At 72.3% G+C, this 55088-nt stretch carries 48 protein-coding genes and 7 tRNA genes (1 of these 55 only partly in view); 17 read left to right on the top strand and 38 right to left on the bottom strand.

Annotation, left to right across the window (positions count from 1 at the left end):
* Positions 1-192 precede the first annotated feature (192 nt).
* The gene (locus ABZ484_RS08780; protein ID WP_358865173.1) at positions 193-1848 is read left to right on the top strand and encodes a hypothetical protein; all 1656 of its coding nucleotides are present in this window, start codon (positions 193-195) and stop codon (positions 1846-1848) included.
* 48 nt (positions 1849-1896) lie between these two features.
* Here ABZ484_RS08780 and ABZ484_RS08775 read toward each other — a convergent pair whose 3' ends face one another.
* The 4 genes from ABZ484_RS08775 to ABZ484_RS08760 all read right to left on the bottom strand — a co-directional run bounded on the left by ABZ484_RS08775 (position 1897) and on the right by ABZ484_RS08760 (position 6968).
* Complete coding sequence (locus ABZ484_RS08775) at positions 1897-2445, bottom strand: HIT domain-containing protein (protein WP_030166387.1); 549 nt, start codon at positions 2443-2445, stop codon at positions 1897-1899.
* 104 nt (positions 2446-2549) lie between these two features.
* Positions 2550-4526 (bottom strand): threonine--tRNA ligase, encoded by a 1977-nt coding sequence (gene thrS / locus ABZ484_RS08770; protein WP_358865172.1) that lies wholly within the window; start codon positions 4524-4526, stop codon positions 2550-2552.
* A gap of 649 nt (positions 4527-5175) precedes the next feature.
* Positions 5176-6405 (bottom strand): hypothetical protein, encoded by a 1230-nt coding sequence (locus tag ABZ484_RS08765; RefSeq protein WP_358865171.1) that lies wholly within the window; start codon positions 6403-6405, stop codon positions 5176-5178.
* Entirely contained in the window at positions 6402-6968 is a 567-nt protein-coding gene (locus ABZ484_RS08760; RefSeq protein ID WP_358865170.1) for a DUF4365 domain-containing protein, read from the bottom strand. The genes ABZ484_RS08765 and ABZ484_RS08760 overlap by 4 nt, the downstream gene beginning before the upstream one ends.
* 197 nt (positions 6969-7165) lie before the next feature.
* On the opposite strand from ABZ484_RS08760, the gene ABZ484_RS08755 reads away from it, so the two are divergent.
* The gene (locus tag ABZ484_RS08755; protein ID WP_358865169.1) at positions 7166-7894 is read left to right on the top strand and encodes a 3'-5' exonuclease; all 729 of its coding nucleotides are present in this window, start codon (positions 7166-7168) and stop codon (positions 7892-7894) included.
* Between the two features lie 251 nt (positions 7895-8145).
* Entirely contained in the window at positions 8146-10293 is a 2148-nt protein-coding gene (locus ABZ484_RS08750) for a cellulose binding domain-containing protein (RefSeq protein ID WP_358865168.1), read from the top strand.
* 88 nt (positions 10294-10381) lie between these two features.
* Here the strand turns inward: ABZ484_RS08750 and ABZ484_RS08745 are convergent.
* The 9 genes from ABZ484_RS08745 to ABZ484_RS08705 form a co-directional block, all read right to left on the bottom strand.
* A tRNA-Val gene (locus ABZ484_RS08745) sits at positions 10382-10453 on the bottom strand.
* Positions 10454-10492: 39 nt separating this feature from the next.
* Positions 10493-10939: an SRPBCC family protein gene (locus ABZ484_RS08740; protein WP_358865167.1), complete on the bottom strand. Its 447-nt coding sequence runs from the start codon at positions 10937-10939 to the stop codon at positions 10493-10495.
* A 176-nt stretch (positions 10940-11115) separates the two neighbouring features.
* Complete coding sequence (locus ABZ484_RS08735; protein WP_358865166.1) at positions 11116-13851, bottom strand: Tat pathway signal sequence domain protein; 2736 nt, start codon at positions 13849-13851, stop codon at positions 11116-11118.
* A gap of 100 nt (positions 13852-13951) precedes the next feature.
* Positions 13952-14542: a hypothetical protein gene (locus tag ABZ484_RS08730; RefSeq protein WP_358865165.1), complete on the bottom strand. Its 591-nt coding sequence runs from the start codon at positions 14540-14542 to the stop codon at positions 13952-13954.
* A gap of 11 nt (positions 14543-14553) precedes the next feature.
* On the bottom strand, positions 14554-15435 hold the full coding sequence (locus tag ABZ484_RS08725; RefSeq protein WP_358865164.1) for a carbohydrate ABC transporter permease: 882 nt from the start codon (positions 15433-15435) through the stop codon (positions 14554-14556).
* Positions 15432-16391, bottom strand: a complete 960-nt coding sequence (locus ABZ484_RS08720) for a sugar ABC transporter permease (protein WP_358865163.1) — start codon at positions 16389-16391, stop codon at positions 15432-15434. The genes ABZ484_RS08725 and ABZ484_RS08720 overlap by 4 nt, the downstream gene beginning before the upstream one ends.
* An 11-nt stretch (positions 16392-16402) precedes the next feature.
* Positions 16403-17566: an extracellular solute-binding protein gene (locus tag ABZ484_RS08715; protein WP_358865162.1), complete on the bottom strand. Its 1164-nt coding sequence runs from the start codon at positions 17564-17566 to the stop codon at positions 16403-16405.
* A 644-nt stretch (positions 17567-18210) separates the two neighbouring features.
* A tRNA-Val gene (locus tag ABZ484_RS08710) sits at positions 18211-18282 on the bottom strand.
* Between the two features lie 66 nt (positions 18283-18348).
* Positions 18349-18813 (bottom strand): TIGR02611 family protein, encoded by a 465-nt coding sequence (locus tag ABZ484_RS08705; RefSeq protein ID WP_358865161.1) that lies wholly within the window; start codon positions 18811-18813, stop codon positions 18349-18351.
* A 199-nt stretch (positions 18814-19012) separates the two neighbouring features.
* On the opposite strand from ABZ484_RS08705, the gene ABZ484_RS08700 reads away from it, so the two are divergent.
* Entirely contained in the window at positions 19013-19426 is a 414-nt protein-coding gene (locus ABZ484_RS08700; RefSeq protein WP_004002642.1) for an SsgA family sporulation/cell division regulator, read from the top strand.
* A 228-nt stretch (positions 19427-19654) separates the two neighbouring features.
* Complete coding sequence (locus ABZ484_RS08695; protein WP_358865160.1) at positions 19655-20215, top strand: CGNR zinc finger domain-containing protein; 561 nt, start codon at positions 19655-19657, stop codon at positions 20213-20215.
* Positions 20216-20282: 67 nt separating this feature from the next.
* On the opposite strand, the gene ABZ484_RS08690 is transcribed toward ABZ484_RS08695, so the two are convergent.
* Positions 20283-20435, bottom strand: coding sequence for a hypothetical protein (locus tag ABZ484_RS08690; RefSeq protein ID WP_189898003.1), 153 nt, complete (start codon positions 20433-20435; stop codon positions 20283-20285).
* Between the two features lie 197 nt (positions 20436-20632).
* Positions 20633-21085 carry a hypothetical protein gene (locus ABZ484_RS08685; RefSeq protein ID WP_358865159.1) on the bottom strand — a complete coding sequence of 151 codons (453 nt, stop codon included), beginning with the start codon at positions 21083-21085 and terminating at the stop codon, positions 20633-20635.
* 317 nt (positions 21086-21402) lie between these two features.
* Here ABZ484_RS08685 and ABZ484_RS08680 point away from each other — a divergent pair, with 317 nt between their 5' ends.
* Positions 21403-21930 carry a DsbA family protein gene (locus ABZ484_RS08680; RefSeq protein ID WP_358865158.1) on the top strand — a complete coding sequence of 176 codons (528 nt, stop codon included), beginning with the start codon at positions 21403-21405 and terminating at the stop codon, positions 21928-21930.
* Between the two features lie 191 nt (positions 21931-22121).
* Here ABZ484_RS08680 and ABZ484_RS08675 read toward each other — a convergent pair whose 3' ends face one another.
* From ABZ484_RS08675 to ABZ484_RS08665, 3 genes are all read right to left on the bottom strand, one after another.
* A complete protein-coding gene (locus tag ABZ484_RS08675) occupies positions 22122-22946 on the bottom strand; it encodes a GNAT family N-acetyltransferase (RefSeq protein ID WP_358865157.1) in 825 nt (274 codons plus the stop codon).
* A gap of 73 nt (positions 22947-23019) precedes the next feature.
* Positions 23020-23841: an aminodeoxychorismate lyase gene (locus ABZ484_RS08670; protein ID WP_358865156.1), complete on the bottom strand. Its 822-nt coding sequence runs from the start codon at positions 23839-23841 to the stop codon at positions 23020-23022.
* Between the two features lie 36 nt (positions 23842-23877).
* Positions 23878-24927 (bottom strand): chorismate-binding protein, encoded by a 1050-nt coding sequence (locus tag ABZ484_RS08665; RefSeq protein ID WP_358865155.1) that lies wholly within the window; start codon positions 24925-24927, stop codon positions 23878-23880.
* 177 nt (positions 24928-25104) lie between these two features.
* Between ABZ484_RS08665 and ABZ484_RS08660 the strand changes: the two genes are divergently transcribed.
* From ABZ484_RS08660 to ABZ484_RS08640, 5 genes are all read left to right on the top strand, one after another.
* Positions 25105-25177 (top strand) — tRNA-Gly (locus ABZ484_RS08660).
* Positions 25178-25212: 35 nt separating this feature from the next.
* Positions 25213-25286 (top strand) — tRNA-Cys (locus ABZ484_RS08655).
* Position 25287: 1 nt separating this feature from the next.
* Positions 25288-25359 (top strand) — tRNA-Val (locus ABZ484_RS08650).
* A 35-nt stretch (positions 25360-25394) separates the two neighbouring features.
* A tRNA-Val gene (locus ABZ484_RS08645) sits at positions 25395-25466 on the top strand.
* 54 nt (positions 25467-25520) lie between these two features.
* Positions 25521-25592, top strand: a tRNA-Val gene (locus ABZ484_RS08640).
* Between the two features lie 56 nt (positions 25593-25648).
* Here ABZ484_RS08640 and ABZ484_RS08635 read toward each other — a convergent pair.
* From ABZ484_RS08635 to ABZ484_RS08625, 3 genes are all read right to left on the bottom strand, one after another.
* On the bottom strand, positions 25649-25933 hold the full coding sequence (locus ABZ484_RS08635; RefSeq protein ID WP_358865154.1) for a zf-TFIIB domain-containing protein: 285 nt from the start codon (positions 25931-25933) through the stop codon (positions 25649-25651).
* Positions 25934-26013: 80 nt separating this feature from the next.
* Complete coding sequence (locus tag ABZ484_RS08630; RefSeq protein ID WP_358865153.1) at positions 26014-26976, bottom strand: aminoglycoside phosphotransferase family protein; 963 nt, start codon at positions 26974-26976, stop codon at positions 26014-26016.
* Between the two features lie 284 nt (positions 26977-27260).
* Positions 27261-27440, bottom strand: a complete 180-nt coding sequence (locus ABZ484_RS08625) for a hypothetical protein (RefSeq protein ID WP_030166345.1) — start codon at positions 27438-27440, stop codon at positions 27261-27263.
* Between the two features lie 590 nt (positions 27441-28030).
* On the opposite strand from ABZ484_RS08625, the gene ABZ484_RS08620 reads away from it, so the two are divergent.
* A complete protein-coding gene (locus tag ABZ484_RS08620; RefSeq protein WP_358865152.1) occupies positions 28031-29455 on the top strand; it encodes a protein kinase in 1425 nt (474 codons plus the stop codon).
* A gap of 51 nt (positions 29456-29506) precedes the next feature.
* Here the strand turns inward: ABZ484_RS08620 and ABZ484_RS08615 are convergent, their stop codons facing one another.
* The 8 genes from ABZ484_RS08615 to ABZ484_RS08580 all read right to left on the bottom strand — a co-directional run bounded on the left by ABZ484_RS08615 (position 29507) and on the right by ABZ484_RS08580 (position 40953).
* Positions 29507-30325 (bottom strand): RNA methyltransferase, encoded by an 819-nt coding sequence (locus ABZ484_RS08615; protein ID WP_358865151.1) that lies wholly within the window; start codon positions 30323-30325, stop codon positions 29507-29509.
* A gap of 64 nt (positions 30326-30389) precedes the next feature.
* The gene (cobA, locus tag ABZ484_RS08610; RefSeq protein WP_358865150.1) at positions 30390-31622 is read right to left on the bottom strand and encodes a uroporphyrinogen-III C-methyltransferase; all 1233 of its coding nucleotides are present in this window, start codon (positions 31620-31622) and stop codon (positions 30390-30392) included.
* Between the two features lie 193 nt (positions 31623-31815).
* A complete protein-coding gene (gene cobT, locus ABZ484_RS08605) occupies positions 31816-35730 on the bottom strand; it encodes a nicotinate-nucleotide--dimethylbenzimidazole phosphoribosyltransferase (RefSeq protein ID WP_358865149.1) in 3915 nt (1304 codons plus the stop codon).
* Positions 35731-36076: 346 nt separating this feature from the next.
* A complete protein-coding gene (cbiE, locus tag ABZ484_RS08600; protein ID WP_358865148.1) occupies positions 36077-37297 on the bottom strand; it encodes a precorrin-6y C5,15-methyltransferase (decarboxylating) subunit CbiE in 1221 nt (406 codons plus the stop codon).
* A 149-nt stretch (positions 37298-37446) separates the two neighbouring features.
* Complete coding sequence (locus ABZ484_RS08595; protein WP_358865147.1) at positions 37447-38085, bottom strand: GNAT family N-acetyltransferase; 639 nt, start codon at positions 38083-38085, stop codon at positions 37447-37449.
* Positions 38086-38260: 175 nt separating this feature from the next.
* Positions 38261-39097 (bottom strand): MetQ/NlpA family ABC transporter substrate-binding protein, encoded by an 837-nt coding sequence (locus ABZ484_RS08590; protein ID WP_358865146.1) that lies wholly within the window; start codon positions 39095-39097, stop codon positions 38261-38263.
* Between the two features lie 81 nt (positions 39098-39178).
* Positions 39179-39916, bottom strand: coding sequence for a methionine ABC transporter permease (locus tag ABZ484_RS08585; protein WP_358865145.1), 738 nt, complete (start codon positions 39914-39916; stop codon positions 39179-39181).
* Entirely contained in the window at positions 39913-40953 is a 1041-nt protein-coding gene (locus ABZ484_RS08580) for an ATP-binding cassette domain-containing protein (RefSeq protein WP_358865144.1), read from the bottom strand. The genes ABZ484_RS08585 and ABZ484_RS08580 overlap by 4 nt, the downstream gene beginning before the upstream one ends.
* Before the next feature lie 1085 nt (positions 40954-42038).
* On the opposite strand from ABZ484_RS08580, the gene ABZ484_RS08575 reads away from it, so the two are divergent.
* Positions 42039-42398, top strand: coding sequence for a hypothetical protein (locus ABZ484_RS08575; RefSeq protein WP_358865143.1), 360 nt, complete (start codon positions 42039-42041; stop codon positions 42396-42398).
* Position 42399: 1 nt separating this feature from the next.
* A complete protein-coding gene (locus ABZ484_RS08570) occupies positions 42400-42843 on the top strand; it encodes a hypothetical protein (RefSeq protein WP_358865142.1) in 444 nt (147 codons plus the stop codon).
* On the opposite strand, the gene ABZ484_RS08565 is transcribed toward ABZ484_RS08570, so the two are convergent.
* From ABZ484_RS08565 to ABZ484_RS08555, 3 genes are all read right to left on the bottom strand, one after another.
* Positions 42833-43330, bottom strand: coding sequence for a GNAT family N-acetyltransferase (locus ABZ484_RS08565; protein ID WP_358865141.1), 498 nt, complete (start codon positions 43328-43330; stop codon positions 42833-42835). The two genes, ABZ484_RS08570 and ABZ484_RS08565, sit on opposite strands and share 11 nt — an antisense overlap.
* A gap of 45 nt (positions 43331-43375) precedes the next feature.
* Positions 43376-43882: a sigma-70 family RNA polymerase sigma factor gene (locus ABZ484_RS08560; protein WP_358865140.1), complete on the bottom strand. Its 507-nt coding sequence runs from the start codon at positions 43880-43882 to the stop codon at positions 43376-43378.
* Positions 43883-43958: 76 nt separating this feature from the next.
* The gene (locus ABZ484_RS08555; protein WP_358865139.1) at positions 43959-45176 is read right to left on the bottom strand and encodes a glycerophosphodiester phosphodiesterase; all 1218 of its coding nucleotides are present in this window, start codon (positions 45174-45176) and stop codon (positions 43959-43961) included.
* Between the two features lie 569 nt (positions 45177-45745).
* On the opposite strand from ABZ484_RS08555, the gene ABZ484_RS08550 reads away from it, so the two are divergent.
* The gene (locus ABZ484_RS08550; protein WP_358865138.1) at positions 45746-46366 is read left to right on the top strand and encodes a lysophospholipid acyltransferase family protein; all 621 of its coding nucleotides are present in this window, start codon (positions 45746-45748) and stop codon (positions 46364-46366) included.
* Between the two features lie 141 nt (positions 46367-46507).
* Here the strand turns inward: ABZ484_RS08550 and ABZ484_RS08545 are convergent, their stop codons facing one another.
* From ABZ484_RS08545 to argH, 4 genes are all read right to left on the bottom strand, one after another.
* The gene (locus ABZ484_RS08545; RefSeq protein ID WP_358865137.1) at positions 46508-48031 is read right to left on the bottom strand and encodes an MFS transporter; all 1524 of its coding nucleotides are present in this window, start codon (positions 48029-48031) and stop codon (positions 46508-46510) included.
* Positions 48028-48576: a helix-turn-helix domain-containing protein gene (locus ABZ484_RS08540; RefSeq protein WP_358865136.1), complete on the bottom strand. Its 549-nt coding sequence runs from the start codon at positions 48574-48576 to the stop codon at positions 48028-48030. Before ABZ484_RS08540 ends, ABZ484_RS08545 begins: the two co-directional genes overlap by 4 nt.
* 151 nt (positions 48577-48727) lie before the next feature.
* The gene (locus ABZ484_RS08535; protein ID WP_358865135.1) at positions 48728-49699 is read right to left on the bottom strand and encodes an aldo/keto reductase; all 972 of its coding nucleotides are present in this window, start codon (positions 49697-49699) and stop codon (positions 48728-48730) included.
* Between the two features lie 80 nt (positions 49700-49779).
* Entirely contained in the window at positions 49780-51207 is a 1428-nt protein-coding gene (argH, locus tag ABZ484_RS08530; protein ID WP_358865134.1) for an argininosuccinate lyase, read from the bottom strand.
* Between the two features lie 193 nt (positions 51208-51400).
* Here argH and ABZ484_RS08525 point away from each other — a divergent pair, with 193 nt between their 5' ends.
* The gene (locus ABZ484_RS08525) at positions 51401-51988 is read left to right on the top strand and encodes a pyridoxamine 5'-phosphate oxidase family protein (protein ID WP_358865133.1); all 588 of its coding nucleotides are present in this window, start codon (positions 51401-51403) and stop codon (positions 51986-51988) included.
* Between the two features lie 37 nt (positions 51989-52025).
* On the opposite strand, the gene ABZ484_RS08520 is transcribed toward ABZ484_RS08525, so the two are convergent.
* Positions 52026-53558, bottom strand: a complete 1533-nt coding sequence (locus tag ABZ484_RS08520) for a HAMP domain-containing sensor histidine kinase (protein ID WP_358865132.1) — start codon at positions 53556-53558, stop codon at positions 52026-52028.
* The gene (locus tag ABZ484_RS08515; protein WP_358865131.1) at positions 53555-54304 is read right to left on the bottom strand and encodes a response regulator transcription factor; all 750 of its coding nucleotides are present in this window, start codon (positions 54302-54304) and stop codon (positions 53555-53557) included. Before ABZ484_RS08515 ends, ABZ484_RS08520 begins: the two co-directional genes overlap by 4 nt.
* Before the next feature lie 152 nt (positions 54305-54456).
* Between ABZ484_RS08515 and ABZ484_RS08510 the strand changes: the two genes are divergently transcribed.
* Positions 54457-55088, top strand: the beginning of a protein-coding gene (locus tag ABZ484_RS08510) for a ferric reductase-like transmembrane domain-containing protein (RefSeq protein WP_358865130.1). The gene runs 721 nt beyond the window's last position; the window shows 632 of its 1353 coding nt (coding positions 1-632); the start codon lies at positions 54457-54459; its stop codon lies beyond the right edge, outside the window.

The following is a 55088-nucleotide window of genomic DNA, read 5'->3' as shown; positions in this document are numbered from 1 at the left end:
CCGCCTTGATGCCGCCGAGGTAGGTGTAGACGACGGTGATCAGGGTGAGCACGAACATGCCGGATCAGGGAGCGGTGGCTGGCACCGCGAGCCCGGCATGATCGGCGAGACACCCCCTAGGGCCCGCTTGATTCCCGGCGGGAATTGTCGGACGGGCCGTGGGTGCGGACGCGGCGGCAGTGGGGGCGGTCAGTGACGGACGGATTCGATTTCAGTCCCGGGGCACAGGTGCCCCTGTCGGGCACGGCGGGGCAGACGGCGGCGACCTACGCGCTGGCCGCGGCCGCGTACCGGGACGACGAGGTGGCCCGGATCAAGGAAGCCGACAACGAATGGCACCAGTCCGAGGTCAAGCCCCCGCGCCCGTGGGCGAAGATCTTCCGCCCGCTGCTCGGAGAGGCCTACTCCCGCGCGGTGATCGACCGCATGCTGGGTGCTGGGCGCAAGCCGCTCATCCAGTCCTTCGGCCTGGAGCCCCAGGTCGTCGTCGAGCACTGCCTGGCGGCCCACCGCATCCGCCGTGAGCGCGACAACTGGCTCACCGCGGTGACCGTGCTGTGCGGGGTGCTGTTCCTGCCCGGATTCCTGGTGTGGTTGCTGGTGTTCACGCTGCGCACCACCATGAGCAGGCGGGAGGACAAGCGCGCCGGCCTGCTCGCCACGCTCGTGCTGGTCGCCGTGGGCGCGCTCGCCGTGCTGTTCCTGATCAGGCTGCCGTTCCACGGCTTCTGGGGGTGGTACGCGCGCGCGGCGGTCGTCATGCCGGTCGTCGGCTGGTTCTGGGCCCGGCAGATCTGCGAGCGCACCGCGCGGGACCTGCGGGGGCGCTGGGAGAGCCTGCTGTCGGGCGGCGGCGTGGGCGCCAAGATCCCCGAGGCGGTGCCCGGGAACCCCGGCGACGCGGCCGAGCAGGTCCGCAAGGAGCTGGCCCGGCTCAGCGCCGAGCAGCGGTCCAACTCGGTCTTCTACGCCGGTCCCAAGGGCATACTCGGCATGGGCACCCGGTGGGGCAGCTGGCAGCTGGCCGAGGACCTGGTCTCGGCGGAGCCGGGCAAGGACTTCCACCCCTTCCGCAGCTGGGACGTGATCACCGCGATCCAGGGCGGGCTGGCCATGCTGGAGCGCACCCCGATCAACACCGGCGGCTTCCCCAAGCCGTCCATCACGCACTGGATCGTCACACCCGTCGGGGAGAAGGCCAAGGAGGTCTCCCGGCCCAGCGGCACGGACGTGGAGGCGTACACGATCCGGACCCACGCCATACAGGACATCTGCAACAAGCAGCAGTTCGGCAGCGGCGACCGGCACTACCTCGGCGTGCAGTGGACCCTGTGGGACGGCCACCTGGTGATCACCATGCTGATCACCGTGACGGTGCTGCACGACACCCTGCGCATCGAGGTCACCGGGCACGCCCTGGGTCCGCTCAACCCCTTGTTCAACGAGAAGCCCGCGGCCAAGGAGAAGGAGGTGCCCAAGCCGTTCCGCTTCTGGGAGACCCGCAAGGTGAAGCTGCCCCTGGTCGACACCGACGAGGTGGTACGCCTCGCCGCCCGCGCGCCCCTGACCTGGTACCCGCCGCTGCTCAACTGGCTCGGCGGCAGTCTGACCCTGCCCGAGCCGTTCGGCCTGCGGCACGCCTGGGCGGACCAGCCCTGGCGCCACCGGTTCATGGCCGACGACGCGCTGCGCGCCGCCACTCCCGTGCTGCGGGTGGTGCACGCGGCGGCGCTCAGGACCCTCAGGGAGAACGGCGTGGACGTGGAGAAGTTCGGCACCCGATCGTCCGTCCTCAGCGGGAATGTGCAGGACGTGATCCCGAAGAAGGCGGACGTGTACGACGCGTGATGCCTCCGGCGGTCAGGGCGACGCGACGGAAGCAGGCGTCGCCCCGGCTCACGCCGTCGGCCAGGCCTCCGCCAGCATCTTCCTGGTGTCGGCCAGCAGCTGCGGCAGCACCTTGGTGTGACCGACGACCGGCATGAAGTTCGTGTCGCCGCCCCAGCGGGGCACGATGTGCTGGTGCAGATGGGCCGCGATGCCGGCACCGGCGACCGTGCCCTGGTTCATGCCGATGTTGAAGCCGTGCGCGCCCGAGGCGGTGCGCAGGGCCCGCATGGCCTGCTTGGTCAGCTCCGCCAGCTCGGCGGTCTCCGCCTCGGTCAGGTCGGTGTAGTCGGCGACGTGCCGGTACGGCACGGTCATCAGGTGGCCGCCGTTGTACGGGTACAGGTTGAGCACCGCGTACACCTGCTCGCCGCGCCTGACGATCAGACCGTCCTCGTCGGACTTGGCCGGTATGGCGCAGAAGGGGCAGCCGTCTCCGGCCCCGGGGCCGCTCGGCTTGTTCTCGCCCTGGATGTAGGCCATCCGGTGGGGCGTCCACAGGCGCTGGAACGCGTCCTGCGTACCCACTCCGATCTGCTGCTCCGGCTCACGCGTCATGCGTGCAGCATATGGCGTCGGGCCCGGGCCCAGGGCAAGGCCCCCGGTGAGGCAGATCACCGGGGGCCGGGCCGTACGGCCGCCGTGGCCGCCGCCGTCGCCGATCAGACCTGAACGCGGTCCTCGACGACCTTCACGATCTTCGCGATGGCCTCGTCGATCGGGATGCCGTTCTCCTGGGAGCCGTCGCGGTAGCGGAAGGAGACGGCGTTGTTCGCCATGTCCTCGTCGCCCGCGATGACCATGAAGGGGACCTTCTGCTTCTGGGCGTTGCGGATCTTCTTCTGCATCCGGTCCGAGGAGGAGTCCACCTCGACGCGCAGGCCCTTCTTCTTCGCCTCCGCGGCGAACTTCTCCAGGTACTCCACGTGCGCGTCACCGATCGGGATGCCGATCGCCTGCACCGGGGCCAGCCACGCCGGGAACGCGCCGGCGTAGTGCTCGAGCAGTACGGCGAAGAACCGCTCGATGGACCCGAACAGCGCGCGGTGGATCATGACCGGACGCTGCTTGGAGCCGTCGGCGGCCGTGTACTCCAGGTCGAAGCGCTCCGGCAGGTTGAAGTCGAGCTGGATCGTCGACATCTGCCAGGTGCGGCCGATGGCGTCCTTGGCCTGGACGGAGATCTTCGGGCCGTAGAAGGCGGCGCCGCCCGGGTCCGGGACCAGCGGCAGGCCCTGCTTCTCGGCGACCTGACGGAGGGTCTCGGTGGCCTCCTCCCAGGCCTCGTCGGAACCGACGAACTTCTCCGGGTCCTTGGTGGACAGCTCCAGGTAGAAGTCGGTCAGACCGTAGTCACGCAGCAGGTTCAGCACGAAGGTGAGCGTCTTGTCGAGCTCGTCGGCCATCTGCTCACGGGTGCAGTAGATGTGCGCGTCGTCCTGGGTGAAGCCGCGGGCACGGGTCAGGCCGTGCACGACGCCCGACTTCTCGTACCGGTACACGGTCCCGAACTCGAACAGGCGCAGCGGCAGTTCGCGGTAGGAGCGGCCGCGCGCGTCGAAGATCAGGTTGTGCATCGGGCAGTTCATGGGCTTGAGGTAGTAGTCCACGCCCTCGTCGAGCTGCATGGGCGGGTACATGCCGTCGGCGTACCAGTCCAGGTGGCCCGAGGTCTCGAAGAGCTTCCCCTTCGTCGCGTGCGGGGTGTAGACGAACTCGTAGCCCTCCTCCTCGTGGCGGCGCCGCGAGTAGTCCTCCATGACCCGGCGGACGATGCCGCCCTTGGGGTGGAAGACGGCGAGGCCGGAGCCGATCTGCTCGGGGATGGAGAACAGGTCGAGGTCGTGGCCCAGCTTGCGGTGGTCGCGCTTCTCGGCTTCGACGAGGAAGTCCAGGTACTGCTTCAGCTCGTCCTTGGACGGCCAGGCGGTGCCGTAGATGCGCTGGAGCATCGGGTTCTTCTCGCTGCCGCGCCAGTAGGCGCCCGCGTTGCGCATCAGCTTGAACGCCGGGATCAGGCGGGTGGAGGGCAGGTGGGGACCGCGGCAGAGGTCCTTCCAGCACAGCTCGCCGGTCTTGGCGTCCAGGTTGTCGTAGATCGTCAGCTCGCCGGCGCCGACCTCGACGTCCGCGCCGTCCTCGGCGGAGGCCGAGCCCTTGAGGCCGATCAGCTCCAGCTTGTACGGCTCGTTCGCCAGCTCCTCGCGGGCCTGCTCGTCGGTGACCACGCGGCGGGAGAACCTCTGCCCCCGCTTCTGGATCTCCTGCATCTTCTTCTCGATGGCCTTGAGGTCATCGGGGTGGAAGGGCTTGTCGACGTCGAAGTCGTAGTAGAAGCCGTCCTTGACGGGCGGGCCGATGCCCAGCTTGGCCTCGGGGAAGAGCTCCTGCACGGCCTGCGCCATGACGTGCGCGGTGGAGTGGCGCAGGATGTTCAGGCCGTCCTCGGAGGAGATCTCGACGCCCTCGACGGTCTCGCCGTCCTTGACCTCGTGGGCGAGGTCCTTCAGCTCGCCCCCGACACGGGCGGCGATGATCGAGCGCTCGCCGGCGAAGAGGTCGGCGGCCGTAGTGCCCGTCGTCACCGTGCGCTCTTCCCGCTCGGAATCGCGTTGGATGATCACACGGACGTCTGACACCGGTCTCTCCTGACTGCAGGCGGGGTGCGGCGCCATACCGGGAGCGCGCGCAATAAGCGATCGTACCGACCCCACCCCGCCAACCGCGAAACGGTCTCCCCGCCCCGTCGCTCAGTCGCGGTCTCCGCCGCGCGCCCGGTGCCACCCGGCCGCTGCCCGGTCCCCCGGGCCCTCGGCCCTCGCCCGCACGTGCTCCACCGGCCCGCGCTCGGCTCTTCCCGGTCTCAGCCGGGAGCCGCCCGGCCGGCGCGCACACCACTCCCAGGGCCTTTCGTTTGGATCAGGCCGGATCAGGGAGCGGGGTCTGGTGCCGTGGCTCGCAAGGCGGAGGAGGACGTCATGCCGGAGCCATGGCAACCGACGACAGCGAGGCGAGGCGCGGTGACAGGGCCCGCGAGCCCGGCGTGATCCGAACGGAAGGCCCTGGCCCCGCCCCGATGCCACCCCGGCCGCCGCCCGGCCCTCCCAACCGCGACTCAGCCGCAGCCCGTGCCCGATCCACCGGCCCACGCCCTGCCCTCCCCGCCTGCGCCCGGAGCCGCCCGGCCCTCCCCCGCCTGCGCCCGGAGCCGCCCGGCCGGCGCGCCCGGCACCGCACGCTCCCGCCCTGTCCTCCGCCGGCCCGCGCCCCGTCTCCCCGCCCCGCCGCTCAGTCGCGGTCCTCCGGGTCTCCCGGCTCGCCGAAGAAGTCGGTGTCGTCCGTGGCCTCCTGGAGGGACTTCATCAGGCGGTCGCGTTCCTCGTCGTCCACCTGGACCGGGGCGACCTCGCAGGCACCGGTGAGGCGGCGGAAGCCGCCTCGGCTCTCGAGCCGGCCGAGCACGCGGACCGGCAGGCCGACCAGGTGGGCGTGGCCGGCGATGCGGTAGTCCTCCTCCTCCAGGGCCACGCGGACGTAGGGCACCTCGGCGCCGGAGATCACCCGGAGTCGTACGGTGCCCTCGCCGTGCGGCTGCGACCGGCGCAGGCGGACCACGGTGCCGGTGATCCGGACGGGCACGGACGGCTCCGCGCGCAGATAGCGGGCGCCGGCCTCGCGCAGCACGGGCAGGTCCCCGGGCGAGAACTCGACGCTCCCGGCGGCGCAGTCCGCGGGAACGCCGGCGGCGAGCGCCCAGTCGACCGTGATCCTGGCTCCCTCGGTGCCGCGCACCAACGCGACCAGGGCCTCGGTGAGCTCGCGGCTGGCACCGGCCCGTACGGCGCCGTCGAAGGCGTCCAGGGCGCCGGTGGCGCGCCGGTAGTCGACGGCCTCGCGCACGGCGTACAGGGCCTGGTGGAGCCGTACGGCGAGCGGCCTGGCCGGGGCGACCGGGACGAAGGCGGTCAGGCTGTGGCCGCCGGCCGCGGAACCGACGAGGACGTGGTCCAGGGAGGCGGCGGCGGAGCGCCGGTGCCGGGCGCCGTGGTAGCCGGCCCGGGCCCGTGTGGCGAGCGCCGCGGCCAGCAGCATCTGCCGGGCGGCGCCGCGCAGCCGCTCCTCGACGGTCCAGGGCGCGGTCCCCGCCGGGCCGCCCGGGACGTCCCGCCACCAGTGGATCTCGTCGCTCGGCACGGCGAGCGCGACCAGCACCGCGTGGGCGGACGGCGTGCCGCTGCGGGCCAGGGCGTCGAGTGCCTCGCCGAGCAGGTCGTCGCTGTCGGGGAAGGCGCGGCTGACGGGCACCAGCAGGCTCGTACCGGCGCCGCCCGGTCCCGGCGGGGTCCAGCGGCCGTAGCGTCCGGCGGCTCCGCCGCGCCGCTGCCAGCCGTGCCGCAGCAGCAGGGCGGCGAGCACGGCGGGGTCGACGTCGGCGGGCCGGGGAGGGCGGTCCCAGGGGGCGTCGACGGGGTGCGGGCGCACCGGGCGCAGCGGCTCGTCGAGGGGGCGGTGCGTCATGGTCTGCCTCCGGTCCCGACCCGCGTCATGATCTCGCACAGGGCCCGGTCGTCGAAGATCCGCGAGGTCGGTATGCGCACGGTGGTGCGGTGCCGTCCGGTGATGGGATGGCCGGCCAGGTTGACCCAGTAGCAGCAGTGCCTGAGGTCGAGCCGGTCGTGTCCGGCCCGCAGCCACTGGTCCTGGGAACGCGGCACGATCATCACGACCAGGATCTTGTGCACGGACACCGGGGTGCGGGCGAGCTTGGCGAGGTGGTCGTTGTCGAGGGTGAAGGAGAAGAAACGTCCCGGCGGCTGGGGTGGCACCTGGTACGTGCACTTCAGCTGCACCTTGATGGTCACCTCGTCGTCGACGGTGTGACCGGGGGCGCTGTGGCTGATGTGCCAGTCGATGCCGTTGTCCGGGAAGGGCTGCGACAGCGAGCACCCGGCGGCCGCGGCGACCGCGTGCAGATACCCCACCTGCAGTGTCTCCATGCAGGCGGTGGTGGCGAGTGCGCCGCGCAGGGTGCCCGCACGCTCGGGCAGCAGCCCGCCCCGCTCGGGCTGCGCAACCGTCATGACCAAACAGCCTTCCGCGCCAAGTGAATTGCCGGGTGATTCCTGGTTCCCCGCATCCCCGCTGCGGGTCCGTGAACTGCAAAGACCCGTACTCCTGTTGTCTCCTTCCGGCGTACGGCGCAAACGGCCCGGGTATCACCAAACGGGCAGAAGACGGGACGTCAGCTGCCGCGGGTGAGCGAGGAGTTGTGGTCGACATGACGTGCTGCTGGTACGAGGGGCCGCTGGCCGCCTTCGACACCGAGACCACGGGCGTCGACGTCGAGACCGACCGGATCGTGTCGGCCGCCGTCGTCGTCCAGGACGCCCCGGGCGCCCGGCCGCGGAAGGCCCGCTGGCTGGTGAACCCGGGGGTGCCGGTGCCCGAGGCGGCGACGGCGGTGCACGGGCTGACGGAGGACCATCTGCACCGCAACGGGCGCTGGCCGGCCCCGGTGATGTACGAGATAGCCGAGGAGCTGGCGGAGCAGGCCGCGCTGGGCCGCCCGCTGGTGGTGATGAACGCGCCGTTCGATCTGACGCTGCTGGACCGGGAGTTGCGCCGCCACCGGGCCTCCTCGCTGGACCGCTGGTTCGAGGCGTCACCGCTGTGCGTGCTGGATCCGCGGGTGCTGGACAAGCATCTGGACCGCTATCGCAAGGGCCGGCGCACCCTCACCGATCTGTGCGCGCACTACGAGGTCGAGCTGGCCGACGCGCACGACGCGGCGGCGGACGCGCTGGCCGCCCTCGAGGTCGTCCGCGCCCTCGGCCGCCGCTTCGCGGCCCGCCTGGACCGCCTGACCCCCGCCGAACTGCACACCCTACAGACCGGTTGGCACGCGGCACAGGCCCGCGGCCTCCAGGCCTGGTTCGCGCGCAGCGGCACGGAGGAGACGGTGGACCCGTCGTGGCCCCTGCGCCCGGAGTTTCCCGCCGCGGCCTGACACGGCCGCCCGCCCGTGCGCCCGACGGTCTCCGGTGGGCGCACCGGCGCGAGTCCCGTGGAACACCAGTGCCGCCTGTTGCCACGGTTGTGCTCCCGCACGCTTATTGACAGCCGACAGTACCGGCTCGTAACAATATGGGAGCGCTCCCACGATCGGTCGGGCCTCCCTCACCTCCTCCCACCGTGGATCACGGCGCCCGCACGCATCACGTCCCGCCTCGACCCACCGCGACGAAGGTGAGAACCGCCGTGCACGTTGCCGAACCGCACCTCCCCCCACCGCCCGGCCGATGGGCCCTGACACCGCCGCGCGGACCGAGATCCGCGCGCCGGGCCCTCGCGGCAGCGGCGGCGACCGCCGCGCTGCTCGCGGGCACCGGCCTCGTCCCGGCCGCCGCGGCCGACACGTCCGCCGCCGCCGGCACGTCCACCGCGACCGGCACGTCCGACGCGGTCGACGTCACCGTCAACGCCGGGCAGGGGCTCGGCACCATCCCGGACACCGCCTACGGGCTCAACAGCGCGATCTGGGACGCGCACATGAACACCGCCGACACCCAGGACCTGGTCAGGGCCGCCGGCATCGGCATGCTCCGCTATCCGGGCGGAAGCTACGGCGACATCTACCACTGGAAGACACACACCGCGCCCGGCGGCTACGTCGCACCGGGCACCGACTTCGACTCCTTCATGGGCACCGTCCGTACGGTGGGCGCCCAGCCGATCCTCATCGCCAACTACGGCTCGGGCACACCCGAGGAGGCGGCCGACTGGGTGCGGTACGCCAACGTCACCAAGGACTACGGCGCCAAGTACTGGGAGGTCGGCAACGAGCTGTACGGCAACGGCCATTACGGCGCCGACTGGGAGACCGACGAGCACGCCGACTCCTCCCCCGCCGCCTACGCCCACGGGGTCGTCGACTACGTCTCCGCCATGAAGGCGGTGGACCCCACCATCAAGGTCGGCGCGGTGCTCACCACCCCCGGCAACTGGCCGGACGGTGTGATGGCGAACGGCGAGAGCGCCGACTGGAACCACACCGTCATCCCGATCGTGGCCGGCAAGGCCGACTTCGTCATCGTGCACTGGTACCCGGGCGGCTCGGACGCGGCAGGGATGCTCGGCACACCGTCCCAGCTCGCGGGCGAGTTGCAGCAACTGAGGGCGGAACTGGACGCGGCGGGCGCGGGCGACACCCCGATCGCACTGACCGAGACCAACTCCAACGTTCTGATGGACACCCAGCCCACCGCGCTGTTCGCCGCCGACACGTACTTCACGGCGCTGACCAACGGGGTGTTCACGGTGGACTGGTGGAACACCCACAACGGCCCCGGCGCCGTCTCCACCGCCCCCGACGGGGCCACCGACTACGGCGACATGGGGCTGCTGTCCAGCGGGGGCTGCACCGGCGACGTCTGCGAGCCGCCGGTCAACACCCCGTTCCCGCCGTACTACGCCCTGCAGATGCTGAGCCGGACCGGCCGGCCCGGTGACCAGCTGGTCAACGCGGGGTCCACGAGCGAACTGGTGTCCGCGCACGCGGTACGGCAGGCCGACGGCGACCTGAGCGTGCTGCTGATCAACAAGGACCCGTCGGCGGCGCACACCGTGGACCTGCACCTGAGCGGCTACACGGCGGACGGCTCCCCCGCCGACGTGGCGGTCTTCCGTGACCGGGCCTCGTCCATCGACACCGCCACCGGCGACGGCAGGGCCCAGACACTGCCGCCGTACTCGATCACCACCGTCACCCTGCACCCGAAGAGCGGCACCGCCTCCGCGCTGAGCGCGCCGGGCGCCCCGAAGGTCACCTCGGTCACGGACACCACGGCGACCCTGTCGTGGTCCCCGTCCACCGGCGGCACCCCCGTCCGGTACGAGGTCTACCGCCAGCAGGGCACCACCAGCGAACTGCTCACCGACACGACCTCCACCACGGCGACCGTGCGCAACCTGTCCCCGGGCGCCACGTACACGCTCGACGTGCTGGCCAGGGACGCCGACGGACGGCTGTCCCGGTCCTCGGCCCCGGTCACCGTGCGCACCACGTCACCCGCCGAGTCCACCTGCGCGGTGTCCTACCGGTTCATCGGGGGCTGGGGCAGCGGCTTCAACGCGGAGGTCACCGTCACCGACACCGGGCCGAACCCGATCGACGGCTGGACGCTGGCCTTCTCCTTCCCGGACAGCGGGGTCTCGGTGACGGGGTACTGGAACGCGAAGGTCACCCAGTCGGGCCGGAACGTGATCGCCACCCCCGAGTCGTACAACAGCGAGCTGGCCGCCGACGGCGGGAACTCGGTGTCGTTCGGCATCACCGGCGCCAACTCCGGCGCCTACTCGCCGCCGACGGTGTTCACGCTCAACGGCACGGTGTGCACCACGACCTGACCGGGCCGGCCGGGATCCGGGGCGGCCCGGATCCCGGCACCGGACGACAAAAGAGCCGGTCCGCATGGTGCGGACCGGCTCTTCCCGGTGGGCGATACTGGGTTCGAACCAGTGACCTCTTCGGTGTGAACGAAGCGCTCTCCCACTGAGCTAATCGCCCGGGAACGCACTGAACCATACAGGTCCCGGCGGCCTTCGTTCAAACCGCTTCGAGGTACGCCGCCAGCCCGCGCCGCCCGGCGCGCATCATCAGCCGGTGGTTGAGCCGGAAGATCGGGCGCCCCGGCACCGCGAACCGCCTGAGCAGGGGTTTGCGCACGTCGACCTCCTGGTCGTAGCGGGCGAGGGTGCCCGCGCCCCGCGCGGTGAGCGTCCAGCGGGCCCAGCCGTCGAGGTCCCCGCTCATCGTGGCCTCCAGCACTCCGGCGGCGGGGTCCCGGCGCGCCTGGTGTGCGGTGAAGGTCAGGTCGTACGGCAGGAGCGAGCGGATCCGGATCACACCGGTGGTGCCGTCGCTGCGACGCACCTCGCGCACCTGCCGCCACCAGCTCGGATAGTCCTCGACCCGCTCCAGCGCGCCGAACACGGCGGCAGGGGGTGCGGGCAGGGTCCACAGGCTGCGGAAGCGGTAGCGGGTCCGGTCCATGGCCGTCAGTCTGCCCGTCCCGGCCTTTCGCCTCCGCGTGATCTGAGTACGCGTACTCATGCCGTACGACGTGACGTGGGCCACACTGAGCGCGCGAGCGCCGCCGCCCGTGCGGCGGCGCTCCCCCGACACCGGCCAGGGCACCCCGCCGCCGACCAGGGCAACCTGTCGTCGGTCTAGGGCATCCTGTCGCCGAGCAGCGCCAGGTTCTCGATGGCCGCGAGGCCGTAGAGCGCGGTGTCGTTGCTGGACACCCAGGCGGCCTCGCTGCCTTCGACCAGGGTGGCCGGCCCCGTCAGCTTCTCGGTCCTCCACGGCGAGGACTCGGTGTAGCCGTCGGAGCCGTAGAACTTGGTCCAGGCGCGCTGGGCGAGCGCGGCGTCACCGGTCTGTACGGCGGCGTAGGCGTCGAGGCGCGAGTGGCCCTGGAAGAGCAGCAGGCTGCCGAAGTCCGAGCCGTAGCGGGCCTTCTGCTCGGCCTTGGTGGCGTTGAAGTAGCGGCAGTAGTCCAGGTAGGCCTCCTTGAACTCCGGCATGTCGACCAGGTGGATCAGTTCGGCGCACAGCTCGTTCAGGCCGAAGACCGCCGAGAGGTGGGACACGGAGACCACCGGCTGGTCGTCGACGGCGAACTCGCCGGTGTCGAGGTCGTACAGCCCGCTGCCCTGGACGAAGCCGTTGGGCTGGGCGGCGATGCCCTTCATGGTCGACAGCACGCGTGCCTTGGCCTTCTGCCATGCGGGCCCCTTGCGTTCCCACTCCGTGAGCCAGGCCGAGACCAGGCCGCTCCAGTCGGTGCCGAAGCCGATCGACAGGGCGTGCCGGTCGGGGGTGTAGGGGTCGGTGCGGACCTTGCGCTGGGGGTCGAGGACGAGGAAGGTCTCGTCGGAGTCGACGTTGGCGTGCATGAGGTCGCCGACGCGTTCGTCGGCGGTGAGGAAGTAGTAGAAGCGCCGGTAGGTGGTGTTGGCGATGCGCTGCTGTTTGGCGCTGTCGGCGTAGTGCTGGACGCCGTGCCGGGTGCCGAGGCCGGCCCACTTGCCGAGGTGGTAGACGTCGACCTCGCCGGTGTGCCGGGTGAGCGCCTCGGCGAAGCGGAAGAGGTCGGACCGGCCGCTTCTGAGGTACGCGTACCAGAGCCACAGGTCCGGCGAGAGCTCGGAGTTGTCCCAGGCGTAGCCGCCGACGTCGTAGCGCCACTGGTGGCGCACCGTGTCGTAGGTGTGCATGAAGTCGCCGTAGTCCCAGAAGCCGTACCAGCGGCGCATCTCCACCTGGTCCTTGTAGTAGGTGAAGAGGAAGTCGAGGTGGTCCTCGATCTTCGCCTTGGCCGGGGTGGAGCGGTCCGGTTCGGAGAACAGGCCCGGGCCGAAGACCTGGGCCTTGATCAGCTGCCTGGGCGGGGCGGCGAGCTGGGGCAGCACCCGTACCGCCTGGACCTGCCGGGCGAGGCTGTCGGCGTCGGGTGTGGAGTCGTCGGCCCAGAAGAGGAGTTCCGAGGTGCGGGCGATGCCGTAGGGGGTGCCGAACTCCGGTTCGTAGTCCTCGTAGGTGATGTTGAGGCCTTCGAGCTGCTCGGCGTAGGTGTCCTGGCCCATGCCGTCGTGGTAGAAGCGCAGGTCCATGGGCTGCGCCTCGGGCGACCAGAGCCAGAGGGTGACGGTGGCCTCGTCGGTGTGCGCGTCGCGGATGTCGAGCTGGGCGGGGAACTTCTCCCAGAAGTCGCGCAGCCCGAAGGAGAGGCCGCCGCTCGCCCCGCCGACGTACCCGAATCCGGAGGCCCGCCTGCCGCCGCCGGCCGCGATCCAGCCGTGGCCCTTCTTGGTGCGCTTGCGGACGGTGAAGCCGTCGGCGGAGAGCTGGGAGAGGGTGTAGTCGCCCCAGTGCGGGATGTACTGGAGGCGGGTGGTGACCCGCTGGTCCCAGGTGGACGGGTCGGGCAGCTTCCTGCCCTCGTACTGGGCCGACTGGACGGCCGCTCCCGGGTCGCGGCGCAGGCCGGTGATGCCCTGGACGGCCTCGCGGAGCAGACCGGTGCCCTCGCCGCCGATGCGGATGTGCCGGTCGTACGCCGCGTCGCGCATCGGCACGGTGAAGCGGACGCCGAGCCCGCGGACGAAGTCACCGCTCGCCCTGCCGGGTTCCTGGGTGCCGTCGTACGTGATGGTGTGCACCATGCGGAAGGAGTCGGCGCCGGCGTAGAAGTAGAGGCGGACGGAGAACGGCAGCAGGCCGCGGTCACCCCTGCGGTGCCTGCCGTCGATGCGGACGACGGCGCGGACCGGGCCGTCCTGTTCGACGGTGACCTGGTCGATCGCGCCGTCGAAGCGCTCGGTCTTCACCGTGCCCTGGTCCTCGTCCTCGATCTCGGGCTGGCGGACGAGGACGAGGCGCCCGTTCCTCGCGATCTCGGTGGAGCCGCGGGTGACGGACTTGATCAGCGTGGAACCGTTCTTGCCGATCCTCGCGGTGATGACGCCGGTGGAGACGTCGACGGTGCCGCCGCCGCTGTCGACGGTGACCTTCTTGTCGGGGACCGTGGGCGTGCCTGCGGCCAGGGTGAGCCTGCCGGTTCCCGAAGCGACCGCGTGGGCAGTCCACTTGAGGGAGCCGTCGGGCCAGTAGGCGAGCGGCCAGGTCTGTACGGGGACGTCCTTGCCGTCGGCGTCCGTGAGCGCGAAGGTCTGGTCCTCCTGGTGGACGCCCATCGGCCAGGGCACGCCGACCGTGGAGCCGGGCGCGGCGCCGAGGCCGCCGTCCTCCAGCCAGTCCAGGGTCACCGGGTCGGCGCCGCCGCCGGAGTCCGCGGGCGCGGCCTGCGCGTTCCGGGCGCCCAGCGCCCAGCTGAACTGAGCGGCGGCGCCGGCTGCGGCGGCCGCCTTGAGGAGAGACCTGCGGGGGATGGGAGACATGGCCTTCCTTCCGATGCATGGGTAGGCATGAGTAGTCAGGGGCATGACAATGAGGGGTGCGGCGCCCCGAGCGCCGACCCTGAACGCGGGCACCGCCGGCTCAGCGGCGCCGGTACCGCTCCTCCACGGCGACGGCCGCCGCCGCGACGGCTCCGAGCACGGGGACCGCCAGCGGGGCGATGAACAGGGCGGAACACACGGTGAGGACCGCTCCGCCGACCAGCAGGAAGGATCCGGCGGGGTCGCGCACGGTACGGCGCCCGGCCGCGCCGACCAGATCCCGCCAGCGCTCCCCCGGGGTCCAGACGGCCGCCGCGCGCAGTCCGGCCACGGCGAGCCCGATCAGCGCGAAGAGCCCGGCGGCCCCCATCAGCGGCCCGCCGGGCAGCCCGGCCCGTACGGCCTGGACGTCCACCCAGGCCAGCACCGCGACGACCCAGCCGGCCAGCCCGACCACCCAGCCTCCGCGCAGGGCGGCTCGGACGTCGCAGGCGAACTCCCGCAGGCCGCCGCCCTGATGCGCGGTGCGGCGGCGCAGATGCCGCGCGCCGGCGGCGAAGGCGGCCGGGTAGGTGATGACACCGAGAGAGGCCACCGCGATCCAGACACCGGTCAGCAGACACTCGGCGAAGACCCCGAAACGCTCGGCGAGCACGGATTCCCTGTGTGCCTTCACACGTGCTTCGGCCATGACCGGTCACCTCAGCCCTTCAGTCCGGAGGTCGCCATTCCGTCGATCAGGTAGCGCTGGAAGGCGAGGAAGAACAGCAGCACGGGCAGCAGCGCGACCAGGGACATGGCGATCATGCCGCCGTAGTTGGCGGCGACGCCGTCGGAGTCGCGGAACATCATCAGGCCGAGGGAGACGGTGTACTTGCCGGGCTCGTTGAGGTAGATCAGCGGGCCCATGAAGTCGTTCCAGGCGTTGATGAAGGTGAAGATCGCGCTGGTGATGAGCGCGGGCCGGCACAGGGGCAGCACGATCGACCAGTAGATCCTGAGGTGCCCGCAGCCGTCGATGCGGGCGGCCTCGTCCAGTTCGCGGGGCAGATTGCGCATGAACTGCACCATGAGGAAGACGAAGAAGGCCTCCGTGGCGAGGTACTTGCCGAGCAGCAGCGGCACATAGGTGTTGGTCAGCTCCAGCTTCTGGAACATCACGTACTGCGGGATCAGCAGCACGTGGTACGGCAGCAGGAGCGTGCCGATCATGAGCGAGAACAGCAGGTTGCGCCCGGCGAACCTGATGCGGGCGAAGGCGTACGCCGTCACCGAGGAGGAGATCAGGACGCCGACGACGGCACCGAGCGCGTAGAAGAGGGAGTTCTGGAAGAACGTCCAGATCGTGATGTCCGCTATGCCGTCGGCGAGGCCCTTGAAGTTGGACAGGATCGGGTGGGACGGGATCAGCGTGAGGCTGTTGATGATGTCCTTGCTCGGCTTGAACGAGGCGCCGATGACCCAGACGACCGGATAGAGGATGACGGCGAGGATCAGCAGGGCGCCGAGGTGCCAGGCGAGCGAGCCGGTCCGCTTGCGTCCCAGGCCGCCGCCGAGGGTCCTGGTGGGGGTGGTCGCGCTCATCGGGCGTCCTCCTCGTAGTGCACCCACTTCTTCTGGGACCAGAAGAGGACGGCCGTCACCAGGGCCACGGCGAGCAGCAGCATCCAGGCCATGGCGGCGGCGAAGCCCATCTGGGCGTTCCTGAAGCCCTGCTGGTACAGGTAGCAGGTGTAGACGAGAGTGGCGTCGGCCGGTCCGCAGTAGGTGTTGGAGACGACGTAGGCCGAGCCGAAGATCTGGAACGAGTGGATGGTCTCCAGCAGGACGTTGAAGAACAGCACCGGGGAGATCATCGGCAGGGTGATGTTCCAGAACTTCCGCAGCGGCCCGGCGCCGTCCATCTCGGCGGCCTCGTACAGCTCCCTGGGCACCTGCTTGAGGCCGGCCAGGAAGATGACCATGGGGGCGCCGAACTGCCAGACGGTCAGCGCGACCAGGCAGTACAGGATCCAGTCGGCGTTGCCGACCCAGCCGCCGACGTGCCAGCCGAGGAAGGTCTGGGTGCGGTCGACGATCGCGCCGTCGGAGAAGATCGAGCGCCAGACGAAGCCGACCGAGACGCTCGCGCCGATCAGCGAGGGGGCGTAGAAGGCGGCCCGGTAGAACGCCTGGCCGCGGCGGCTCTGGGCGAGCAGCAGGGCGACGCCGAGGGCGAGCAGCAGCTTCAGCGGGGTCCCGATGACGACGTACTTGGCCGTCACCTCCACCGACTTCTGCCAGCGCGGGTCGTCGAACATCCTGGTGAAGTTGTCGAGCCCGACCCACTTGGGCGTGTTGAACAGGTTGTAGTCGGTGAACGCGAAGTACAGCGAGGCCACCATCGGGCCCGCCGTCAGCAGCAGGAAGCCCGCGATCCACGGGGACATGAAGAGATAGCCGGCCAGGTTCTCGCGCCGGCGGCCCGGCCGCCCCGCGGTGGCGGTGGCGGCCGGGCGTGCCCCGCGCGAGGCGGGCACGGAGTCCTTGACGAGCGTCACGGCGCCTCCCGTCAGGCCTGGAAGGCGGCCTCGGACTCGGTGAAGAACTGCTTCACCGCGTCCGCGACCTTGGTCTTGCCCTGACCGAGGTCGCCTCCAATGCGCAGGAAGGCGGCCTCGACGGTGTCGGCACCGGAGGGGTGCGGGGTGATGGTGCCGAGCACGCTGGCCTTGGCGGTGTCGGCCTCGTACTGGGCTATCTCCTTGTTGACCTCGTCGGTGGGCTTGAAGGCGTCGTACTGGCCGGTGGTGGTGAGGATGCCCCGGTCGTAGCCCATGATCCTGCCGGCCTCGGGGTCGTGGACCATGAAGTCGATGAACTGGGCGACCTCCTTCGGGTGTGGGGTACGGGAGGAGGCACTGAGCATCAGGGAGGCGAGGTACTGGCCGGTGTGCTTGCCATCCGTGGTCGGGATGGGGGCGAGGCCGTAGGTGCTGTCGCCCTCCGCCTGGTAGCGGACGGTGAAGTTGTCCCAGGTGAACTCCGAGGCGCCGTGACCGGCGGAGAGCGAGGACTTGGGGTAGTCCTGGGCGACGACCTTCGGGTCGGTGACGAGGCCGGCCTTCACACGGTTGTAGCCGTCCTGCCACCACTCCGTCAGGTCGGCCTTGTCGAAGCCGAGTCCGTCCTTGGTGAAGAACGCCTTGCCGTTCTGGCGAAGGTAGAGGTCGTACAGGTACATGATGCTGAAGTAGCCGGTGTCCCCGGGGACCTTGGTCTTGTCGTGGATCGTCTTCAGAGCCTTGAAGAAGTCGTCCCAGGTCCAGCCGGAGTGCGGCTCCACGCCCGCCTTCTGCCAGACCTTCTTGTCGATCACCAGCGCCATGGTGTTGGAGCCGACCGGAACGCCCAGCTGCTTGCCGTCGACCTCGCCCACCTCGGTGACACCGGCACGGAAGTCGTCCAGCCTGAGATTGCCCGCCTGGATCTGCGGCTTCAGATCGAGCAGGACGCCCCTCTTGTCGTACTTCCGAAGAAAAGTGACGGCGTTTTGGAAAACGTCCGGGGGATTTCCGCCGGACGCCTGCGTCTGGAACTTCTCCCAGAAAGACTGGTAGGTCTGAAAGTCCGTCTTGACCTTGATCTTCGGGTACTTCTTCTCGAAGAGGGCGATGGTCCGGTTGATCCTCTTGGCGCGTTCCTCGGCGCCCCACCACGAGTAACGGATCGTCACCGTCCCGTTCCCGGAACCGCTTTCCCCGCCGCAACCGGTCGTGGCCCCGACCCCGAGCGCGGCCACCGAGGCCCCGGCCGCCTTCAGGATCGTTCGCCTCTCGAGATTCCTGCTGGTTCCCACAGTCGGGTCCTCCCGCAGCGTCGCCCATGTCGTGAATCGTTTCAAGTAAGCGCTTGCTGGCACAAGGTACGGAGGGGGCAGGGGTGCGTCAATGATTCCGGCAAGAATTTCTCGGGCGGGTGCCTCCGGGCGGCGGGGCGCGGTGGGGGCGGCGGGGCGCTGTGGGGGCGGTGCCGGCTCTGGGGCGGGAGGGGGCGGTGCGGCGGTCGCGATGGTTGCCCGGGTGTCTCGGTCGGGGGACCGGATGCCTCGGTCGGGAGCCCGGATGTCTCGGTCGGGAGCCGGCTGGCCGGCGACTCCCCGGCGGCTGGCCGGCGACTCGCCGGTGGCTCCGGGCGGATCCGCGGGTCCCGTGCGCGTCGGCTGCGAAACAGCCGGTCGGGGGGCGGTGACCTCGCATGTCGTGACCGGCGCGGAAGGGGCCCATGGCCCCCGCCTCCGGAGCCGGGCTGGGAGCGCGCTGTGGGCCCGCGTACGGCGACGGCCCGTCCGCTGGTCGCAGACGGGCCGTCGTGTCCGGGTGGGCGATACTGGGTTCGAACCAGTGACCTCTTCGGTGTGAACGAAGCGCTCTCCCACTGAGCTAATCGCCCGGGCGCAGGAAGAACATTACCGCAAGTCAGGGTATGCCCGGGACCAGAGGCCGCCCCGTGGGCCGGTCACTGGTCCCTGATGCTCCAGGGCATGACGAGGCCGAACTTCCAGATGTACACACCCAGCAGCGCGGCGATGATCACGAGGCCGAGCACCGTCAGGATGATGTTGCGGCGGCGCACCTTGGGATCGAGGGCCCGCTGGGCCGCCTCGGTGACCTTGCGCTTGGTCCAGCGGAGCACGAGTTGGGCCCACACGAACTCGGTCGCCCAGATCGCCATGCCACCGAAGATCACCACCCAGCCCGGACCGGGCAGCGGGAGCATCACGATGCCCGCGGCGACGACCGCGAGCCCGACGACGAAGACGCCGACCTGCCAGCTCACGTGCAGCACTCGCCGTGACCGGATGAACTCGGGCGCCCGCGAACCGAGCCCGCGCCGGTCCTCCCCCTCGCCCGCCTTCGGCTCCATCATCGCTCCGTCCGACGCCGCGGCAACTTCGTCCCGCCCGTCACTCCCCGTATTCATGTGTCTGAACCCTACCGGAGAGAAACCACAAATCGCGTCACCGGAATGGCCCCACCTGCCGCACGGGTTCTCGGCCGGAAGAGTTACGTAAAGCCAGGCAAAACACTCAGAGGGGTTTACAACGGCACCGTAGGTGGCATGTCGATTTCGCCGACGTGCGAATCCCCGAGCGCACACTGAGCGAAAGGCCCTGGCGCTTATGAACACCACGGTCAGCTGCGAGCTGCACCTGCGCCTCGTTGTGTCGAGCGAGTCCTCCCTGCCTGTCCCCGCAGGCCTGCGGTACGACACGGCCGACCCCTACGCCGTGCACGCCACCTTCCACACCGGAGCCGAGGAGACCGTCGAGTGGGTGTTCGCCCGCGACCTCCTCGCCGAGGGGCTTCACCGTCCCACTGGTACCGGCGACGTCCGTGTCTGGCCGTCGCGCAGTCATGGCCAGGGCGTCGTCTGCATCGCCCTGAGCTCCCCTGAGGGCGAGGCCCTGCTCGAGGCCCCTGCGCGGGCCCTGGAGTCCTTCCTGAAGCGAACGGACGCGGCCGTGCCCCCCGGCACGGAGCACCGGCACTTCGATCTGGATCAGGAGCTCTCGCACATCCTCGCGGAAAGTTAACCGGTAGGCCCTTCGGGGCCCCTTCGACTGCCCGTTGCCGTCCACTCGGGGAGACGGCTCGGGCCAGGACAACCGCATATGGGATGCACCGGCACCGGTTCCCCGCGGGGGCCGGTGCCGGTGTGCGCGTGTACGGGTCACCGGGCGCTGCTCGGGTGAGGGTGAAGCCACTACCATCGGCCTGCATCGGCGGGCATGCGCCCGATCCCCAGGCCTTGGGAGCGAAACGTGCTGATCACCCACGACACCCGGTGCGCGCTCGACACCGTGGTGGATCTGGTGAACACCGCACCGGAGGACGAGTCGGCGGCGGACGGGCTGGCGGACGTCGCGGCGCTCGGGGACTTCGTACGAAGCCACAAAATGAGCGATGTCGGGGTGCTGTCGGAGTTCGACCTGTCGGCGGTGCGCAGGATCCGCGGCCGGTTCGCGGGGATCTTCGCGGCGCCGGACTCCCGTACCGCGGCGGGGATGATCAACGAGCTGGTCGCCGCCGCGGGCACCACGCCCCGGCTGACGGACCACGACGGCTACGACTGGCACGTGCACTACTTCGCGCCCGGTGCCTCCGTCGCCGACCATCTGGCGGCGGACTGCGGCATGGCGCTCGCTTTCTTCGTGGTGGCCGGGGAGCAGGAGCGGCTGCGGCGCTGCGAGGCCCCCGACTGCCGTCGTGCCTTCGTCGACCTCTCCCGCAACCGCTCACGGCGGTACTGCGACAGCCGTACGTGCGGCAACAGGCTGCACGTGGCCGCGTACCGGGCGCGACGCAAGGAGTCGGCGGGCTGAGGCCGCCCCGGTCGTCGCGGTGGTGTCGTGGTCCCCGGCGGGTGGCGCCGAGGACCCACGGTACGGCTCACAGCAACAGCAGGTCGTGCAACGCAGCCATGAGCAGCAGACACCCGATCACCGCAAGGAAGATCATCAGCGGCGGCTGGGAAAGGGCGAAGAGGCACCCGCGCGGCTCGTCCTTCGGCGGCGCGGCCTCGCTCTGTGTCGTGTCCACCATCTCGCGGCGATGATGACGCAGCCGACGCCCGCAGCGCGATCAACACGCCTGGAATGTACGGGAGTTCGTCGGATTTCTCGATCTTCGCTTCGGATCGGCCCGGGTCCTGATCGTTTCCTGGGAGAAGCATGATCAGTAGGCCCGCGGGTGCCGGCTGCCGGGTGCCGGAGGCGCGGGTCAGCGCAGCCGGACTGCTGTCATATGCCGTGCTTCTTCAGGATGGCCTCGATGTCGCTGAAGTCGTCCTCGCCGCGGGAGGCGCCCTTCGCCGGGCGGGCGGCGGGACGGTCGGCCGGGCGGGTGGCGGGGCCCAGGGACGGTGCGGATGCCGCCGGGGCCACCGCGTCCCCCTGGGCGGCGCGGGCGGCCGCCCTGCGCTCCTTGCGGGTGCCGCCGCGTCGGCGCTCCACCCCGCGGGTCGTCGCGAAGAGCACCCAGGCGCAGCCGAGCAGGCCGAAGCCCGCCCACGCGGTGGGGCTGAAGGCGGTGTCGGCCAGCCAGCCGACGACGCCGGTCATCACCAGGCCGATCGGGACGAGGGAGTAGGCGGCGATACGGGTCGCCGCGAGGAAACGCTTGCGGTACGCCGTGACCGCGGCAATGCCCAGGCCGGCCGCGGAGACGGCGGAACAGACGGTCTCGGCAATCATCCGGTCCTCCAGGGCAGCGCTCACCGGTCGGGCAGTTCGTCCCTTCCATCCTGCACCGCCCACACCCCGCGAGGCCACGCTCCGGGCGGACATCAGGGACATCTCCGGGTCCCCTCCTCCCCAGGTACCCCCGGCAACCCGGCGAACAGGTCCCGCCCGGTGGCCAGGGGCCGCCGGTGGCCGGGGGGCCGCCGGTGGCCGGGGGCCGCGGGGGCCGGTGGCCGGTGGCCGGTGGCCGGATGAAAACCGGTGGCCGGGTGGCTGCCGGGGCACGGGTGGATTGGGTGCTGGGGTGGGGGGCTGGGAGACTGGGGGACATGAGCGACTCCTCCTCCGTGCCCGCCGTTCCCGTTCTCGACGTCTGGTGCGAGCTGCAGTGTCCGGACTGCCGCACCGCGCTGGACGATCTGCGCGCCCTGCGTTCCCGCTACGGCGACCGGCTGGAGCTGCGGCTGCGGCACTTCCCGCTGGAGAAGCACAAGCACGCCTTCGCGGCCGCGCAGGCCGCCGAGGAGGCCGCCGAGCAGGGGCGGCTGTGGCCGTACGTGGAGGCGGTGCTCGGCCGCGTCGAGGAGCTGGACCGCAAGGGCGAGCCGTTGCTCGTCGAGGTGGCCCGGGAACTGGGTCTCGACGCGGAGGAGTTCGACACCGCGCTCGTCGACGGACGGCACATCCTGATCGTCGACGCCGACCAGGCCGAGGGCAAGGCGATCGGCGTCACGGGCACGCCGACCTACGTCGTCGGCGGCGAGCGTCTGGACGGCGGCAAGAGCCAGGACGGCCTGCGCGCACGCATCGAGGAGATCGTGGACCGCCTGCTGGCCGAGGCCGAACGGCCGCACTGACCGACCGGGCCCGGCCCGGCGGGTCGGCGGGGACGAGCAGCCGAGCCGGTCCGGCCGAGGCGGGCCGGCCGAGGCGGGCCGGCCGGGGCGAGCAGCCGAGGCAGGCCGGCCTGAGCGAGCAGCCGAGGCAGGCCGGCCTGAGCGAGCAGCCGAGGCAGGCGGCCGGGGCGGACCTCCCCCTGTCGCGGGAGCTACAGGAGTTCCTTGTAGAGGCTGTAGAGCACCGGGCGGTAGCCGAGGGAGTCGTACAGGCGCTCCGCGGGGGTGTTGCCCGCGAAGACGTTGAGGCCCAGGACGCGCTTGCCCGCGGCCACCGCCTGCGCCTCGGCCAGGAGCATCAGGGAGCGGCCGTGCCCCCGCCCGCGGAAGCGTTCGTCGGCCTCCACGTCGTAGACGAAGGCCTTGTCGTCGCCGACGGCCAGCCACAGGGTGCCGACCGGGGTGCCCTCGTGCTCCAGGACGCTCAGCAGCATGCCGGGGGTCGCCGGCCCCTGGGGCAGCAGCCGGGCGTGGTCGGACTCCGACTTGGCCCATGCCTCGTCGGCGGGTACGCCGCGGTCGATCCAGCTCTGGGCGTACCCGGCCTTGCCGTGTTCCAGCCACGACCCGTACTCGGCCTCCGTCAGCGGCCTGCCGCGGCTGCCGGCCGGCAGCTCGGGCGCGGTGGTGCCGAGCTCCTTCTCCATGCCGCGGTTGCGCTGGACGTAGCCCAGGGACGTGACGAGCCGGACCGCGGCCTCCTCGGTCGCGGGCACGGCCGTCTCGATCCGCTTGCAGCCCCAGCCGCGCGCCACCTCCTCGGCGGCGAGCGCGGCCACCGTGCCCCGGCCCCGGCCCCGGTCGGGTTCGTCGATGCGCAGCTCCAGGATGCGGGCCACGGCCGGTCCGAAGACCGGGTGCGTCGAGAGATGGGTCACGCCGACGGGACGGCTGTTCACGCACACCTGGTAGCGGCGTGAACGTGTCCCGTCGGTGTGGTGCTGAAGCGGCTCGGTGGGCCGCAGGGTCGTGGTCATCAGGGTTGTTCTACCCGCGACCGGTCCCCGTGTCAGCCGCATTTCCGCGGCTTCGGCGGATCCCGGGGAGGGTCTACGGGTCCAGGTCGTGCCCCGAGCGTTCGTCGAAGACGCGCATGGCCTTGGCGGTCACCGGGCCCGCCGTGCCCGGCAGTTCGCGGTCGTCCACGCGGTGGACGGCCTGGACGTCGCGCAGCGTGGAGGTGAGGAAGACCTCCTCGGCCCGCTGAAGGACGTCCAGCGGCAGGTCGGTCTCCCTGGCGCCGGTCCACTCGATCGCGAGCTCGCGCGTGATGCCGGCGAGGCAGCCGGAGGCGAGCGGCGGGGTGTGGATCTCGCCGTCGAGGACGACGAAGACGTTGGAGCCGGTGCCCTCGCAGAGCTGCCCGACGGTGTTGCCGAAGAGGGCCTCCGAGGCGCCGTGTTGGTGGGCACGGGCGAGGGCGACGACGTTCTCGGCGTACGAGGTGGTCTTCAGGCCGGTGAGCGCGCCGCGCTCGTTGCGGGTCCACGGCACCGTGACGACCGCGGTGGAGTCGGGGCGGCGGGTGGTCTCGCCGAGGGCGACCACGAGGGTCGGGCCCTGGTCGCCGCGGTCGGAGCCGAGGGGGCCGTGGCCGCCGGTGTAGGTGATGCGCAGCCGGCCCAGCGGCATCGGGTTGGCCTCCAGGACGGCGGCGCAGGCGCGGCGCACCTCGTCGTGGTCGGGGTCGGGCAGCCCCAGGCCGCGCGCCGAGCGGCTCAGCCGGTTCAGGTGACGGGTGAGCGCGAACGGCTCTCCGTCGGCGGCCTTCACCGTCTCGAAAATCCCGTCGCCCACGGTCAGCCCGTGGTCGAGGACGGAGACGCGGGCGGACTCGATGTCCCGCAGCCCGCCGTCGAGCCAGATCTTCACTGGTCCCTACCTCACAAATCCGTATACGACCGCTCGTCACGGCGTCTCGTACGCACCCTCGTACGTTCCCGACGCTACCGCGAGCAGCCGGGCCGCCTTCAGTTCGGTCTCCCGCCACTCTCCCTCGGGGTCGGAGTCCCAGGTGATGCCGGCGCCGGCGCCGAAGCGCAGGACGGCCGTGCCGCCCGGGGCGCGGTCGATCCAGAAGGTGCGGATGCCGACGGCCAGCTCCCCCACGCCCCGGTCGGCGTCGACCCAGCCGATGCCGCCGCAGTAGGGGCCGCGGGGTGCCGTCTCCAGGGCGTCGATGATCCGCAGGGAGCTCGATTTGGGGGCGCCGGTGATCGAGCCGGCCGGGAAGGCGGCGTCGAGCAGTTCCGGCCAGCCGGCGCCGGCGCGCAGCTCGCCGCGGACCGTGGAGACCAGGTGCACCAGTCCGGGGTGCTTCTCGACGGCGCACAGGTCGGGGACGGTGACGCTGCCGCTGGTGCAGACGCGCCCGATGTCGTTGCGCACCAGGTCCACGATCATCACGTTCTCGGCGTAGTCCTTCTCCAGGAGTTCCGCCTCGGTGCGGGCCGTGCCCTTGATCGGACCCGACTCCACGGTCCGGCCGTCGCGGCGCAGGAACAGCTCGGGGGACGCGGTGGCGATCTCCACGCCGTGCGCGGGCAGCCGAATCGTTCCGGCGTACGGCGCGGGGTTGCCGCGGGCCAGTACGGCGGTCAGCGCGTCCACGTCGGCGCCGGGCGCGATCGGCGCGGAGAGCACCCGGCAGAGGTTCACCTGGTAGACCTCGCCGGCCGCGATGTGCTCCCGGATGCGGCGCACGCCCGCGGTGTAGGCGGCGCGGTCCAGTGACGACGTCCAGTCGCCGGCCGCCGGGCCCCGCCACGCGCCGGGCGCCGGGGCGGGCACGGCCTGCTGCCGCACGTCGCGGAAGCGGGCGCAGGTCAGCCGGCCCTCGTAGTCGGCGGCGACGGCCCAGAAGCCGGTGGAGTCCAGGGCCGCCGGGTCGCTGGTGACGTCGGTCAGGCCGGTGGCGACGCGGTCACCGAAGCGGGCGAGAGGAGCGAGGTCGTGCACGTGGCCGAGTCTATGGGGGGTGTCCCGCGGGTGACCCGGGCGTGTCCTTCCGGGGGCCTGACATGGTCCTCACCTGGACGCAGCGCAGCACGCTGCACAAACGCGTTTTTGTACTGGCCCGGGAATCCGCTAGAGTTCAACACGTCGCCGGGACGCGCAAGCGATCCGAAACGACAGGCGGACGTAGCTCAGTTGGTAGAGCGCAACCTTGCCAAGGTTGAGGTCGCGAGTTCGAGCCTCGTCGTCCGCTCGAAGGAGAGGGGACTCCCGGTCCCCTGCACTCCTGGTGGAGTGGCCGAGAGGCGAGGCAACGGCCTGCAAAGCCGTCTACACGGGTTCAAATCCCGTCTCCACCTCCAAGGACGATTAGCTCAGCGGGAGAGCGCTTCCCTGACACGGAAGAGGTCACTGGTTCAATCCCAGTATCGTCCACTGGTCCGCAAGGACCTTGATCCGCGAGGATCCCCGCGCGATTAGCTCAGCGGGAGAGCGCTTCCCTGACACGGAAGAGGTCACTGGTTCAATCCCAGTATCGCGCACGCAGTGCCCATGATCCGCTCCACCGGGTGACATCGGAGTGATCGTGGTCCCGAGGACGATTAGCTCAGCGGGAGAGCGCTTCCCTGACACGGAAGAGGTCACTGGTTCAATCCCAGTATCGTCCACTCACCAGGAAGCCCCCGGCCGTCTCGTACGGCCGGGGGCTTCGTCGTGCCGCGGTTCAGCTGGAGAACAGCATGTGGCCGAAGCTCTTGTGGCGGTGGCCGTGCCCGTAGTGCCCGTGGCCGCCGCCGTGCGGGGCGCCCCAGGCGGGGGCGGGCGGCGCGGGGTAGGCCTGCGGGGCCGGCGGAGGCGGCGTCGGCTGCGCCCACTGCGACTCCAGGCGGGTCAGCGCCTCCAGCTCGCCGTAGTCGAGGAAGATGCCGCGGCAGCCGCTGCACTGCTCGATCTGGACGCCGTTGCGGTTGTAGGTGTGCATCGGCGCATGACACTTCGGACACTGCATGGTCGGCTCAACTCCTCGCCGTAGGTTCTGCTTCGGGTACCGCCAGGACAGACTCCGTCCGACCGCGGCCCGGTTGCACCCTACTTCGCCGGGTCGCCGGCCAACTCCACGGGGACGCCGCTCATTCGGTCACAGGCGTCCACCACGGCCTGTTCCACCTCGTCCAGCGGCCGGTCCACCGCGGTCGCCTTGGTCACCGCCAGCGCGGCGGTCTGCACGGTGAGCGCGCGAGCGGCGGTGTCCAGGGCGGCCCAGGGGTCGCCGTCCACGGGAACGGCCGGGCCGCCCGCGGCACGGTAGGCGCCGAGGAAGCGCGTCCACTCGTCGGGCGGCAGCAGTCCGCAGGCGAACCAGGCCGCTGGGCGGGCCAGGTCCCAGGCCGGTACGCCGGTGCCGAGGTCGTCCACGTCGATCAGCAGCCACGGCCCGCTCGGGGCCGGGTACCGGACGAGCTGACCGAGGTGCAGGTCGCCGTGGCAGAGGGCGCCGGAGGCGGCGGGCGGCATGTGCGCCTCGTCGCGGGCCCAGGCGGGCAGGGCGGCCCAGGCGCGCAGGATCGGGCGGGCGGCGGGGTGGCCGGGCGCGGCGGCGCGCAGCCGGGCCACGGCGCGGGCGGCCTTCGCGGGGCCGCGCATGGGTGGCAGTCCCGGCGGGGCGGGGCTGCGGTGGAGACGGGCCAGGAGCGTGGCGGCGGCTTCCCAGGGGGCGGCCTCGGGGGTGTCGGGGTCCACGGGCGTGCCGTACGGCCAGAAGGTGACGAGGCGGTCGTGGAGTGTGGTGGGAGCGGTGGTCGCAGGGGGCGGCGCGGGCAGCGGGGGCAGCAGGATGCCGGGGAGTCGGGCGGCCGTGGTGAGGCGGAGGGTGAGTTCGGTGGGGTCGGTGCCGGGGGCGTGGGCCTTCGCGACGGTGCCGGCGTGACGGACGACCGTGGCGTCGGGGCGGGCGGCGAGGACGGTTGCCTCGCAGGGGCAGCTCCTGCCGTCGGCATGGGCCGCCCTCGCGGCCTGTGCGGTCAGCTCGGGCAGGAGAGGGGCGGCTGTCACGGGACTCCCTGGGGTGCTGCGGCGACCGTGAGCTTACGTGGGTGAGGTGTGGGGGTTCGAGGTGCTCGCGCTCGCGGTGCCGCCCTGGGGTTCCTCCCAGGCGTCGAGCGCCGGGTGAGGCACGACTGCCCGCGGCCGCGTACGTACGTCCGTGAGACATGACAATGCCGGCGCAGCTCCCCAGCTGCGCCGGCATTTTTGCCGTCCGCCGCACCCCCGTCCCCACGGGGTTTCATGGATGGATGTCCCCGCCCGGACCGCTCTTCCGGGCCTGGGGTCGCCGCTCAGCGCCCCAGCATCACACCCACGGACGACGCCTGTGTGGCCACTGTGTCCCAGCCGTCGAAGACCAGCAGGAGCAGGGCCGCCAGGGGAAGGGCCATCACGGTCGCCACCAGGGGGTGGCGACGGCCCGTACGGCGGGGGCGTGGGCGGAGCAGTGTCCGCGGTGCCGTGTGGGCCATGGTCCCTCTCCTGACCGTCTCGGTTGTCATGGGCAGCGGCGGGTGTCTGACCTCGGGGGACGAGTGCTGCACCCGCCGCTTGACCTCAAATCTAGGCGCGGGGCGACGGCCGGACGTCATGCCCTCGTACCGATTGCCGGGCCTCCCGGAGGATGAGCCGTGAGCTGGGGACTACTCCCCAGGGTGGAGACGCGGTCCCCCGTCTCGGGGTCTTCCCGGAGGGGCCGTCCGGAGTGTCCCGGCTTTTCCTGCCCTCGGGTGGTGACTTCGCTCACTTCCGGCATGTCCCGGAGCGTCGCGCTCCGCGCCCGTTGCCCCACCCGGCCCGCCGCCCTCCGCCGCGTACACGCCGGGTCCCCGGTCTCCGCCCCCCACTCCGCCTGATGGTCCTCCAGGGGTCCAACCTCCGTTCGGCGACCGGTGGTTGGGATCACGAGCGGGGTCGGGGCACGGGGGTCCCGGAGTTCCTGACCGACCTTCAATTGCGCTTCCCCGTACCGACAATCGATCGGGTAGAGCGGGCGCGGCCTCTGCGCGCGAACGGCCCCGGAAACGTAAGCTGTGGCTCGTCACAGGACCGGGCAGCGGGGATGAACATGGCGATGATGCGCCTGAGGCGCGAGGACCCGCGCGTCGTCGGCTCGTTCAGGCTTCACCGACGGCTCGGCGCGGGCGGGATGGGTGTGGTCTATCTCGGCTCCGACCGGAAGGGTCAGCGGGTCGCGCTGAAGGTCATCCGGCCGGATCTGGCGGAGGACCAGGAGTTCCGCTCACGGTTCGCCCGCGAGGTGTCCGCGGCCCGGCGGATCCGGGGCGGCTGCACGGCCCGGCTGGTGGCGGCGGACCTGGAGGCGGACCGCCCGTGGTTCGCCACGCAGTACGTGCCCGGGCCCTCCCTGCACGACAAGGTGGCCGACGACGGTGCCCTGAGCGCGGCGGAGACCGCGGCGATCGGGGCCGCCCTGTCCGAGGGGCTGGTCGCCGTCCACGAGGCCGGAGTGGTGCACCGGGACCTGAAGCCCTCCAACATCCTGCTGTCCCCCAAGGGACCGCGGATCATCGACTTCGGCATCGCCTGGGCGACCGGCGCCTCGACGCTCACCCACGTCGGCACCGCGGTCGGCTCCCCCGGCTTCCTCGCTCCGGAACAGGTGCGCGGCGCCGCCGTCACCCCGGCCACCGACGTCTTCTCGCTGGGGGCGACGCTGGCGTACGCCTCGACGGGCGACTCGCCGTTCGGGCACGGCAGCTCCGAGGTCATGCTGTACCGGGTGGTGCACGAGGAGCCCCAGCTGCACGGTGTGCCGGACGCGCTGGCCCCACTGGTGCGGGCCTGTCTGGCGAAGGACCCCGAGGACCGGCCCAGCACGTTGCAGATCTCGCTCCGGCTGAAGGAGATCGCCGCGCGCGAGGCGCAGGACCTCGGCGATCTGCGTCCGCCCGCGCCGCGCACCGCCGAGGCCGACCGGCCCACCGGCCGGCTCGTGGACACCTACCCGGACGAGCTGCGCGCCACCTACCCGGAGCAGCAGCGGGCCGGCCGCCCCGAGCAGCAGCGGCTCCGCCGGCGCCCGCCGGGCTCCTCCTCCGGCACGCCGCCCCCGCGCGGCACCGTTCCCCCCTCGCGGGGCGGCACTGCGTCGCGCACGGGCGGTACGCCCCGCGACCCCGGCGCGCCGCGCGGCTCCGGCGCACCCGCCCGGTCCCCCGGTGGACGGTCCACGCCGGTGCCCCGCAACGGCGGGCGTCCGGCCGGCGGCGGCCGGCCCGCCCCGCGCGGCGGCACCCGGCGGCCGGGGCCGCGGAACACGGCGACCGGCCTGCGGCCGGCCAATCCGAGGCTGCTGCGGCAGCGGCTGTTCGTGTTCGTGGTGGTGACGCTGCTGGTGGCGCTCGGCATCGCGGCGGCGCAGGGCTGCCAGGGACCCGCGCGCGGGCTCGGCGGTGACGGCGCCGTACAGGTCGCGCACGCGTCGTCGGCCGCGGCCGACGGGCCGGTCGAGCAGTCGTCGTAGAACCCGGAGCCGAGCGGCCCCCGTGCCCGCGTCGTTCGCAGTTCGTTCGTCCTATGTCTCGGGGCGCCCCGTGGCCACGGCGTAGAAGGCCACGGCGGCCGCCGCTCCGACGTTGAGGGAGTCGACGCCGTGGGACATGGGGATGCGGACCCACTCGTCGGCGGCCACGAGGGCCTGCCTGGACAGGCCCTCGCCCTCCGCGCCGAGCATCAGGGCGACCCGGTCCATCCGGTGCGGGGCGACGTCGTCCAGCGCCTTGGCCTTCTCGTCGGGGGTGAGGGCGAGGAGGGTGAAGCCCGCCTCGCGGACCGAGTCCAGGCCCCCCGGCCAGCTGTCGAGACGGGCGTACGGCACGGAGAAGACCGCGCCCATCGAGACCTTGACGCTGCGCCGGTAGAGCGGGTCGGCGCAGTCCGGGGAGAGCAGGACGGCGTCCATGCCGAGGGCGGCGGCCGAGCGGAAGATGGCGCCGATGTTGGTGTGGTCGTTGACCGACTCCATGACCGCGACCCGGCGGGCCGTGCGCAGCAGGTCGGCGGCCGTGGGCAGGGGCTTGCGCCGCATGGAGGCGAGCGCGCCGCGGTGCACGTGGTAGCCGGTCACCTGTTCGGCGAGTGCGGGATCGACCACGTAGACCGGGGCCGGGACCTCCTCGATGACGTCCCGCATGACGTCGACCCACTTGGCGGACAGCAGCATCGAGCGCATCGCGTAGCCCGCGTCCCCGGCCCGGCGGATGACCTTCTCGCCCTCGGCGATGAACAGCCCCTCGGCGGGTTCGCGTCTGCGGCGCAGCTCGACGTCGGTCAGACCCGTGTAGTCGGTGAGACGCGGGTCGTCGGGGTCCTCGACGGTGATGAGTTCGGCCACAGCGTGTACTGCCTTGTCCTGTCTGCGGTGCGGGGGGCTCGGACGGGTGGATGGGTGCCCGGGGCTACTGGGAGGCGGACGGGCCCACGGCGACGACCGGGCCGATGACGATGACCGCGGGCGGCTTCACGTCCTGGGCGCGTACGGTCTCGGCGACCGTCGCGAGGGTGGCGTCGACGCGGCGCTGGGCCGCCGTCGTGCCCTCCTGGACCAGGGCGACCGGGGTGTCGGGGGACTTGCCGTGGGCGACGAGCGTCTCGGCGATCTTCCCGATCTTGTCGACGCCCATGAGGATCACGAGCGTGCCGGTCAGCCTGGCCAGGCTGGGCCAGTCGACCAGGGAGCGCTCGTCGTCGGGCGCCACATGGCCGCTGACCACGGTGAACTCGTGGGCCACCCCACGGTGGGTGACCGGGATGCCCGCCGCGCCCGGCACCGAGATGGAGCTGGAGATGCCGGGGACGACCGTGCAGGGGATGCCGGCCTCGGCGAGCGCCTGGACCTCCTCCATGCCCCGGCCGAACACGAAGGGGTCGCCGCCCTTGAGCCGGACCACCGACTTGCCCTGCTTGGCGTGCTCGATGAGCGCGTTGTTGATGGCCTCCTGGGCCATGTAGCGGCCGTAGGGGATCTTCGCGGCGTCGATCACCTCGACGTGCGGCGGGAGTTCGGCGAGCAGGTCGCGGGGGCCGAGACGGTCGGCGATGACGACGTCGGCCTCGGCGAGTAGCCGGCGGCCGCGCACGGTGATCAGATCCGGGTCGCCGGGGCCGCCGCCGACGAGGGCGACGCCCGCGGTGCGGGTGCGGTGGTGCGGGGCGACCAGGGTGCCGTCGCGCAGGCCCTCCACCACGGCGTCACGGATGGCGGCGGTGTGCCGGGGGTCGCGGCCGCGCGCGCTCGTGGTGAGGACGGCGACGGTGACGCCCTCGCTGTGGCCGGTGGCCGGCGTCCAGGCGGTCGCGGCGTCGGCGTCGTCGGAGCGGACGCACCAGACGCGGTGCCGCTCCGCCTCGGCGGAGGCACGGGCGTTGGCGTCGGAGTCGCTGGTGGCGATCAGCGCGTACCAGGCGTCCGCGAGGTCGCCGTCCTGGTAGGGGCGCCGCTCCCAGGTGATCTCGCCCGCGTCCGCCATGGCCTCGACGGAAGGGGTCGCCTCGGGCGACACGAGGACGATGTCCGCGCCCGCGGCGATGAGCGCCGGGAGACGGCGCTGGGCGACCTGGCCGCCGCCGAGGACGATCACGCGGCGGCCGGTGAGGCGGAGGCCTACGGGGTAGGCGGGGTGTTCGGCCATGGGGATGCGGCTCCTCGTCCGGGCGGTCGCAGCGGTGCTGTGGGGGGAGACAGTCGAAGCGGTACGAACGGGCGCTACGGCTCCGGAGCAGCCCTGACGTGCGGATTTTAGACGTGCGATCAGCGTACGGCGGGGTCGGGGGGTGCGCAGGAGCGCAAACCCGCCGACCCCGGCCGCCGACATGCCTCGTGGCTCACTTCTCGGTGACGCCCGCCGAGTCGAACGTCGCCACCTCGTGCATCGCTCGCGCCGTGCTCTGCACCAGCGGCAGGGCGAGCAGGGCGCCCGTGCCCTCGCCGAGGCGGAGGTCGAGGTCGACCAGCGGGCGCAGGCCGAGCTTGTTCAGGGCGGCGACGTGACCCGGTTCGGCGCTGCGGTGGCCGGCGATGCAGGCCGCGAGCACCTCGGGGGCGATCGCACGGGCCACCAGCGCGGCGGCACCGGCGCTGACGCCGTCCAGGATCACCGGCGTACGCAGCGAGGCGCCGCCGAGGAGCAGGCCGACCATGGCCGCGTGCTCGAAGCCGCCGATCGCGGCCAGCACTCCGACGGGGTCGGCGGGGTCGGGCTGGTGCAGTTCGAGGGCGCGGCGGACCACGTCGGTCTTGCGGGCCAGGGTCTCGTCGTTGATGCCCGTGCCCCGGCCGGTGACCTCGGACGGGTCGGCGCCGGTGTAGACCGAGATGAGGGCCGCGGACGCGGTGGTGTTCGCGATGCCCATCTCGCCGGTGAGCAGCGCCTTGTTGCCCGCCGCGACCAGGTCGCGGGCGGTCTCGATGCCGACCTCGATGGCCTTCTTGGCCTCCTCGCGGGTCATCGCGGGGCCGGTGGTCATGTCGGAGGTGCCCGCGCGCACCTTGCGGGGCAGCAGGCCGGGCGTGGCCGGCAGGTCGGTGGCGACGCCCACGTCGATCACGCAGACCTCGGCACCCACCTGGGCCGCGAAGGCGTTGCAGACCGCTCCCCCGCCGAGGAAGTTGGCCACCATCTGGGCGGTGACCTCCTGCGGCCAGGGGGTGACGCCCTGGGCGTGCACTCCGTGGTCGCCGGCGAAGATCGCCACGGCCGCGGGCTCGGGGATCGGCGGCGGGCACTGCCGGGACAGCCCGGACAGCTGGGCCGAGATGATCTCCAGCATGCCGAGCGCGCCGGCCGGCTTGGTCATGCGCTTCTGCCGCTCCCAGGCCTCGCCGAGCGCCTTGGCGTCCAGCGGGCGGATCTGGGCGACGGTCTCGGCGAGCAGGTCGTGCGGCTCCTCACCGGGCAGCGCGCGGCGGCCGTACGTCTCCTCGTGCACCACCCAGGACAGCGGGCGGCGCTTGGACCATCCGGCCTGCATCAGCTCGGGCTCGTCCGGGAACTCGTCGACGTATCCGACGCACAGGTAGGCGATGACCTCCAGGTGCTCGGGCAGACCGAGCGCGCGGACCATCTCGCGCTCGTCGAAGAAGCTGACCCAGCCGACGCCCAGGCCCTCGGCGCGGGCGGCGAGCCACAGGTTCTCCACGGCGAGCGCGGCGGAGTACGGCGCCATCTGCGGCTGGGTGTGCCGGCCGAGGGTGTGACGGCCGCCGCGGGTGGGGTCGGCGGTGACGACGATGTTCACCGGGGTGTCGAGGATGGCCTCGATCTTCAGTTCCTTGAACTGCTTGGCCCGGCCCTTCGGCAGCGACTTGGCGTAGGCGTCGCGCTGGCGCATGGCCAGTTCGTGCATCGCGCGACGGGTGTCGGCGGAGCGGATGACGACGAAGTCCCACGGCTGGGAGTGGCCGACGGACGGGGCCGTGTGCGCCGCCTCCAGGACGCGGAGCAGCACCTCGTGCGGGATCGGGTCGCCGCGGAAGCCGTTGCGGATGTCGCGGCGCTCGCGCATCACCTTGAGCACGGCCTCGCGCTCGGCCTCGTCGTAGCCGGGCGCGGCCGGGCCGGTGGACTGCCGTGCTTCCGCCACTGCGGCCGTGCTCTCTTCCTGGTCGGCGACCTGGGTGTCCAGGTCGTCCGCGTGCTGGACCACCGCCGGGTCCGGCTCCTCGCCGGGCGCGGCGGGAACGGTGTCGCCGTCGCGGGGGGCCGGGACCATGGCGACCGGGTCCTGCGAGGTCCCCTCGGCGGGCCGCGGCCCGGGTTCCTGAGCGGCCTCCGGCTGCTGCTCGGTCTGGGCCTGGAGCTGCTGCTCGGTCTGGAGCTGGGGCGGCTGCTCGGGCTGGGCCTGCGCTTCGGGCTGGGCCTGCCACTGGTCCGTCGGCTGGTCCGTCGGGAGGACGAGCGGGTGCGGGGGCGTCGGGGCCAGGTGCGGGGTGGTCGGCACCGAGCCCTCGACCGGCACGAACTGCCCCAGCGGCAGGCCGGGTTGGACCTGGGCCGGAACACTGCTGGGGAGCGGGGCGCCACCGGGGACGTGTCCGTCCTGCGTGCCGTCCCCGGGGGAGGCCGCGGCGGGTGCGGACGCGGAGGCGTGCTCCCCGGGCATCTGTTCCGTGGTGGGCGGTGCGTCGCTGTGGGGGGCTTCCGGGGCCGCCTGGGCTTCGGGATGTGCCTCGGGGTGTGCCTCGTGATGCCCCTCGGGGTTCACGGGCGCCTCGTCGGCTGCCGGAACCTGGGCCACGGGGGTCGCCTCGTCGGCCGGGTCCGCTGCGGGAGCGACCGGCCGATGCCGTTCGGCGGCCCTGTGGTCGCCGGCCGTGGGTTCGTCTTCGGCGGGCGTCGCCGGCTCGGTCGCACCCTCGGCCTCCGGGCGGGGCGTGGCCTCGGGCTCCGGTACGGGGACGGATGTGACCTCCGTCGGCTGGAAAGTCGTCTCCGTGTCGGACGCGTCCACGGAGAGCCGCTCGGGGGCGGGAGCCTGCTCGGCAGAAGCCTCCACCGGTCCGGTGACCGGCACGGCTTCCGTGACCGGCACGGCTTCCGTGACCGGCACGGCTTCCGTGACCTGCGCGGCTTCCGTGACCTGCGCGGCTTCCGTGACCTGCGTGCCGTCGGGAGCCCGCACGCCCTCCGGACCGTGACCGGCCTCGGAAACCTCTTCCGTCCCGGCGGCCTGCGGGGTGCGGGTCGCCTCGGGCGCCTGCCCACCGTCCGTGGACCGCGTGTCTTCCGGAGCCGGGGCCGCCTCGGCGGCGGGCGTGGGCATGTCCAGGGCCTGGCCCGGCTCCGCTGCCGGTACGTCCTCGGCCGAAGGCCCCACGTAGCCGGCGTCGGGCACCTGGGCGTCCGGGACGACCTGGGCGCCCACCGGCTCCTGCCCGGCACCGGAAGCGTCCACGCCGTCCACACCGCCCGTACCGTCCGTCACCTGCGCGAACTCCGCGCCGTGAGCCTCGTGACCAGCCTGCGCGTCGTCCCGCACGCCCGTCTGGTCCTGCGGCGGTCGGCCGCCCTCCGGGGCGTAGCCGGCAGCGGGCACCGCGGCGCCGGCCTGGGCCGCGAGCCGGGCCACGGCGGCCTGGGCAGCGCCGACCGGCTCGCCGTCGCCCGGAACAACCGTTTCCGCAGCCGCCACCTGTGCCCCGACCGGCGTCGCCACGGAGGCCTGCACGCTCTGCGGGGTCTGCACGCTCTGCGCGGTCTGCGCGGTCTGCGCGCCCCAGGGAGCGGCGCCCTGCGGGGCCGTCTCCGCCGGCTGCTGCACGTCGAGGTACTCGGGCCCGACGGTGGGCGGCCCGGAGTGCCGGACGGGTGCGCCCGCGGGGCCGCGGTCGGCCAGGGAGCGGACCGGGCTCGCGGAGGCGTCGGGGATCGGCGGGCCGAGGTGCAGGGGCCGCCGCGGGGACGTCGCCGCGGCGGGCATGGCGGGCGCGGCGGGTGGCGCGACGTGCGGCGTGGCGGTCGGGTCGGGGTGCAGTACGCCGCCGAGGTCGACGGAGCCGCTGTCCCGGCCGGCCGTTTCGTGCGGGCCCGGCTGGTGGACGGCCTCGACGACCGGCTCCGGGGCGGGCGGGGGCACTTCGTTGCCCCATGCGCCCTGGGAGCCGGGCAACAGCAGGTCTTCGTCCTCGGCGGGAGACTCGGAGAGGTAGGTGTACGCGCCGTGCGCGGGGACGCCCGGCTGCTCCACCATGCCTGCGCTCTCCGGCAGTCCCTCGCCCGGGACCTGGCCGGTGTCGGTCATGCGTACCCCTCGCCCATCGGTTAGTGCTTCTACGACCAGCTCACCGGGAACGGCGCACCGACCGCCCCCCAGTGAAGAACGAGCGTCCCTGCCCGGCGGCACGAACGACCCGCCCGCAAAAGGCGACAAAGCCATTGAGTGGCATTGTCGCGGTCGTTCGGCCGCGGCGACAACGTGATCCGCCACGGTCCGCTGTGGACTGCGCCACGTTGCGCGTCCTCTGGTTCTGCCGTACCACACCCACCGCAAAACGGGCGGGTTTTCCGGACATTGATGAACGAAGTCCCGGACCACCCAGTGCGGTACAACGATCGGCCAGCCTACCGCGCGCGGTACGACGATCCGATCACGGGGCGCGGTCGGGAAGCACACCGCAGAGCAGGAAAGCGACGCTCCGCTCCGTCTCCGTCCAGGCGCGCGTGTCGAGTTCGACGGACTGGAGCAGGGCGCATTCGACCTGGTAGCCGTGCTCGGTGAGGTCGCGGCCGACGAGTTCGGCGGCGTCCCGGTTGGAGGCGTGCGCGACGATGCGCTGCGGGCGCCGGTCGGCGACCGCGGAGACCACGGCGGCTCCCCCGCCGCCGACGCGGACGACGTCCGGTTCGGGCAGGTTCTCCAGGATGTGCGGGGCGGTGCCCCGCACCACTTGCAGCTGGACGCCGAAGCGGCGTGCGGTGGCCTCGGTGCGGGCGCAGGACTCCGGGTCGCGGTCGACGGCGATGACGGCGGCGCCGCCGCGGGCGGCCTCGGTGGCGAACGCCCCGCTGCCGCAGCCGATGTCCCAGACGAGGTCGCCGATGCGCGGTCCGAGGCGGGCGAGCTGAGCGGCCCTCAGCAGATCCGTTTCTCCCTCGGCGAGCGGGCCGCCGTGGGAGGCGTAGGAGGCGGCGGGCTGGGTCCAGCCGCGCGGTCCGGCGGCGGGGTCGCGTCCGGCGATCCAGCCGCCGCCCTCGCCGGCCCCGGCCCGGCCGCCGATGACGATGACGACGTTCGGGTCGCGCCAGGTGTGGTCGGCGGCCTTGTCGGAGGTGACGACGGTGACCTGTTCGCGTTCGGTGCCGAGTTCCTCGCAGATGACGAAGGTGCGGTGCACGCCGTCGAGGAGCAGGCCCAGTTCGGCCGGTCCGGCGCCGGGCGCGGTCAGCACGGCGACCTTGGTGTGGGCTCGGCATACGTTCACCGCGCGTCGCAGGGTGCGCTTGTGCGCGACGACCACCTGTGCGTCGTCCCAGGGCATTCCGGCGCGGGCGAAGGCGGCGGCCACGGACGAGACGGCGGGGACGACCTCGACCTCCAGACCGAACTCCGGAGCGCGCAGGGTCCGTACCACCCCGAAGAAGGCCGGGTCGCCGTCGGCGAGCACCACGGCGGTGCCCCGGTGGGCGGCGATACGGCGGGCGGCGAGGGCGACGCTGCCGAGGCGGATCCGCTCGGCCGACGGGGGCACCTCGGGCAGCGCCAGGTGGTGGGCGGCTCCCGCCACGAGGGTGGCGGCGCCGAGAGCGCCGCGCGCCGCCTCGGTCAGCGGCGAACCGTCCCAGCCGATCACCGTGACCCGGTCGGCCATCGTCGTCAGTCTCCTGGGGGTGTTCTCTGGGTGTTGTTCGCGCAGGTCGTCAGGCGGCCCGCAGGGCGGCCCCGTGAGAGTACCCCGGTTCGGCCGTGCGCCGGAGCGCGGGGCGGGGCGCGTCGCCGTGGCTCGTGGCCGGACCGCCGTCAGTTCCAGTCGGCGTACGACGCGAAACCGCCGGTGTCAGCCAGCTGCTCGCCCACGCCTTCCAGGTCCTCGGGCAGCAGGCTCCAGACGATGAGGTCGGTGCGTACGTCGGTCCACTCGCCGTCACCGTTCCTGGTGCGGGCCATCCACGCGCCGCGCAGCACTCCCTCGCTGATGCAGCCGATCTTCTGGGCGACCTGCTGGGAGGCGGTGTTGTCGGCGGCGGTGCGCAGCTCCAGGCGCTCGAACCGGCGGTCCTGGAAGACCCACTGGGCGGTGGCGAGCGCGGCCTCGGAGGCGTAGCCCTCGCCGCGGGCCCAGGGGGCGACGACGTAGGCGATCTCGGTGGAGCGCACCCGCCAGTCGGTGTTGCGCAGATGGACCGTGCCGACCAGGCGCTGGGTGAGGAACTCGTCGACGGCGAAGACTATGCCGCGGCCCTCCGCCCGTTCGGCGGGGGCGAGTTCGGTGATCCAGGCGCGGGCGTCGGCCTCGGTGTAGGGGTGGGGCACGGAGGTCCAGGCGGTGACCAGCTCGTCGTTCATCATCTCGGCGAAGGCCTCGATGTCCGACTCCTCGAAGGGGCGCAGGACCAACCGCTCCGTGCTGATGGAGACGTTGGGGAAGGTGCTCGTCATGCGCCGCTCCGTAACCTTCGGTGAACCTTCAGGGACTGCTGAACTGCCCAGCATGCAGCATGGAAGCACCGGAACGCACCACGGGGTCCTCCCCCACTGCCTGAAAGGCGTGGGGGTCCACCCCTGGTGAGGGAGTGGACCCCGTACCGGCCGCCGGGCGGTGGTGGTGTGCCGGTCAGAACGCCGGGACGACCGCGCCGTCGTACTTGTCCTCGATGAACTTCTTCACCTCGGGCGAGGTGAGCAGCTCGGCGAGCTTCTTCACGCGCGGGTCGTTCTCGTTGCCCTTCTTCACGGCGAGGAAGTTGGCGTACGGGTTGCCCTTGGCGGACTCGGCGACGAGCGCGTCCTTGGCCGGGGAGAGCTTGGCCTCCAGGGCGTAGTTGCCGTTGATCACCGCGGCGTCGACGTCACCGAGGGAGCGCGGCAGCTGGGCCGCCTCCAGCTCCTTGAACGTGACGTCCTTGGGGTTGGAGGTGACGTCCTTGGGGGTCGCCTCGTATCCGGCGCCGGCCTTCAGCTTGATGACGCCGTTGGCCTCCAGCAGCTTCAGCGCGCGGGCCTCGTTGGTGGTGTCGTTGGGGAGGGCGATCGTGGCGCCCTTCTTGAGGTCCGCGAGCTTCTTGACGCTCTTGGAGTAGACGCCGAGCGGCTCCAGGTGCACGTTGCCGCCGGGCACCGGGACGATGTCGGTGCCGTTCTTCTTGTTGAAGTCGTCCAGGTACGGCTTGTGCTGGAAGTAGTTGGCGTCGACCTGGCCCTGCTGGACGGCGGTGTTCGGGGTCACGTAGTCGGTGAACTCCTTGACCTCCAGCTTGAGGCCGGCCTTCTGCGCCAGGTGGTCCTTGACGTAGGTGAGGATCTCGCCCTGCGGGGTGGGCGTGGCGGCGACCGTCAGCGGGGCGTCGGCGTCCTTCTTGCCGGAGTCGGAGCCCGAGCCGCAGGCGGAGAGGCCGAAGGTGAGGGCCCCGGCGGCCAGGACGGCGGTGGTGATCTTGGCGGTGTTACGCACGAAAAGTGCCTTTCCTTGGTGGTGCGGCCCCGTGTCGGGTGGACGGGGAGTCTGGGGGAGGTCCGGTGAGCCGGTGCGGCGTCAGGCGACCTTGCCGACCTCGGCCGGCGCGGGCTCCTCGGCCTTGAGCAGCCGCAGCCTGGGCGCGGGGCCCGAGCGGCCGCCGCGGCGGTGCAGGGAGCGGGCGGCGAGGTCGCCGGCGAACTGGATGACGGAGATGACGACGGCGAGGATCGCCACGGTGATCCACATCAGCTGGGTCTCGAAGCGCTGGTAGCCGTAGCGGATGGCGATGTCGCCGAGACCTCCGGCGCCGACGGTGCCGGCCATCGCGGAGTAGCCGATGACGGCGACGACCGTGGTGGTGGTGGAGGAGATGAGGGACGGCAGGGACTCCGGTACGAGCACCTTCCGTACGACGGTCCAGGTGTTGCCGCCCATCGACTGCACGGCCTCGACGAGCCCGCCGTCCACTTCACGGACGGCCGTCTCGACCAGGCGCGCGAAGAAGGGGATGGCGCCGATGGCGAGCGGGACGATCGCGGCCTCGCGGCCGATGGTGGTCCCGGTGACCCAGCGGGTGAAGCCCATCAGCGCGACCATCAGGATGATGAACGGCATCGACCGGGCGATGTTCACGATCTGCCCGATGAGCTTGTTGGCGACGACGTTCTGGAGCAGCCCGCCCTTGTCCGTCAGGACGAGCAGGACGCCGAGGGGCAGGCCGCCGACGACGGCGATGAGCGTGGACCAGCCGACCATGTAGAGCGTGTCCCAACACGCCTGGGACAGCAGCGGCTGCATCTCGGACCAGGTCACAGCTCGGCACCTTCCTTGACCAGAACGGGCTTGTCGTCGCCCACGACGTCGATCTGCAGGCCCTGCTCGCGCAGGAAGCCGATGGGCACGACGTTGTCCTCGTAGCGGCCGGGCAGTTCGATGCGCATCCGGCCGACCTGGAGGCCGCCGACGGTGTCGATGGCGGCGCCGAGGATCGATATGTCGATGTTGTAGGTGCGGGACAGCTGCGAGATGACGGGCTGGGTGGCGGCCTCGCCGTGGAAGGTGACGTCGACGACGGTCCGCTGCTCGCCGGTGGCCTCGCCGCCGACCGGGAAGAGCGCGGCCGCCAGCTGGGAGCCGGGGGTCGCGAGCAGCTCGCTCACCGTGCCGGACTCCACGATGCGGCCCTTCTCCATGAGCGCCGCCGAGTCGCAGATCGACTTCACGACGTCCATCTCGTGCGTGATGAGCAGGACGGTCAGGCCGAGCTGCCGGTTCAGGTCGCGCAGCAGCTGGAGGATGGAGCGGGTGGTCTCCGGGTCCAGGGCGCTGGTGGCCTCGTCGGAGAGCAGCACCTTGGGGTCGCCGGCCAGGGCGCGGGCGATGCCGACGCGCTGCTTCTGGCCGCCGGAGAGCTGGGCGGGGTAGGCGCCGGCCTTGTCGGCGAGGCCGACCAGGTCGAGCAGTTCGAGCGCCCTGCGGGAACGTTCCTTCCCCGACTTTCCGAGGATCTCCAGGGGCAGCTCGACGTTGTCCCGCACGGTGCGTGAGGACAGCAGGTTGAAGTGCTGGAAGACCATGCCGATCCGGCTGCGCGCCCGGCGGAGTTCCTTGCCGGCGCGCGGCCCGCGGCCGGCGAGGGCGGTGAGGTCCTGTCCGGCGACGGTGACCGTGCCGGCGGTGGGACGCTCCAGAAGGTTGACGCAGCGGATGAGCGAGGACTTTCCGGCGCCGGACTGGCCGATGACGCCGTACACCTCGCCTTCGCGGACGTGCAGGTCGACGCCGTCGAGGGCGGTGACCTCGCGGCCGCGCGAGCGGTAGACCTTGGTGAGGCCCGATGTGGTGATCACGTTGGGTTTCCGTCACTGTCGAGTGCGCGGGCGCGGGTGTGCCCGGGCACGGGTGCATGCGGTCGGGAACGCGGCAGGGTTCTCGCGGTGGCGGTGGAACCGGGGAGAACGTGTGCGCGGGGGCGGGGCTCAGCCTCGTCTCCGGACGTGCCGGGCGTGCCGGACGAACGGGCGGACGCGGTGAGCGGGCACTCGCTTCGGGGCGCGAGGCTCAGGTGGTGCAGGGGCCCTCTAGAAGGCGCACATTCGACGCTCGGGACACATACAACGAGCACCGGGCGTCATGGTCGCCCCGGTCGCAGGGATGCGGTCGCTCGTCGTGGTCATGCGGTCAGTAAACCAGACCGGCACCGCTGACCCGGCATCGCCGTCCGCATAGTGGACACCCGTGAAACCCCTCGCCACTCACCCACGCCACCGCCGTGACCAGCGCGCACAAGCCGGCCGGACCACTCACCCCCGTGTCGCCACCCAACCCGCCGCCCCCCCGCTGTGGCCAACACCACGACACCACTGCCGCCCACAGACCGTCCGCCCCCCGGCAGGCCGGCCAGACCGCCGCCGCCCCGGCCCGGGATCCCGCGACCGACCGTCGGCAGGCGCCGCCCCCGGGCCGGACGGCCCGGACCCCGCGGCGGCCGGGCAGGAACCCGGCGCCCGAATGCGCGGATGCCCACGGCCGCGCGGGCAGGACGCCGGCACCGGGCCGGACAACTGCCCGCACCCGGCCCGGGCGCAAGCCCGCGCCCAGGAGAGCAGCCCACCGCAGCCGAGCTGCACAGAAGTCCTCGGCCAGAGCCGAGCGGCCCCGACCCACGGCGGGGGCGCGGGGGAGCCCCAGGTCGGGGCGGGCGGGAGCCCCAGGCCGGGGCGAGCGGAGGCCGGTGCCGGGGCGGGAGCCGGGACCTGGGTGGGCGGGAGCCCCGGCCTCGGGTGGGCGAAAAGCCGGTGCCGGGCGGGCGGCGACCGCCGCCGAGCCGCCACGGCCCGCGACCGGGGCACGCAGAAACCCGAGGCCGAGGTGGGCGGGAGCCCGGGGCTGGGGTGGGCGTGGAGGGGGGAATGCGGCGTAATAGGGTCACCCCATGCTTGATGCCCTGACGCTGGTGACCGGCGTCGCCGCGTTGCTGCTCGCCGCCTGGTGCGGGTGGGCGGCCTATCGTGACCAGCCGACGAAGGACTGGCACTTCATCGGGATGGCCGTGGTCTCGCTGCTGGCGCTCATCCAGCTGGTGATCGGGATCGTGGCGCTGGCGCGGGGCGAGAAGGCGGACCAGGGGACGGCGATCTTCGTGGCGTATCTGCTGGGCGCCTTCGCCTGCGTCCCGGCGGCGGGCGTCATGTCGCTGGCCGAGCGCACACGCTGGGGCTCGGTGACGGCCGCGGCCGGCGGCATCGTCCTCGCCGTCCTCGAAGTGCGGCTCTACGACATCTGGGGAGGGTGAGATGGCCACCGTGGAACAGAGGGAACAGAAAGAGCGGCAGCCGAAGCGGCTCGTCAGCGGGCCGGGCATGCTGCTCGTCTGGTTCTACGGCGTGATGGTCGTCGGCGCGGTCTCCCGCTCCGTCTACCAGATCGCCACGGACTTCGACCGGGCGCCGCTCGCCTACTCGCTGTCCGCCGTGGCGGGCGTGGTCTACGGCTTCATCACGTACTCACTGGTGCGGGGCGGGGAGACGGCCCGCAAGGCGGCGCTGGTGTGCTGCGCCGCCGAGCTCGTGGGCGTGCTGACGGTCGGGACGTGGACGCTCGTCGAGCCGTCGGCGTTCCCCGACGCGACGGTCTGGTCCGACTACGGCATGGGCTACATCTTCATCCCGGTGCTGCTGCCGCTGTCCGCGCTGTACTGGCTGCGCACGTCCCGCGACGTCAGCGGCGTCACGCGGTAGCCGCGTAGGTCCCCGCCGGCTTCTCCAGGACGATCATCGGCACCCCGTCGGCACCCTCGGAGGTGCCCACGGGCTGGTAGCCCACGCGCCGGTACAGGCGCAGGTTGCCCTCGCTGCGGTGGCCGGTGTGCAGACGGAACCTGGTGGCGCCGCGCTGCTCGGTCAGCGCTGCCTCGACGGCGCGCAGCAGCCGGGCCCCGATCCCGTGCCCCTGAAGGCGCGGGTGGACGCAGAGCTTGCCGATGGAGGCGGCGCCGTCCTCGGCGACCCGGCCGCGCACCGAGCCGACCACCTCCTCGCCGAGCCGGGCGACGAACACGCAGTCCCCGGCCACCTCCTGACGGACCGAGTCCAGGCTCTGGACCAGCGGGTCGATGCGGTAGTTGCCGTACAGCGCCGCCTCGCTCTGGAAGCACAGGTACTGCAGCTTGAAGATCTGCTCCGCGTCCTGCTCGGTCGCCGCAGAGATGGTCACGCTCATGCCCATGTGCGCACGCCTCCCGCTCACCTGATCACCGGTCGTCCATCACTCCTATCCCCGCGGTTCGCGGGCCGCAACCTCCGGCGTCAGCAAACGACGCAGACATCCCAGACATCTGGAGCGTTCCGGGCCGAGACTGCCCTGTGAGATACCCAACTCCCCCGCGATCTCCCGGTAGGTGAGGTCCCTCGGCGACAGCAGGGCCTCCAGCAGCCGGGGGCAGCGGCCGGGCAGCCGGCGCACCGCCTCGCGCAGCGCGCGCCGGCGGGCCGCCGCCAGGACGAGGTGTTCGGGGCCGCGCTCACTGTCCTCCGCGGGCTCCAGGCCGTACGGCCGTTCGATGCTGACCGTGCGTCGTGTGCGGCGCGCCTCGGAGCGGACGGCCTTGCGCAGCCAGCCCTGCGGATCGTGCGGCGGCCCGTCCGCCTCCAGGCGCTCCAGCAGCCGCAGCCAGACCGCCTGCTCCAGGTCGCCCGGCTCGGTTCCGGCGGCATGTGCCTCGGCCGAGGCCTCGGCGACGAGCAGGGGACGCAGGGAGGCGAGCAGGTCGTGTGTCATATGCGGCACGACGCGGCCGCCCCGGCGAAAGTTGCCGGGACGGCCGTCGATTCACTCCGACGAGGGCGGGGCGGGCTCAGTTGTTGACGGACCGGCGGGCGAGGAAGTCCGCACGGGCGAGCAGTCCGGTGTCGGCGTTGTCGGTGAAGATGCCGTCGATGCCGGTCGCGAAGTACCTCTGGAACACGCCGAAGACGTCACCGTAGGCGTCCGGGTCGCTGCCCCTGCGGAAGGCCGGCGGCAGGAAGGGGTTCTCGTTGCGGACCGTGTAGGGGTGCAGGACCAGGCCCACGGCGTGGGCGTCCCGGACGAGGCTGCTCGGCTCGGTGAGGTTGCCGCTCGCGTCCCTGGGGATGACGAGGTCCACGGTCGGGCCGATGCCCTGGGCGTAGGAGGCCATCTCCCGCAGGCCCTTCCTGGTGATCAGGTCGGCGACGGTGCGCGGGTCACCGGCCTCGACGAAGTCCCAGGGCCGGGTGTCCGCACCGGACAGCAGCACCACGAGCGGGTTGTCCACCAGCTTGTTCAGCCTCTGGACGCTGCTGGGTTCGAAGGACTGGAGGATGACCGGCGAGTTCCGCCGGTCCTTGCCGTACGTGCGCAGCAGCTTGGCGACCCGCTCCTCCAGGCCGAGACCCAGCTTCCGGAAGTACGTGGGGTGCTTGGTCTCGGGGTAGATCCACACCTGCCGGCCGCGCCTGCGGGTCTGCTCGTCCTGCCACTTGAGGACCTCTTCGAAGGTGGGGATCTCCCAGCGGCCGTTGTAGAGGGTGTTGTGCGGGCGGTTGGCCGGGATGCGCTCGACCGCGCGCAGCGTCTTCAGCTCGGCGAGGGTGAAGTCCTCGGTGAACCAGCCGGTGGTCGGCACGCCGTCGAGCGTCTTGGTGGTCCTGCGGCCGGCGAACTCGGGATGGTCCGCGACGTCCGTGGTGCCGCCGATCTCCGGCTCGTGCCGGCACACGAGGTGACCGTCCTTGGTGGGCACCAGGTCTCCGGCCTCGACGATGTCGGCGCCGAGGTCGAGGGCCAGCTCGTAGGAACCGAAGGTGTGCTCGGGCCGGTAGCCGCTGGCGCCGCGGTGGCCGATGACCGTGGGCACGGGCAGGCTGCCGAGTCCGCCGCCCCGGTGCGCCGGGGCCCCGTCCCCGGCGGCTCTGGCCACCCCGGGCAGCCCGAGGACCGCTCCTCCGGCGCCGAGCACCGCGGCCCCGAGCAGCGCCCGGCGCCCGGTCCCGCCCGCCCTTCCGTCGGAGTCCCGTGTCCCGGCCCGCTCGTCCGGCGTCTGCGTCCCCATGGACCGCCTCCTGCCTCTCGTGTCCTGCGTGGCGCGCCGATGGTAGGGGGGCACGGATGACTTGCGGGAGACCCCGTACCGAACACCGGGGTGACGCGGGATGTCGTCTGGGGCACGGTCCGGGAGCGGACCGGGGGCCTGCCGGCGGCGGTCCGGGGGGTGGCCCCCGGCGGCGGTCCGGGGGGCGGCCTCGGTGGCGGGCCAGGGGCGCCCCGGCGGCGGTCCGGGGGCGGGCCGGGGGTGGACCCGGCAGCGGGCCCGCGGCGGTCCGGAACGTGCCGACGGCGGGCCGGGGGCGGGCCGGAACGCGCCGGCGGCGGGCCGGGACGCGAACTCCGTCACACCGCCACACACCCGTTACCGGGAGGCAACGTGCCCGCTCCGCAGGTGAACGTACGTCAACAGGGCGTAAGACCCGGTGAGCCCGATGTGCAATCCGGACCGCGCCGCGAGTATCGTCCTCACCTGCACAGACTCATACAGCTTCCCCAGACAATCCCTTGACACCGGAGGGCCCGTTGTCCCGCTTCGCGCTCATCAAGGCAGTGCTCGGTCCGATCATGCGCCTGATGTTCCGCCCACAGGTGGAGGGCGCGGAGCGCATCCCCGGCGACGGCCCGGTCATCCTGGCCGGCAACCATCTGACGTTCATCGACTCGATGATCCTGCCGCTGGTCTGCGACCGCCAGGTCTTCTTCATCGGCAAGGACGAGTACGTCACCGGCAAGGGACTCAAGGGCCGGCTGATGGCCTGGTTCTTCACCGGCGTCGGCATGATCCCGGTCGACCGCGACGGCGGCAAGGGCGGTGTCGCGGCGCTGATGACCGGCCGCCGGATCCTGGAGGAGGGCAGGATCTTCGGCATCTACCCCGAGGGCACCCGCTCCCCCGACGGCCGCCTGTACCGGGGGCGCACCGGCATCGCGCGGCTGACGCTGATGACCGGCGCGCCCGTGGTCCCCTTCGCCATGATCGGCACGGACAAGATCCAGCCCGGCGGCGCGGGAATCCCGCGGCCGAGCCGGGTCACGGTCCGCTTCGGTGAGCCCATGGAGTTCTCGCGGTACGATGGCATGGACCGCGACCGCTATGTGCTGCGGGCGGTGACCGACTCGGTGATGACCGAGGTGATGCGGCTGTCGGGGCAGGAGTACGTGGACATGTACGCCACCAAGGCGAAGGCGGCGTGAGCCTCCGGCGGTTGGGCGGGGTTGCGCCGTAGGGGTTCGGCCCCTTCCCCGAGTGCGAGTCCGTTCGGGTTGCTCGCGCCCACGCGGCGGAGCCGCATAGATACAGCCCCCCGCCCCTGGGTTGCTCACCTCGCCCTCACCTCACCCCGCGTCTTCCAGTTTCTGTCCCTTCAGCAGGACCCACGCCGCTGCCGCCGCTCCCAGCAGGACCGCCGCACCCGCGCCCGAGGCCAGGTGGAGGCCGTGGACGAAGGCGTCGCGGGCGGCCGAGAGCAGTTCCTGCGCGGTGTGTGCGGGCAGGTTCGCCGCCCCCTCCACCGCGCCACCCAGTGACTCGTGGGCCTGGGGCGGCGTGCCGGCCGGGCCCGAAAAGCCGCGGTAGGCGGCGGTGACGATGGAGCCGAGCAGGGCGATGCCCAGGGCCGCGCCGAGTTCGTACGCCGTCTCGGAGACCGCCGAGGCGGCGCCCGCCTGCTCCTTGGGCACACTGGAGAGGATCACGTCGGCGGTGACCGTGAACGAGAAGCCGGCGCCCACGCCGACCACCAGCAGGGCCGCACCCAGCAGCGGGTAGCCCGTCGTGGCGTCCAGCGTCGTCAGCGCGGCCAGCGCCAGGCCGACGGCGGCCAGACCGCCCGAGACGACGGCCCGTACCGAGAACCGCCGGGCGGCCCGGCCGGCCACCAGACCGGCCGCCACCGCGCCCACGGCCGCGGGGACTTCGGCCAGGCCCGCCTCGAACGGCCGCCTGCCCTGCACCAGTTGCAGGTACTGGGAGAGGAAGAAGACCAGGCCGGACATGCCGAGGACGGTCAGCAGATCGGCGAGGACCGCGCCGCTGAAGCCGCGATTGCGAAAGAGCCGGATGTCCAGCAGCGGTGCGGGCAGGGTGAGCTGCCGGCGGACGAAGCCGTACAGCGCGGCCGCGCCCACCACTCCCGCGCCGAGGACCGCCGGGGTGAACCCGTGCGCGGCGGCCTCCTTCACGGCGTAGACGATGCCGATCATGCCGACCAGGGACAGCAGGACGCCGGCCAGGTCCCACGGGCCCGGGTCCGGGTTGCGGGACTCGGGCAGCAGGCGGACGCCGACGAGGACGAGGACCGCCATCACCGGCAGGTTGATCAGGAAGACCGAGCCCCACCAGAAGTGTTCGAGGAGGAATCCGCCGGCGATCGGGCCGACGGCCGTACCGGCGGAGGCGGTCGCGCCCCAGATGCCGACCGCGAGGCTACGCTCGCGCGGGTCGTGGAAGAGGTTGCGGATCAGGGCGAGCGTGGCGGGCATCAGCGTGGCGCCCGCGACGCCGAGCAGCGCCCGGGCGATGATCATCAGCTCCGGGGTGGTCGCGTAGGCGTTGAGCACGGAGATCGCGCCGAACGACGTGGCGCCGCCGAGCAGGACGCGCTTGCGGCCGACGCGGTCGCCGAGGCTGCCCATGGAGACGAGCAGACCGGCGATGACGAACGAGTAGACGTCGCCTATCCACAGCAGCTGGGTGCCGGAGGGCTCGAGGTCCTCGCTGATGTAGGGGGTCGCCAGGCCGAGGACGGTCGCGTCGACGGCCACCAGCAGCACGGCGAGCACGAGGACGGCCAGCGCGAGCCACCGGCCCGGCCGCTGCTCCGTCTCCGTCGCGGCCGCCGGCCGCAGGGTGCTGGTCATGATTCCTCTCTTCGCAGAGCACCGCCGAGCAGCAGCTCGACGATCATGTGGGTGAAGTCCTTGGGGGCGACCCGGCCGTCCTGCGCGGCCCAGGCACAGGAGGCGATCAGCCCGTAGAGCGCCTCGGTGAGCCAGACCGGGCTGAGATCGATGCGGAACTCGCCGCTCTGCTGACCGCGCACGAACACGGTGCCGATCCGCGCGTCGATCCGGGACCATCCGGGGTCCGCCTCGGTCTCCCAGAGCTGGTTCTCCCCGTACAGGAAGGCGAGCAGCCCGGCCGCGGGCCGGATCTCGCGCACCAGTCTGCGCACCGCGTCGCTCGCCGGCCCTTCGTCCAGCCGGGCCCTGGTCAGCGCGGCCTCGCACTCGGCGATGCCGAGCGCCTCCAGCGCCCGGACGAGTGCGTCGCGGCCCGCGAAGTGGCGGTGCAGTGTGGCCCGGCTGATCCCGGCGGCCTTGGCGACCTCGTCCATGGTCGCGGTGGACTTGCGGGTCAGCAGGGCGGCTGCGCTGCGCAGTACGTGCTCACGGTCGAGGGCCATGAGACGAGCATAGCCCATGTGAGACATTCATGTCTCATCACGGGCGCGGGCGTCTCATGGCCGCCGGTCGGTGAGGTGGTTCCGGCTGCCGGTCACACCGGTCGATGAGGTGGTCCCGGCTGCCGGTCACACCGGTCGGTGAGGTGGTCCGTCAGTGCCAGGGCAGCTGTCCGCGGTGCTCCCAGTAGGCGCGCGGGTCCTCGACGAGCGCGGCGAGGCGGGTCAGCCGGTCCGCGTCGAGGTCGACGACGGCCGCGTGGAGGTTGGAGGCGAGCTGGGTGACGGTCGCGGCGCCGGAGAGGACGACGCCGGCCCAGGGCTGACGCAGGATCAGGGCGAGGGCCACGGCGTCGCAGCCGAGCCCGGTCTCGGCGGCCACGGCCTTCAGCGCGTCCGGGGCGTGGGGCTCGGCGAGCCTGCCGTTGGCCATGCCCTCCTTGACGATCACCGTCAGCCCGGCGTCGTGGGCCTCGGCGAGGGCGGGGCCCGCCGAGGTCTCCAGGGCGTTGTACGTCGACTGCACGGTACGGAAGAGGGGCTCGCCGTCGACGGTCACCTGGAGCGCGGCGCGGACGGTGTCGGCCTGGGCGGGACCGCTGGTGGAGAAGCCGATGGTCACCCCGGAGGCGGCCGCCTCGGCGAGCCTGGCGTGGAGTTCCTTGTCGGTAAGGGCCGGGCTGTCCGGGGTCAGCGAGTGGATCTGGTAGAGGTCGAGCCGGTCGCCGAGCAGTTCGGCGGTCTCGGCGCGCTGCCGCTCGTAGGCGGCGATGCTGTGGTCCTTGACCTCGTGCCGCTCGGCGTCGGTGGTCCAGCCGGCGGTGTAGGCGTAGCCCCACTTGCTGCCGATCACGACGTCGTCGATCTCGGGGTGGGCGCGCAGCCAGTCGGCGAGGAACTCCTCGGAGCGGCCGTAGGAGCGGGCGGCGTCGAAGTAGCGGACGCCCTGTGCGTAGGCCGCCTGGAGCAGTTCGTGGGTGCGCTCGCGCAGGGCGTCGACGGTGCGGTCGGCCGGGAGGTCGCCGTCGCGGCCGAGGTTGATGTATCCGGGGCGCCCGACGGCGGCGAGGCCCAGGCCGAAGTGGCAGGTGGGAGTCGTGGCTGCGGCCAGTCGGGCGAAGGGCATCGCGGGCTCCGTTCGGTCGGCTCCTTACGGCTCAGACCAACGTAACCCGCGATGTCCCGGTGGCAACGGCAACCGAGGTGCTACTTCCTGGCGTTCGCCCACTGGTGCTGCGCGGCGACGTCCGCCTTCACCTCGGCGAGTTGGACGGCGACCGCGCTCGGGGCGGTGCCGCCGCGTCCGCTGCGGGAGGCGAGGGCGCCGGGGACGTTCAGGACGGTGCGCACCTCGGGGGTCAGGCGGTCGGAGATCTTCGCGAACTGCTCGTCGGTCAGCTCGTCCAGTTCCTTGCCCTCGGCCTCGGCCACCTTCACGCACTCGCCGGCCACCTCGTGCGCCACCCGGAACGGCACACCCTGCTTGACCAGCCACTCGGCGATGTCGGTGGCGAGCGAGAAGCCGGCCGGGGCCAGTTCCTCCATGCGCTCGCGGTGCACGGTGAGCGTCGCCATCATCCCGGTGAAGGCCGGGAGGAGGATCTCCAGCTGGTCGATGGAGTCGAAGACCGGCTCCTTGTCCTCCTGGAGGTCGCGGTTGTACGCCAGCGGGAGGGCCTTCAGCGTCGCCATGAGGCCCGTCAGGTTGCCGATCAGACGGCCCGACTTGCCGCGCGCCAGCTCGGCGATGTCCGGGTTCTTCTTCTGCGGCATGATCGACGAGCCGGTGGAGAACGCGTCGTGCAGGGTCACGAAGGAGAACTCCTTCGTGTTCCAGATGATGACCTCCTCGGCGATCCGGGAGAGGTTCACGCCGATCATCGCGGTGATGAAGGCGAACTCGGCGACGAAGTCACGGGAGGCCGTGCCGTCGATGGAGTTCGCGGCGCTGCCGTGCTCGAAGCCGAGGTCCCGCGCCACCGCCTCCGGGTCCAGGCCCAGGGAGGAGCCCGCCAGGGCGCCCGAGCCGTACGGCGACACCGCCGTGCGCTCGTCCCACTGGCGCAGCCGCTCGGCGTCCCGGGACAGGGACTGCACATGGGCGAGGACGTGGTGGGCGAAGAGCACCGGCTGGGCGTGCTGGAGGTGGGTGCGGCCGGGCATCGCCACGTCGGGGTGGGCCTCGGCGAGGCCGATCAGCGCGTCCTGGAGGTCGGCGATCAGGCCGCCGACGATCCGGGCGTGGTCGCGCAGGTACATGCGGAACAGGGTCGCCACCTGGTCGTTGCGCGAGCGGCCGGCGCGCAGCTTGCCGCCGAGGTCCGGGCCGAGGCGCTCCAGCAGGCCGCGCTCGAGCGCGGTGTGGACGTCCTCGTCGGCGATCGTGCCGGTGAAGGAGCCGTCGGCGACGTCCGCCTCCAGCTGGTCGAGCCCGGCGATCATGCGCTGAAGCTCGTCCTCGCCGAGGAGGCCCGCCTTGTGCAGCACGCGTGCGTGGGCGCGTGAGCCGGCGATGTCGTAGGGCGCGAGCCGCCAGTCGAAGTGGACGGACGCGGACAGCTTCGCCAGGGCCTCGGCGGGACCGTCGGCGAAACGGCCGCCCCAGAGCCGTACGTCACCGCTGTTGCTGCTCACTTGCGCTGCTCCTAGGGAAGAGGGCCGATTTCGCGAGGTTGTCCTCACAGTGCTTCCTTGATGCATGATTATGCAGACCTCTGCATGACTCGTCAATTGACGCCGCCTGCGCCACCCGCGCCACCTCTGGTCGCCGAAGCGCACACCCGAATTCCTTAGACAGCCGAAAGAAGTGCCCCGATAATCGTCAGACATGGGAAAGACCTATGAGCGCATAGACGGCAGGCTGCGCACGTTCATCGAGGAGCAGCCCCTCTTCTTCACCGCGACCGCCCCGCTGTCGGGCGACGGCACGGTCAACCTCTCGCCCAAGGGCCTCAAGGGCTGCTTCGCGGTCCTCGACGAGCACACCGTGGCCTATCTGGACTTCGCCGGATCCAACGCGGAGACCATCGCCCACCTGCGGGAGAACGGCAGGATCACCCTCATGTGGTGCGCCTTCCAGGGGCCGCCCAACATCGTGCGCGTGCACGGCCGGGGCGAGCCGGTCTTCCGCGACGATGCGCGCTTCCCGGAACTCCTCACCCGCTTCCCCGACATCGACCCCACCACGCACGGGCTGCGTGCCGTGATCGTCGTCCGCGCCGAACTGATCCGGGACACCTGCGGGTACGCGGTCCCGTTCATGGCCTACGAGGAGGACCGCGATCTGCACGGCAGGCGGTTCGCCCGCGAGGACGACGCCTCGCTGAGCGAGTACTTCACCGGGAAGGAGCACATCGCCACCAGCCTGGACGGGCTGCCGGGGCTGCCGTTGCCGCTGCCCCCGTCGCCGGCCTGAGCGGCGAGCTCGGCCGTCGAAGGTCTGAGCCGCGTGCTCAGCCGGTGCCGCCGCCCACCGCGTCGGCCGGCAGCCGCACCGTGAACGTCGTCGAGCCCGTGCGGCTCTCCAGCCCCACGCTTCCGCCGTGGGCCTCGGTCACCGCTGCCACGATCGACAGACCGAGGCCCGCTCCGGCTCCGGCGCCGGCCGAGGGGTCGGTGCGGCGGCGGTCGGCGCGGGTGAAGCGGTCGAAGACGCCCGGGCGGATCTCCTCCGGGACGCCGGGGCCGTCGTCGTGGACGGACAGGGCCGCCGTGGCGGCGTCGGCCTCCAGGGTGACCGTCACCTTCGTGCCCTCCGGGGTGTGCAGACGGGCGTTGGCCAGCAGGTTGGCCAGGACCTGCTGGAGCCGGTGGGCGTCGCCGGTCACCGTCACCGGCTCCTCCGGCAGGTCCAGCGCCCAGCCGTGCCCGGGTCCCACGGCCCGGGCGTCGGTCACCGCGTCCAGGACCAGGCGGGTGAGGTCGACCGGGCGGCGTTCCAGGGGGCGCCCGGCGTCCAGCCGGGCCAGGAGCAGCATCTCGTCGACCATCTCGCCCATGCGCGCGGACTCGGCGGCGATGCGTTCCAGGGCGCGCGACACCTCGGGCGGCACCGGGCCGGGGTGCAGCAGGGCGAGTTCGGCGTGGCCGCGCACCGAGGCCACCGGGGTGCGCAGCTCGTGGCTGGCGTCGGCGGCGAAGCCGCGCAGCCGCTCCTCGCTCGCGTGCCGTTTGGTGAGCGCGTCCTCGACATGGTGGAGCATCCGGTCGAAGGCGGTGGAGACCCGGCCCACCTCGCTGTGCGGGTCCGCCTCGGGCGCCCGGGGCGGCAGCGCCACCTCGCCGCTGGCCAGCGGCAGCTCGCTGACCCGGGTGGCGGTGGCCGCGACCCGGCTCAGCGGCCGCAGCGACCAGCGCACCCACAGGGCGCCCGCGACTCCGGCCGCCGCCAGCGCGAGCCCGAAGACACCCCCGGCGACCAGTTCCAGCCGGTGGACCGTGGCCCGTACCGGCTCCATCGGCAACCCGGTGACCAGCACGTCGCCGTCCCGTCCCGGCCAGGCCGCCAGCCGGTAGTCGCCCAGCGCCGACAGGCGCACGGTGTGGCCGTGGCGGTCCACCGGCAGCGCGGCCAGGGTCTCGCGGTCGGCGGCGGTGAGGGGGACGGCGAAGCCGGGGTGGGAACGGGAGGGGACGACCGCCGCGTTGGTCACCGAGCCGTCCAGCAGCCGGGCGCCGAACGTCTCTGCGGCCTGCCGGCGGGTGTCGCCGTGTTCGTCGCCGTCGTGGTCGGAGGGCTTGCCCGTGACGGTGCCGGCGTCGGTGCCGTGCTCCAGGCTCTGCGCGAAGCTCGGCCCGGTCTGCTCCAGTTGCTGGTCGAGCCGGCCGATGAGGAAGCCGTTCAGCTCGACGACCGCGGCCACGCCGACGGCGGCGCAGCCGGCGGCGAGCAGCACCACCAGGCCGAAGGTGAGCCGGGCCCGCAGCGTCCGCGGCCGGGGCAGCCGCCCCGCCCGCCGTGCTACCCGGGCGAGCCGCGCCCTCACCGGACGGCCGGCTTCAGCACGTAGCCCGCCCCACGCACCGTGTGGATCATGGGCTCGCGTCCCGCGTCCACCTTCTTGCGCAGGTAGGAGATGTACAGCTCCACGACGTGGGCCCGGCCGCCGAAGTCGTAGGACCAGACCCGGTCCAGGATCTGCGCCTTGCTGAGCACCCTGCGGGGGTTGCGCATCAGGAAGCGCAGCAGCTCGTACTCGGTCGGGGAGAGCTCGATCAGCTCCCCGGCCCGGGTGACCTCGCGCGCGTCCTCGTCCATGACCAGGTCGCCCACGGTCAGCCGGGGGCCGTCGTCCGGCTGCCGGGCCATCCCGGCGCGGCGCAGCAGCCCGCGCAGCCGGGCGACCACCTCCTCCAGGCTGAACGGCTTGGTCACGTAGTCGTCGCCGCCCGCGGTGATCCCGGCGATGCGGTCCTCCACGGCGTCCCGCGCCGTGAGGAAGAGCACGCAGACGTCCGGGCGTACGGCGTGCAGGTCCCGCAGCACGGCGAAGCCGTCGGTGTCCGGCAGCATCACGTCGAGCACGACGGCGTCGGGCCGCAGCTCACGGGCGCGGGCGACGGCGGTGGCGCCGTCACCGGCGGCTTCGACCTCCCAGCCCTGGTAGCGCAGGGCTCCGCAGAGCACCTCGGCGAGGTCGGGGTCGTCGTCGACGACCAGGACCCGGACAGAGGTGCCGTCGGGGCGGGTGAGCCGGGGAAGGCCGGGAGGGGCCGGGCGGGATGCGTTCATGGCCCTTCCAGCATCGCCGGTCGCCCGGCGGGGCGTTGCGTGAGGTGCCTCTGAGTTTTCTGTGAGTGACGGCCGAGCCCCCGTGCTCAGAGCTCTCTCAGAGGTTCGGCCCGCACAGTGGCGTCCTGGACCGGTGAAAGGACGTACGACAGATGACCACGGTGTACGAGCGACGGGCCGCACCGCCCGTCCCGGTGCTGCCCCGGCGCTCCCCGGCGGCTGCCGTGCCCGCGCTGCTGTGGGCCGGGGCCGCCGCGGTGGTCGGCCTGTGGTGGCACGGCACCCCCTCCGTCGTCGGCTCGGCGGGCGTGCTGACCGGCGCGGGACGCATCGCGGGGCTGCTGTGCGGATACGCCTGCGCGGTCCTCGTCGGGCTGATGGCCCGGGTGCCGCCGCTGGAGCGGAGGGTCGGCTCGGACCGGGTGGCCCGCTGGCACGCGATGGCCGGCCGGTACACGGTCTGCCTGCTGGTCGCGCACGCGGCGCTGATCGTTCTCGGTTATGCCGCCCAGGACCGGGCCTCGGTCCGGCACGAGGCGCTCTCGATCGTCCTGGGCTACCCGGAGATGCTGAAGGCCACCTTCGGCACGGTGATCCTCTTCGCCGTGGGCGTCACCTCGGCGCGCGCGGTCCGGCGCCGCACCAGTCACGAGTTCTGGTACTACGTGCACCTGCTCACCTACGCCGCCGTCTTCCTGGCCTTCGGGCACCAGTTGGCGCTGGGCGACCAGTTCAACGGCCACACCGTGGCCACGGCCGCCTGGTACGTGCTCTACCTCGGCGT

It is taken from the genome of Streptomyces sp. NPDC006393 (genome assembly GCF_040628575.1).
Taxonomy (GTDB): Bacteria; Actinomycetota; Actinomycetes; order Streptomycetales; family Streptomycetaceae; genus Streptomyces.
This window is presented reverse-complemented; position numbering and strand designations above follow the sequence as displayed.

Bases quoted from the DNA above. Each gene is read 5' to 3' on its own strand.
- ABZ484_RS08570 (WP_358865142.1), top strand. From the start codon at position 42,400: ATGGCCACCGTGGAACAGAGGGAACAGAAAGAGCGGCAGCCGAAGCGG.
- ABZ484_RS08540 (WP_358865136.1), bottom strand. From the start codon at position 48,576: ATGGCCCTCGACCGTGAGCACGTACTGCGCAGCGCAGCCGCCCTGCTG.
- cobA (WP_358865150.1), bottom strand. From the start codon at position 31,622: ATGGCCGAACACCCCGCCTACCCCGTAGGCCTCCGCCTCACCGGCCGC.
- cbiE (WP_358865148.1), bottom strand. From the start codon at position 37,297: ATGGCCGACCGGGTCACGGTGATCGGCTGGGACGGTTCGCCGCTGACC.
- ABZ484_RS08635 (WP_358865154.1), bottom strand. From the start codon at position 25,933: ATGCAGTGTCCGAAGTGTCATGCGCCGATGCACACCTACAACCGCAAC.
- ABZ484_RS08705 (WP_358865161.1), bottom strand. From the start codon at position 18,813: ATGAATACGGGGAGTGACGGGCGGGACGAAGTTGCCGCGGCGTCGGAC.
- ABZ484_RS08565 (WP_358865141.1), bottom strand. From the start codon at position 43,330: ATGGGCATGAGCGTGACCATCTCTGCGGCGACCGAGCAGGACGCGGAG.
- ABZ484_RS08560 (WP_358865140.1), bottom strand. From the start codon at position 43,882: ATGACACACGACCTGCTCGCCTCCCTGCGTCCCCTGCTCGTCGCCGAG.
- ABZ484_RS08765 (WP_358865171.1), bottom strand. From the start codon at position 6,405: ATGACGCACCGCCCCCTCGACGAGCCGCTGCGCCCGGTGCGCCCGCAC.
- ABZ484_RS08625 (WP_030166345.1), bottom strand. From the start codon at position 27,440: ATGGCCCACACGGCACCGCGGACACTGCTCCGCCCACGCCCCCGCCGT.
- ABZ484_RS08675 (WP_358865157.1), bottom strand. From the start codon at position 22,946: ATGACCACGACCCTGCGGCCCACCGAGCCGCTTCAGCACCACACCGAC.
- ABZ484_RS08735 (WP_358865166.1), bottom strand. From the start codon at position 13,851: ATGTCTCCCATCCCCCGCAGGTCTCTCCTCAAGGCGGCCGCCGCAGCC.
- ABZ484_RS08575 (WP_358865143.1), top strand. From the start codon at position 42,039: ATGCTTGATGCCCTGACGCTGGTGACCGGCGTCGCCGCGTTGCTGCTC.
- ABZ484_RS08545 (WP_358865137.1), bottom strand. From the start codon at position 48,031: ATGACCAGCACCCTGCGGCCGGCGGCCGCGACGGAGACGGAGCAGCGG.
- ABZ484_RS08535 (WP_358865135.1), bottom strand. From the start codon at position 49,699: ATGCCCTTCGCCCGACTGGCCGCAGCCACGACTCCCACCTGCCACTTC.
- ABZ484_RS08595 (WP_358865147.1), bottom strand. From the start codon at position 38,085: ATGACGAGCACCTTCCCCAACGTCTCCATCAGCACGGAGCGGTTGGTC.
- ABZ484_RS08690 (WP_189898003.1), bottom strand. From the start codon at position 20,435: ATGGTGGACACGACACAGAGCGAGGCCGCGCCGCCGAAGGACGAGCCG.
- ABZ484_RS08760 (WP_358865170.1), bottom strand. From the start codon at position 6,968: ATGACGGTTGCGCAGCCCGAGCGGGGCGGGCTGCTGCCCGAGCGTGCG.
- ABZ484_RS08725 (WP_358865164.1), bottom strand. From the start codon at position 15,435: ATGAGCGCGACCACCCCCACCAGGACCCTCGGCGGCGGCCTGGGACGC.
- ABZ484_RS08620 (WP_358865152.1), top strand. From the start codon at position 28,031: ATGAACATGGCGATGATGCGCCTGAGGCGCGAGGACCCGCGCGTCGTC.
- cobT (WP_358865149.1), bottom strand. From the start codon at position 35,730: ATGACCGACACCGGCCAGGTCCCGGGCGAGGGACTGCCGGAGAGCGCA.
- ABZ484_RS08740 (WP_358865167.1), bottom strand. From the start codon at position 10,939: ATGGACCGGACCCGCTACCGCTTCCGCAGCCTGTGGACCCTGCCCGCA.
- ABZ484_RS08700 (WP_004002642.1), top strand. From the start codon at position 19,013: ATGAACACCACGGTCAGCTGCGAGCTGCACCTGCGCCTCGTTGTGTCG.
- ABZ484_RS08525 (WP_358865133.1), top strand. From the start codon at position 51,401: ATGGGAAAGACCTATGAGCGCATAGACGGCAGGCTGCGCACGTTCATC.
- ABZ484_RS08515 (WP_358865131.1), bottom strand. From the start codon at position 54,304: ATGAACGCATCCCGCCCGGCCCCTCCCGGCCTTCCCCGGCTCACCCGC.
- ABZ484_RS08755 (WP_358865169.1), top strand. From the start codon at position 7,166: ATGACGTGCTGCTGGTACGAGGGGCCGCTGGCCGCCTTCGACACCGAG.
- ABZ484_RS08555 (WP_358865139.1), bottom strand. From the start codon at position 45,176: ATGGGGACGCAGACGCCGGACGAGCGGGCCGGGACACGGGACTCCGAC.
- ABZ484_RS08730 (WP_358865165.1), bottom strand. From the start codon at position 14,542: ATGGCCGAAGCACGTGTGAAGGCACACAGGGAATCCGTGCTCGCCGAG.
- ABZ484_RS08685 (WP_358865159.1), bottom strand. From the start codon at position 21,085: ATGATTGCCGAGACCGTCTGTTCCGCCGTCTCCGCGGCCGGCCTGGGC.
- ABZ484_RS08550 (WP_358865138.1), top strand. From the start codon at position 45,746: ATGTTCCGCCCACAGGTGGAGGGCGCGGAGCGCATCCCCGGCGACGGC.
- ABZ484_RS08680 (WP_358865158.1), top strand. From the start codon at position 21,403: ATGAGCGACTCCTCCTCCGTGCCCGCCGTTCCCGTTCTCGACGTCTGG.
- ABZ484_RS08775 (WP_030166387.1), bottom strand. From the start codon at position 2,445: ATGACGCGTGAGCCGGAGCAGCAGATCGGAGTGGGTACGCAGGACGCG.